Origin of the sequence: Acinetobacter sp. IK23, from assembly GCF_035615275.1 — a bacterium.
GTDB classification, from domain to species: Bacteria; Pseudomonadota; Gammaproteobacteria; order Pseudomonadales; family Moraxellaceae; genus Acinetobacter; species Acinetobacter seifertii.
In genome coordinates, this window is the sequence record NZ_JANBNX010000016.1 from 1 (window position 1) to 57,671 (window position 57,671).

Annotated in this window: 51 protein-coding genes, 3 tRNA genes and 1 pseudogene (1 of these 55 running past the window's edge); 27 read left to right on the forward strand and 28 right to left on the reverse strand. The window is 40.0% G+C overall.

Going from position 1 to position 57,671, the window contains the following annotated elements; all coding sequences use genetic code 11:
• The first annotated feature begins 293 nt into the window (after positions 1 to 293).
• Entirely contained in the window at positions 294 to 785 is a 492-nt protein-coding gene (locus tag MSG95_RS11820) for a hypothetical protein (protein ID WP_213033547.1), read from the forward strand.
• Between the two features lie 46 nt (positions 786 to 831).
• On the opposite strand, the gene fadA is transcribed toward MSG95_RS11820, so the two are convergent.
• Both fadA and fadB read right to left on the reverse strand, forming a co-directional pair.
• Positions 832 to 2,004, reverse strand: coding sequence for an acetyl-CoA C-acyltransferase FadA (gene fadA / locus MSG95_RS11825; RefSeq protein WP_002157046.1), 1,173 nt, complete (start codon positions 2,002 to 2,004; stop codon positions 832 to 834).
• Positions 2,005 to 2,016: 12 nt separating this feature from the next.
• Positions 2,017 to 4,170 (reverse strand): fatty acid oxidation complex subunit alpha FadB, encoded by a 2,154-nt coding sequence (gene fadB / locus MSG95_RS11830; protein ID WP_004699123.1) that lies wholly within the window; start codon positions 4,168 to 4,170, stop codon positions 2,017 to 2,019.
• 474 nt (positions 4,171 to 4,644) lie between these two features.
• Between fadB and MSG95_RS11835 the strand changes: the two genes are divergently transcribed.
• Positions 4,645 to 5,649, forward strand: coding sequence for a hypothetical protein (locus MSG95_RS11835; RefSeq protein WP_077165009.1), 1,005 nt, complete (start codon positions 4,645 to 4,647; stop codon positions 5,647 to 5,649).
• 170 nt (positions 5,650 to 5,819) lie between these two features.
• Positions 5,820 to 6,734 (forward strand): lipid A hydroxylase LpxO, encoded by a 915-nt coding sequence (gene lpxO, locus MSG95_RS11840; protein ID WP_077165008.1) that lies wholly within the window; start codon positions 5,820 to 5,822, stop codon positions 6,732 to 6,734.
• 72 nt (positions 6,735 to 6,806) lie between these two features.
• Here lpxO and MSG95_RS11845 read toward each other — a convergent pair whose 3' ends face one another.
• A complete protein-coding gene (locus MSG95_RS11845; protein ID WP_228144402.1) occupies positions 6,807 to 7,652 on the reverse strand; it encodes an NPP1 family protein in 846 nt (281 codons plus the stop codon).
• 320 nt (positions 7,653 to 7,972) lie between these two features.
• Here MSG95_RS11845 and MSG95_RS11850 point away from each other — a divergent pair, with 320 nt between their 5' ends.
• The 5 genes from MSG95_RS11850 (at position 7,973) to MSG95_RS11870 (ending at position 12,824) form a co-directional block, all read left to right on the forward strand.
• Complete coding sequence (locus MSG95_RS11850) at positions 7,973 to 8,503, forward strand: peptidoglycan amidohydrolase family protein (protein WP_039251233.1); 531 nt, start codon at positions 7,973 to 7,975, stop codon at positions 8,501 to 8,503.
• 120 nt (positions 8,504 to 8,623) lie between these two features.
• Positions 8,624 to 10,423: an excinuclease ABC subunit UvrC gene (gene uvrC / locus MSG95_RS11855; RefSeq protein ID WP_077165026.1), complete on the forward strand. Its 1,800-nt coding sequence runs from the start codon at positions 8,624 to 8,626 to the stop codon at positions 10,421 to 10,423.
• 120 nt (positions 10,424 to 10,543) lie between these two features.
• Positions 10,544 to 11,338, forward strand: coding sequence for a thioesterase family protein (locus MSG95_RS11860; RefSeq protein WP_077165007.1), 795 nt, complete (start codon positions 10,544 to 10,546; stop codon positions 11,336 to 11,338).
• A gap of 118 nt (positions 11,339 to 11,456) precedes the next feature.
• Positions 11,457 to 12,044, forward strand: coding sequence for a CDP-diacylglycerol--glycerol-3-phosphate 3-phosphatidyltransferase (pgsA, locus tag MSG95_RS11865; RefSeq protein ID WP_004699108.1), 588 nt, complete (start codon positions 11,457 to 11,459; stop codon positions 12,042 to 12,044).
• A 168-nt stretch (positions 12,045 to 12,212) separates the two neighbouring features.
• Positions 12,213 to 12,824, forward strand: a complete 612-nt coding sequence (locus MSG95_RS11870) for an alpha-ketoglutarate-dependent dioxygenase AlkB family protein (RefSeq protein WP_039251217.1) — start codon at positions 12,213 to 12,215, stop codon at positions 12,822 to 12,824.
• A 194-nt stretch (positions 12,825 to 13,018) separates the two neighbouring features.
• On the opposite strand, the gene MSG95_RS11875 is transcribed toward MSG95_RS11870, so the two are convergent.
• Positions 13,019 to 13,792, reverse strand: coding sequence for an IclR family transcriptional regulator (locus tag MSG95_RS11875; RefSeq protein ID WP_004699103.1), 774 nt, complete (start codon positions 13,790 to 13,792; stop codon positions 13,019 to 13,021).
• Positions 13,793 to 14,286: 494 nt separating this feature from the next.
• Here MSG95_RS11875 and MSG95_RS11880 point away from each other — a divergent pair, with 494 nt between their 5' ends.
• Genes MSG95_RS11880 through MSG95_RS11890 form a run of 3 tightly spaced genes read left to right on the forward strand, consistent with a single transcriptional unit; the run spans position 14,287 to position 17,626 of the window.
• Positions 14,287 to 16,386: an FUSC family protein gene (locus MSG95_RS11880; RefSeq protein ID WP_077165006.1), complete on the forward strand. Its 2,100-nt coding sequence runs from the start codon at positions 14,287 to 14,289 to the stop codon at positions 16,384 to 16,386.
• A complete protein-coding gene (locus tag MSG95_RS11885) occupies positions 16,379 to 16,585 on the forward strand; it encodes a DUF1656 domain-containing protein (RefSeq protein ID WP_004699097.1) in 207 nt (68 codons plus the stop codon). The genes MSG95_RS11880 and MSG95_RS11885 overlap by 8 nt, the downstream gene beginning before the upstream one ends.
• 39 nt (positions 16,586 to 16,624) lie before the next feature.
• Positions 16,625 to 17,626, forward strand: a complete 1,002-nt coding sequence (locus MSG95_RS11890; protein ID WP_019456779.1) for an HlyD family secretion protein — start codon at positions 16,625 to 16,627, stop codon at positions 17,624 to 17,626.
• A gap of 57 nt (positions 17,627 to 17,683) precedes the next feature.
• Here the strand turns inward: MSG95_RS11890 and ruvX are convergent, their stop codons facing one another.
• From ruvX to recN, 3 genes are all read right to left on the reverse strand, one after another.
• Positions 17,684 to 18,124, reverse strand: a complete 441-nt coding sequence (gene ruvX / locus MSG95_RS11895) for a Holliday junction resolvase RuvX (protein WP_004699093.1) — start codon at positions 18,122 to 18,124, stop codon at positions 17,684 to 17,686.
• Positions 18,124 to 18,678 (reverse strand): YqgE/AlgH family protein, encoded by a 555-nt coding sequence (locus tag MSG95_RS11900; protein WP_004699090.1) that lies wholly within the window; start codon positions 18,676 to 18,678, stop codon positions 18,124 to 18,126. The genes ruvX and MSG95_RS11900 overlap by 1 nt, the downstream gene beginning before the upstream one ends.
• Before the next feature lie 125 nt (positions 18,679 to 18,803).
• On the reverse strand, positions 18,804 to 20,471 hold the full coding sequence (gene recN / locus MSG95_RS11905; protein ID WP_077165005.1) for a DNA repair protein RecN: 1,668 nt from the start codon (positions 20,469 to 20,471) through the stop codon (positions 18,804 to 18,806).
• A 238-nt stretch (positions 20,472 to 20,709) separates the two neighbouring features.
• On the opposite strand from recN, the pseudogene MSG95_RS11910 reads away from it, so the two are divergent.
• The 4 genes and pseudogenes from MSG95_RS11910 to MSG95_RS11925 all read left to right on the forward strand — a co-directional run.
• Positions 20,710 to 21,115, forward strand: a pseudogene (locus MSG95_RS11910) (tetratricopeptide repeat protein); the annotation flags it as partial.
• Positions 21,116 to 21,221: 106 nt separating this feature from the next.
• Entirely contained in the window at positions 21,222 to 21,548 is a 327-nt protein-coding gene (locus MSG95_RS11915) for a pyrimidine/purine nucleoside phosphorylase (protein ID WP_000099685.1), read from the forward strand.
• Between the two features lie 102 nt (positions 21,549 to 21,650).
• Entirely contained in the window at positions 21,651 to 22,400 is a 750-nt protein-coding gene (rlmB, locus tag MSG95_RS11920; RefSeq protein ID WP_039251214.1) for a 23S rRNA (guanosine(2251)-2'-O)-methyltransferase RlmB, read from the forward strand.
• Positions 22,401 to 22,435: 35 nt separating this feature from the next.
• Positions 22,436 to 23,350: a DMT family transporter gene (locus MSG95_RS11925; protein WP_077165004.1), complete on the forward strand. Its 915-nt coding sequence runs from the start codon at positions 22,436 to 22,438 to the stop codon at positions 23,348 to 23,350.
• On the opposite strand, the gene coaE is transcribed toward MSG95_RS11925, so the two are convergent.
• The 4 genes from coaE to pilB are packed head-to-tail and all read right to left on the reverse strand — an operon-like array spanning position 23,347 to position 27,771.
• A complete protein-coding gene (coaE, locus tag MSG95_RS11930) occupies positions 23,347 to 23,943 on the reverse strand; it encodes a dephospho-CoA kinase (RefSeq protein WP_151819642.1) in 597 nt (198 codons plus the stop codon). The two genes, MSG95_RS11925 and coaE, sit on opposite strands and share 4 nt — an antisense overlap.
• 1 nt (position 23,944) lies before the next feature.
• Positions 23,945 to 24,805, reverse strand: coding sequence for a prepilin peptidase (locus tag MSG95_RS11935; protein ID WP_077165002.1), 861 nt, complete (start codon positions 24,803 to 24,805; stop codon positions 23,945 to 23,947).
• On the reverse strand, positions 24,805 to 26,031 hold the full coding sequence (locus MSG95_RS11940; RefSeq protein WP_077165001.1) for a type II secretion system F family protein: 1,227 nt from the start codon (positions 26,029 to 26,031) through the stop codon (positions 24,805 to 24,807). The genes MSG95_RS11935 and MSG95_RS11940 overlap by 1 nt, the downstream gene beginning before the upstream one ends.
• 27 nt (positions 26,032 to 26,058) lie before the next feature.
• Complete coding sequence (gene pilB, locus MSG95_RS11945; RefSeq protein WP_077165000.1) at positions 26,059 to 27,771, reverse strand: type IV-A pilus assembly ATPase PilB; 1,713 nt, start codon at positions 27,769 to 27,771, stop codon at positions 26,059 to 26,061.
• Between the two features lie 290 nt (positions 27,772 to 28,061).
• On the opposite strand from pilB, the gene tpiA reads away from it, so the two are divergent.
• From tpiA to MSG95_RS11990, 9 genes are all read left to right on the forward strand, one after another.
• Positions 28,062 to 28,856 carry a triose-phosphate isomerase gene (gene tpiA / locus MSG95_RS11950; RefSeq protein WP_077164999.1) on the forward strand — a complete coding sequence of 265 codons (795 nt, stop codon included), beginning with the start codon at positions 28,062 to 28,064 and terminating at the stop codon, positions 28,854 to 28,856.
• Positions 28,857 to 28,868: 12 nt separating this feature from the next.
• On the forward strand, positions 28,869 to 29,198 hold the full coding sequence (gene secG / locus MSG95_RS11955; RefSeq protein ID WP_002156913.1) for a preprotein translocase subunit SecG: 330 nt from the start codon (positions 28,869 to 28,871) through the stop codon (positions 29,196 to 29,198).
• Positions 29,199 to 29,254: 56 nt separating this feature from the next.
• Positions 29,255 to 29,339 (forward strand) — tRNA-Leu (locus tag MSG95_RS11960).
• A gap of 38 nt (positions 29,340 to 29,377) precedes the next feature.
• Positions 29,378 to 29,454: transfer RNA gene (locus MSG95_RS11965), tRNA-Met, on the forward strand.
• 89 nt (positions 29,455 to 29,543) lie between these two features.
• Positions 29,544 to 29,620 (forward strand) — tRNA-Met (locus tag MSG95_RS11970).
• A gap of 215 nt (positions 29,621 to 29,835) precedes the next feature.
• Positions 29,836 to 30,360, forward strand: coding sequence for a ribosome maturation factor RimP (rimP, locus tag MSG95_RS11975; RefSeq protein WP_324645070.1), 525 nt, complete (start codon positions 29,836 to 29,838; stop codon positions 30,358 to 30,360).
• A gap of 37 nt (positions 30,361 to 30,397) precedes the next feature.
• Positions 30,398 to 31,882 carry a transcription termination factor NusA gene (gene nusA, locus MSG95_RS11980; protein WP_004699068.1) on the forward strand — a complete coding sequence of 495 codons (1,485 nt, stop codon included), beginning with the start codon at positions 30,398 to 30,400 and terminating at the stop codon, positions 31,880 to 31,882.
• Positions 31,883 to 31,892: 10 nt separating this feature from the next.
• Positions 31,893 to 34,592: a translation initiation factor IF-2 gene (gene infB, locus MSG95_RS11985; RefSeq protein ID WP_077164998.1), complete on the forward strand. Its 2,700-nt coding sequence runs from the start codon at positions 31,893 to 31,895 to the stop codon at positions 34,590 to 34,592.
• Positions 34,592 to 34,993, forward strand: coding sequence for a ribosome-binding factor A (locus MSG95_RS11990; protein WP_002114836.1), 402 nt, complete (start codon positions 34,592 to 34,594; stop codon positions 34,991 to 34,993). Before infB ends, MSG95_RS11990 begins: the two co-directional genes overlap by 1 nt.
• A 59-nt stretch (positions 34,994 to 35,052) precedes the next feature.
• On the opposite strand, the gene MSG95_RS11995 is transcribed toward MSG95_RS11990, so the two are convergent.
• From MSG95_RS11995 to hisIE, 9 genes are all read right to left on the reverse strand, one after another.
• On the reverse strand, positions 35,053 to 35,457 hold the full coding sequence (locus tag MSG95_RS11995) for a Na+/H+ antiporter subunit G (RefSeq protein ID WP_004699064.1): 405 nt from the start codon (positions 35,455 to 35,457) through the stop codon (positions 35,053 to 35,055).
• Positions 35,458 to 35,469: 12 nt separating this feature from the next.
• Entirely contained in the window at positions 35,470 to 35,745 is a 276-nt protein-coding gene (locus tag MSG95_RS12000; protein ID WP_077164997.1) for a monovalent cation/H+ antiporter subunit F, read from the reverse strand.
• Complete coding sequence (locus tag MSG95_RS12005; RefSeq protein WP_039251201.1) at positions 35,742 to 36,269, reverse strand: Na+/H+ antiporter subunit E; 528 nt, start codon at positions 36,267 to 36,269, stop codon at positions 35,742 to 35,744. The genes MSG95_RS12000 and MSG95_RS12005 overlap by 4 nt, the downstream gene beginning before the upstream one ends.
• Before the next feature lie 2 nt (positions 36,270 to 36,271).
• Positions 36,272 to 38,083 (reverse strand): monovalent cation/H+ antiporter subunit D, encoded by a 1,812-nt coding sequence (locus MSG95_RS12010; protein WP_324624785.1) that lies wholly within the window; start codon positions 38,081 to 38,083, stop codon positions 36,272 to 36,274.
• Complete coding sequence (locus MSG95_RS12015; RefSeq protein WP_000624229.1) at positions 38,083 to 38,451, reverse strand: Na+/H+ antiporter subunit C; 369 nt, start codon at positions 38,449 to 38,451, stop codon at positions 38,083 to 38,085. The genes MSG95_RS12010 and MSG95_RS12015 overlap by 1 nt, the downstream gene beginning before the upstream one ends.
• The gene (locus MSG95_RS12020; RefSeq protein WP_077164995.1) at positions 38,448 to 41,297 is read right to left on the reverse strand and encodes a monovalent cation/H+ antiporter subunit A; all 2,850 of its coding nucleotides are present in this window, start codon (positions 41,295 to 41,297) and stop codon (positions 38,448 to 38,450) included. Before MSG95_RS12020 ends, MSG95_RS12015 begins: the two co-directional genes overlap by 4 nt.
• Positions 41,298 to 41,612: 315 nt before the next feature.
• On the reverse strand, positions 41,613 to 42,992 hold the full coding sequence (locus MSG95_RS12025; RefSeq protein ID WP_077164994.1) for an AAA family ATPase: 1,380 nt from the start codon (positions 42,990 to 42,992) through the stop codon (positions 41,613 to 41,615).
• Positions 42,993 to 43,015: 23 nt separating this feature from the next.
• Positions 43,016 to 44,518: a UvrD-helicase domain-containing protein gene (locus MSG95_RS12030; protein ID WP_077164993.1), complete on the reverse strand. Its 1,503-nt coding sequence runs from the start codon at positions 44,516 to 44,518 to the stop codon at positions 43,016 to 43,018.
• 9 nt (positions 44,519 to 44,527) lie between these two features.
• Complete coding sequence (hisIE, locus tag MSG95_RS12035; RefSeq protein WP_077164992.1) at positions 44,528 to 45,295, reverse strand: bifunctional phosphoribosyl-AMP cyclohydrolase/phosphoribosyl-ATP diphosphatase HisIE; 768 nt, start codon at positions 45,293 to 45,295, stop codon at positions 44,528 to 44,530.
• 212 nt (positions 45,296 to 45,507) lie between these two features.
• On the opposite strand from hisIE, the gene MSG95_RS12040 reads away from it, so the two are divergent.
• On the forward strand, positions 45,508 to 45,774 hold the full coding sequence (locus MSG95_RS12040; RefSeq protein ID WP_077164991.1) for a hypothetical protein: 267 nt from the start codon (positions 45,508 to 45,510) through the stop codon (positions 45,772 to 45,774).
• Between the two features lies 1 nt (position 45,775).
• Here the strand turns inward: MSG95_RS12040 and MSG95_RS12045 are convergent, their stop codons facing one another.
• The 6 genes from MSG95_RS12045 to MSG95_RS12070 all read right to left on the reverse strand — a co-directional run bounded on the left by MSG95_RS12045 (position 45,776) and on the right by MSG95_RS12070 (position 51,737).
• Positions 45,776 to 46,162 carry a VOC family protein gene (locus MSG95_RS12045; RefSeq protein ID WP_077164990.1) on the reverse strand — a complete coding sequence of 129 codons (387 nt, stop codon included), beginning with the start codon at positions 46,160 to 46,162 and terminating at the stop codon, positions 45,776 to 45,778.
• Between the two features lie 26 nt (positions 46,163 to 46,188).
• Positions 46,189 to 47,502: an FAD-dependent oxidoreductase gene (locus MSG95_RS12050; RefSeq protein WP_077164989.1), complete on the reverse strand. Its 1,314-nt coding sequence runs from the start codon at positions 47,500 to 47,502 to the stop codon at positions 46,189 to 46,191.
• A 120-nt stretch (positions 47,503 to 47,622) separates the two neighbouring features.
• Positions 47,623 to 49,242, reverse strand: a complete 1,620-nt coding sequence (locus MSG95_RS12055) for an ABC1 kinase family protein (RefSeq protein WP_004699046.1) — start codon at positions 49,240 to 49,242, stop codon at positions 47,623 to 47,625.
• A gap of 12 nt (positions 49,243 to 49,254) precedes the next feature.
• Positions 49,255 to 49,923, reverse strand: a complete 669-nt coding sequence (locus MSG95_RS12060) for a ubiquinone biosynthesis accessory factor UbiJ (protein WP_139344742.1) — start codon at positions 49,921 to 49,923, stop codon at positions 49,255 to 49,257.
• Between the two features lie 11 nt (positions 49,924 to 49,934).
• Positions 49,935 to 50,882: a bifunctional demethylmenaquinone methyltransferase/2-methoxy-6-polyprenyl-1,4-benzoquinol methylase UbiE gene (gene ubiE / locus MSG95_RS12065; protein WP_004699042.1), complete on the reverse strand. Its 948-nt coding sequence runs from the start codon at positions 50,880 to 50,882 to the stop codon at positions 49,935 to 49,937.
• 147 nt (positions 50,883 to 51,029) lie between these two features.
• The gene (locus tag MSG95_RS12070) at positions 51,030 to 51,737 is read right to left on the reverse strand and encodes an FFLEELY motif protein (protein ID WP_019456887.1); all 708 of its coding nucleotides are present in this window, start codon (positions 51,735 to 51,737) and stop codon (positions 51,030 to 51,032) included.
• A 209-nt stretch (positions 51,738 to 51,946) separates the two neighbouring features.
• On the opposite strand from MSG95_RS12070, the gene MSG95_RS12075 reads away from it, so the two are divergent.
• The gene (locus MSG95_RS12075) at positions 51,947 to 53,365 is read left to right on the forward strand and encodes a hypothetical protein (RefSeq protein ID WP_004699039.1); all 1,419 of its coding nucleotides are present in this window, start codon (positions 51,947 to 51,949) and stop codon (positions 53,363 to 53,365) included.
• A 38-nt stretch (positions 53,366 to 53,403) separates the two neighbouring features.
• Here the strand turns inward: MSG95_RS12075 and MSG95_RS12080 are convergent, their stop codons facing one another.
• Both MSG95_RS12080 and MSG95_RS12085 read right to left on the reverse strand, forming a co-directional pair.
• The gene (locus MSG95_RS12080) at positions 53,404 to 54,708 is read right to left on the reverse strand and encodes an MFS transporter (RefSeq protein WP_039251189.1); all 1,305 of its coding nucleotides are present in this window, start codon (positions 54,706 to 54,708) and stop codon (positions 53,404 to 53,406) included.
• 182 nt (positions 54,709 to 54,890) lie between these two features.
• Positions 54,891 to 55,403, reverse strand: coding sequence for a hypothetical protein (locus MSG95_RS12085; RefSeq protein ID WP_004699033.1), 513 nt, complete (start codon positions 55,401 to 55,403; stop codon positions 54,891 to 54,893).
• 170 nt (positions 55,404 to 55,573) lie between these two features.
• Between MSG95_RS12085 and MSG95_RS12090 the strand changes: the two genes are divergently transcribed.
• On the forward strand, positions 55,574 to 57,671 hold the 5' portion of the coding sequence (locus tag MSG95_RS12090; protein ID WP_077164988.1) for an exodeoxyribonuclease V subunit gamma. Its footprint extends 1,538 nt past the window's final position; only the first 2,098 of its 3,636 coding nucleotides appear in the window; the start codon lies at positions 55,574 to 55,576; its stop codon lies off the right edge, out of view.

The following is a 57,671-nucleotide window of genomic DNA, read 5'->3' on the forward strand; positions in this document are numbered from 1 at the left end:
CTCGCTTGATTAAAGCTTGGTTATACGAGGACCAATTGGTTGTACGATAGATTTTAGGTGTAGGCTTCTTCATCTGGAAATTATATTACTGAAGAAGCCTTCAAGAATAGCTTTGTGCAACAAAGCCTATTACACTTAAAAGAATTTTTAGTATTTGAAATACTAACTTTACTTACCGTTTATCTGAGCCTTACTGAATCACAAAGCAGTTTGTTGTAGCCTATTTATAGAGACCTTTATTTGAATCTTCATCTTTTGATTGAAATAGGATGACTGATTTTTTGGAGCTAGGTATGAACTTTCTAAAACGATCAGCTTTAATCGCTGTATTTGCTTTTATAGGTTTACCAACTGTTCAGGCAGAAGAGGTAACGACTTTACCCACTATTCGCGTTATGGCTGAATCTGAGCTACGTGACGAGGTGGGCTTTGTACCGTTTCAAGAAGATAAGAACGTACGACAAGCACTACAACACCATGAATATAAAATACATAACGATATACAGAATGCTTTAGTCCCAGAAGGTATGACGACCGTAGATTATCAGCCCGTTATGGCGCAGCCTGATCTGTCGCAACTTTCCCCATTTTTACAACAATATATTTTAGCGGTAGCGGGTGGGATTCAGTCTTCTGACCCAACTAATGGTCTTTTTGAAATGTTAAAAGATTTGAACATTAACCGAAGTAATGTCGATGCTTATCGCGAAGGTACGATGAAAGTAAATTTAAATGATATTTTGAAATTACAGCAACAAATCCAAGATGGTTTAAAAGGCCGATAAAATAAAAATCCCCGCATTGAGCGGGGATTTTTTATCTTGGTGCTAATTAAACACGTTCGATAATCGTTGCAATACCTTGCCCAAGGCCGATACACATAGTCGCGAGACCAATTTGAGTATCTTGTTGTTCCATCACGTTCAACAACGTAGTTGTAATACGTGCACCAGAACAGCCTAGTGGGTGACCAAGTGCGATTGCACCACCATTTAAGTTCACGATGTCTTGTTTGTCATAAAGACCTAAGCCCTTAAGAACAGACAAGCCTTGTGCAGCAAATGCTTCATTTAACTCAACAGTCTGAATATCAGCAATTGATAAGCCAGCACGCTTAAGCGCTTTTTGAGTCGCTGGAACTGGACCGTAACCCATGATTGCTGCGTCACAGCCTGCTACTGCCATAGAGCGAATTACAGCACGTGGTTTTAAACCTAATGCTTGTGCACGTTCAGCAGACATAAGCAACATTGCAGAAGCACCGTCAGAAAGAGCAGAAGAAGTTGCTGCTGTTACTGAACCACCTTTAGGGTCAAATACAGGTTTTAATGCTTTGAATGCTTCAAGGTTTGCATCTGGACGAATCACTTCGTCGATGTCGCAAAGGATTTTGAAACCATTTGCATCGTGGCCTTCAACACCAACGATTTCATTTTTGAAACGACCTTCCTGAGTTGCAGCCCAAGCACGGCGGTGAGATTCAACACCGAACGCATCTTGTTCTTCACGAGTAATGCCGTTCATACGACCTAACATTTCAGCAGTTAAGCCCATCATGTTAGATGCTTTTGCATAGTGTTTAGATGCTTCTGGGTTAAGGTCGATGCCGTGCATCATACCTACGTGGCCCATATGCTCTACACCACCAATAATGAAGATGTCACCTTGGTTAGTCGCAATTTGTGCTGCGGCAGTGTGGATTGCCTGCATAGACGAACCACAAAGACGGTTCACTGTTTGACCAGCAACAGTTTTAGGCAAGTCAGCCAATAAACCGATGTTACGGCCAATGTTCATACCTTGTTCTAGAGTCTGGTTTACACAGCCCCAGATCAGATCTTCAACTTCATTTACATCAAACTGGTTACGAGCAACGAGCGCACGTACAAGTTCAGCAGATAAACTGTCGGCACGTACATTACGGAACATACCGTTTTTAGATTTGCCCATGGCAGAACGAACGCCATCAACAATCACAACGTCACGTGGATTTAAAGTAGCCATTCACATCGCTCCTTAACCGTAGAATTTTTTGTTGTTAGCAGCCATGTCGCGCAACATTTGCGGCGCTTCATAAGCCTTACCTAAGTGTGCATATTTGTCGCAAAGCGCAACGTATTCAGCAACACCTGTTTGGTCGATGTAACGGCATGGACCACCACGGAATGGAGGGAAACCTACACCCATAATCATCGCCATATCTGCTTCAGCGGCAGTTGCAACGATGTTGTCTTCTAAGCAACGAACTGTTTCGTTACAGAAAGCAAGCATCATACGGTCAATGATTTCTTGGTTATCAAATTCGCGTTTTTCACCAGTCACGAAAGGAGCAATGATTTCATATGCTGTTGGATCAACAGTTTTTGCTTTCTTGCCTTTCTTGTCGAGTACGTACTTGTAGAAACCAACGTCATTCTTTTGACCAAGACGTTTAGCTTCGTACATTGCTTGAATTGAACCTTTGTAGTCCGGCTTCATACGGTCTGGGAAACCTTCTGCCATGACTTCTGCACCATGTACACCTGTGTCGATACCAACAACGTCGATGAGGTAAGCAGGACCCATTGGCCAGCCAAACTTAGACATTACATTGTCAACTTGTTGGAAGTCTGCGCCGTCTTTTACAAGAAGGTCAAACGCACCAAAGTAAGGGAACAATACACGGTTAACCAAGAACCCTGGGCAGTCGTTTACAACGATTGGTGTTTTACCCATTTTTTGAGCAAGCACTACAGTCGTTGCAATCGCTTCTTCAGAAGTTTTTTCACCACGAATAACTTCTACAAGCGGCATCATGTGAACTGGGTTGAAGAAGTGCATACCAACGAAGTTTTCAGGACGTTGTAATGCTTTCGCTAAACGCGTGATTGAAATCGTAGACGTATTAGAAGCAATGATCGTATTTTCACGAACATTCTTTTCAGTATCCGCAAGTACCATTTCTTTAACTTTTGGATTTTCTGTAACTGCTTCGATTACGATATCAACTTCTTTAAACTCGTCGTAGCTTAAAGTAGGGCGGATACGTGCAAGAGTTTCACCCATTTGCGCAGGTTTCATTTTCTTACGTTCAACTTGTTTAGTTAACAAGCTGTTCGCTTCTGACATACCTAATGCAAGTTGTGGGTTACCAATATCTTTCATGATAATTGGTGTGCCTTTGCTTGCAGCTTGGTAAGCAATACCACCACCCATAATACCAGCGCCAAGTACAGCTGCTTGGTTTACAGGATGAGCACCTTTTTCATGTTTTTTAGCAGTTTTCTTAACAACTTGGTCATTGAGGAATAAGCCAATCAATGCACCAGCTTGTGGAGTAATCGCTGCTTTCGCAAAGCCTTCAGCTTCAACTTTTAATGCTTCATCACGTGCAAGGCTTGCACCTGCTTGTAATGAATCAAGTAATAATTTTGGAGCAGGGTATTGAGCAGGGTTTGCTTTAGCAAGTACTGCACCTTTTGCTGTGTTGAACGCCATCATTTGTTCAAGTGGATTCAATTTTACAGCATCAAGTTTTTCTTGGCGTTTTGCTTTCCAGTTTAAACGACCAGAAATTGCTTGTTTAACCAAGTCAGTTGCAGCTTCAAGTAATTTGTCAGCAGCTACAACCGCATCTACAGCACCATCTTTAAGTGCAGCAGCCGGTTTTTTAGGAACAGCCATTGCCATCCATTCAACTGCGTTGTCGATACCGATAACACGGCTTAAACGAACGCTACCACCGAAACCAGGATAAATACCGAGTTTGATTTCAGGTAAGCCCACTTGTGCAGCTTCTGACATCACACGATAGTCACACACTAAGCACATTTCAAAACCGCCACCTAAAGCCATGCCATTAATAGCAGCAACTTTTGGAAGGTCTAAATCTTCAAAGCTATTGAAGATCTCGTGAACAGGCATAAGCCAGTCAACAATCGCTTTTTCGCCTTGGGCGAAGTTTTCGCCAAATTCAGTAATATCTGCACCAACAATAAATGTAGATTTACCCGAAGTTACAACTAAGCCTTTAATATCGTTATTGGCTTTTACAGCAGCAATCGCTGCTTGGAAATCTTCAATTGTTGCACGGTTAAATTTATTGACCGACTCACCTTGTAAGTCAAAGCGGAATTCTGCAATTCCGTCCGAAAGCATTTGGACGGTAATGGCATTGCCAGCGTGGATCATGCCTGATCTCCTTAGTTTTGGAGGACTTCTAAGTTGATGTTATGAAGCGTGTGTACAGCTCCGGTACACATTTATGCTTCGCTAATCTTACGATAACTATATCTAAAAAGAAGCCAACAAGTTGTATCAAGCCGTGACGCAAGGGTCATCAATTATCTGCAAATAATTTTTTTTAATTTATTTATATGGAAAATATGTTTTTTATAGGGAGCAATAGCTTGATAACCAAGGGTTGAAGGGTCCATAAGAGAATGTAGTAAACGATGAAATGAATAATAAAAGAACAATGAAATAATAGAGATTTCAATGGGGAAAACACATGTATGGAAAAGAATAAAGACTGCTAAATAACTTAAATTTTTGAATTAGTAATAAAAAATAAGATGTTTCGTGAATTATTATACAGAAAGGGTTGTCTATTTTTTTATCTTTGGATAAACTTTGTGTTATAAAAATGTTAGATAAAGTAATATTATGTTAAAAAATAAGTTTGTAATTTTAGCTATCCTACCAATGATGTTGAGTGCGTGTGGCGGTGGTGGTTCTAGTGATAATAATTCCGTAAATAACGATCAAAGTAGTGCATCACAAGATTCTACGGTAAATGGAAGTCGTTACTATTTTATGGATTACAATGCGAATGAAACAGACGCATTAAATATTTCTTATTTTGAAATATTCAATAAAAAATCAACAGATGGATCCTCTAATCAACCTTTAGGTGAGTATTTGCTCACAGAGAAAAAACTCTATTTGCCAACTGATAGAGCGATTAATGTTATGAATATTAATTCGCTAACAGATTGGACACTGGATCTTATTGGTGATGTTAAAGAGGATTGGAAACTTCAGAGAGTTAATCTGTCTGGTCAGAACATGTTTGACGCTGTTTTACCAGGTTACCGAGCAGTAGGCTTTCCAGTAAATGATGCAAGCACGACGAATGGGCGTATATTTCTTAATACTTATGGACAGAATAAATTTCCTGAAGGAAGTAGTTGCTACCGTTTAATTTCAAAAAAATCTAATCAAGAGTCGTTTGCATTTAATGTCGGTCAAGATTATGAACTTAACCAAAGTTTTGATGAGTTCGATGCTGAAAATGCTCCATATCTTAATCGTTTGAATCAAACAAATCCATTTGGCTTTACTTATAAAGCAGTTAAGGGCACATGGCAAAATGTTTCATGGACAACAATTTATAATACTAGTTTAGGTTTTGCTGCAAACGATAGTGTGGCGGTGCAATATCAAGGTAAGCCATATACAGCAAATTATACAAGTAACATTGCTTGGACGGCTGATCAAGAAGTTAAGCATTGGGAAACATACTTAAAAAATACCAATGATTCTGACAGTATTCGTTTAGCTCGGTTAAGAATTGCACAATTGAAATCAGGCTGTTATGTCTATAATGAAACCGCTGCAAGAGCACTTGTTTCTCTAAATGCGTTAAATTGGAAACCCTATCAAAACTAATTTAAAGCCTGAGTTTAAGAAATCTCAAGAATAAATATTCTTGAGATTTCTTTTTGCTAAAAATAATAGTTAATCATATGACTCTGAATTTTCTTCGAGAGTTTGTTATTATTTCTCCGATTTTAAATTTCTTCGAAGTATTTTAAAGATGCTTAAATGCGAGTAACTATATGATTAAGTGGGTCATATTAGCGATTTTTGTAATATCTGCATTGTATATCCAACATCGCGGCAAAGTGCGTCACTCGTTTTATCGTCAATTTTTTGACCATTCAACCTTGCTCGCACCGATTAACTTTTTAATGTACATCTTTTCAAAGGTACCGAATCAGCCTTATATCGATACTCAACACTTCAAAGATTTAAAAGTGTTAGATGAAAATTGGGAAATGATTCGAGACGAAGCGAAAGCTTTATATGACCAAGGTGGGATTAAAGCATCGAGTACCTATAATGACTTAGGTTTTAACTCGTTCTTTAAAACAGGATGGAAACGTTTTTACCTCAAATGGTATGAGTCAAGCCATCCTTCGGCTGCTGAACTTTGTCCGAAAACAACGGCTTTACTCAAAACATTACCGACCATTAAAGCGGCAATGTTTACCGAGCTTGCTCCTGACAGCCGTTTGGTAAGACACCGTGACCCATACGCAGGTTCACTTCGTTATCACTTGGGTTTGATTACACCAAATGATGATCGTTGTTTCATTGATGTCGATGGTGAAAGATACTCTTGGCGTGACGGTCAAAGCGTTGTGTTTGATGAAACGTATATTCACTATGCTGAAAATAAGACTGAGCAAAACCGTATTATTTTCTTTGCAGACGTTGAGCGTCCAATGAAAGTGAAATGGATGGAACGTTTTAACCATTGGTTTGGTCGTAACGTGATGACTGCGGCAAGCTCACCGAATGAAACAGGTGACCAAACGGGTGGTTTAAATAAAGCATTTGGTTATGTGTACCAAATTCGTATTAAAGCCAAAGCATTAAAAGCTAAAAACCGCAAATTATATTACTTCTTAAAATGGTTCCTCATGCTTGGAATTTTCTTTCTGATTTTTGTACGACCATATGTATTTTAATTAAAACGCCCGAAAGGGCGTTTTTTTATTTTAATTAAATTTATATTAAATTAAGTTTTTATTGCGTGTTAACTAATAAAAGGTCACATTGTTCCATTCAGCAGGTTTCTTACTGTTTAGAAAGTTAATAAGTCGAGATGGTTTTATTTCAAGTGTTGCTTTACCGTAGTCAGAGCTAAAAAGAGTATTAATGTAATTAGTAGGTGCCTGATCAATGTCAATTACATTAGGTAAAACCCATTTTCCTGTTGGATTTTCTGGAGTCTCATTAACAACTTGAATATTATTTGATGTTTTTGATGCAGCTAAACGCAGAGCATGTGTCAATACACCATCTTTATGATAAACCACTGCATAGGCATTATTACCATATTCTTTTGCTAATGGAGATAGATTGGCTGCTGTATTTGTTAATTCTCCATGTGCGCTTACCCCTATATGCGTTACCTTACCGTCTTTCATCCAGACTACGGCGTGTTCTAGGTCATGTCGATGTCCTATAAAGTCTAAGTTACCATTTACGGCTTTATCTTTAACTGTATAAAGTGCAAAAATACGACCGCAGTAAATAGAATTCTGATAAGTCGTACATTTCTCCTTGTAAATAATATTTGCTTTGCTTAACTGATCCCTATAACTACATTGACCTTCTAAAGTACCTGAGGTGCTCAAACCATTATTCGGGTAATAGTTTTCACCTTGTTTTTGTACTGGTGCTGAAGCTAGACATCCATCTGTGTCAAAATCAAAGACAATTTTTCCGTTTTCCAAGTTTATGGGTTGCAACGTAGAAAGACCTGTAACACATGCTGGTTGGTCTGCACTGCATAGAGGAACTTGGCTCCAGTCTTTTGAAAAACCTTGAGTTGAGTAGATCACGCTACCGATTAGAGTAAAGATTAAGATATAGATTTTCATATATTATGGATATTTTAAGAGTTGAATCCAAATATTAAAAAAGTTAAATGACATTATTTTTTCAGTTTTATTAAAATATTATTTTATGTGTATTTTAATAATATTATGTTTTTAATAAATTTTTTATAAAAAATAACTTTATGTAAATTTTCATTAAGTAGATAATTTAAAAAATGATTGATTATTGATCTAAATGATTAATTTTGTGACCCATTTCACAGTGCTAGGAATTTGTTACAACTATTAAAAGCCAACGCATAATTTTGATTCTACAATTGCTCCGTTTTTTCGAAGACTGGTTAGCGGAAGTAGGTTTCAAAATGGCTCATGCTCATCACGTAGCTCATGCACATGTTCACCACATTAAATTGAGAAAAGAAGAAAGTTCTCAGGGTGACTTAAAAACGAAAGCGATGTTAAACAAAGCTTCTGCTGAGACTAAAAAGCATAGCCGATCAACTTCTAAAAGACATAAAGTAGAAGACCAAAATATCGATCTGCATAAATTCTCAAGCAAACTTGAAAGTATGTCTGCAAGGCACAGTAAAGAAAAATGCGCCAAAAATATTCGTATTGCTTTACAGGCAGCAGGTGCAGATGTTTCAAAGCATCCAGTAGCTGCATCTGACTGGGGGCATACTCTAGAAAAGAACGGCTATAAGAAAATCAAACCGGCATTCAATCGTCCTCAAGAAGGCGATATCTATATTATTGAACGTACAAGTGGTCATACTTACGGACATATTGCTGGCTATACGGGGAATGGTTGGTTCTCTGATTTCCGTCAAAAAACCTATGCGGTCTATAAAGAAAAAGACGTGAAGTACAGTTATTATCGTCTCGATTCTTAAAGATGTACGACACACTTTGTCATCGCTTGTCTAATTTGGGTTCTGGCACAGTAAAGCACTTGAAAAGTAAGGGTGAAAACATCACATTAGGTATTCAGTATTAAGCCATGCATGCCAATAGTGAATCAAAACGCTCGTCCCCATATTGAAAAAATTTTAGCCCATATGACCCAACTTCCAGGCGTTTATAAAATGCTAGGGAAAGATGGTGAGTTGTTATATGTCGGTAAAGCAAAAAACCTAAAAAATCGGGTATCGAGTTATTTTGTTAAAACCATTGAGCATCCAAAAACTCAAGCTTTAGTTGCCAGAATTTATGATATTGAAACGCTCGTCACGCGTTCAGAAACTGAAGCCCTGCTTTTAGAACAAAACTTAATTAAACAACATCGTCCGCCATATAACATCATGCTGCGAGATGACAAATCATATGTCTATATTTTTGTTTCCGCAGATAAGCCGTATCCGCGAATTGCCAGTGGTCGTGGCAAGGGTAAACATCAAATTGGTAAGTTCTTTGGGCCTTATCCAAGCGCTTATAGTGCCCGAGATACTTTACTGGTTTTACAAAAACTTTTTAATGTGCGCCAGTGTGAAAACAGTTACTTCTCACAGCGCAAACGTCCATGTTTGCAATATCAAATCAAACGCTGTTCGGCCCCATGTGTAGGCTTGGTTTCACCAGAAGATTACAAAGAAGATGTGAATAACAGTATTCGTTTCTTACAAGGTGACACCAAAGAATTAAACCAAGAGCTGATTGCGAAAATGGAGCAAGCAGCGGCGGATCTTGAATTTGAAAAAGCCGTTTTTTATCGAGACCGATTGTCTTTACTTCGTGAAGTACAAGCACAGCAAGCTGTTTTCAAAGTGAAAGGTGAAGCTGATATTTTGGCCATTGCCTATCAGGCTGGTGTGACATGTGTGCAGATTATGCATGTGCGTAATGGACGTATGCTAGGCGGTAAAAGTTATTTCCCTGATATGTTGGGTGATGACCTCGGACAAATGCTAAGTGACTTTATGGCAAACTTTTATTTTCAGGTTGCCGATGAAGTACCAAGTGAACTGATTGTAAATACTGCCTTACCTGACCGTAAAGAGCTGGAAGAAGCCTTAGCACAGCAGTTTGGAAAGAAAGTCCAGATTAAGAGCAATGTGCGAGAAACACGTGCTGAATGGTTAGAGCTTGCTGAAATGAACGTTCAGCATGCAATTAAAGGGCAGTTGAGTAACCATTTAGAACTCAATGAGCGTTTCCACCAGCTTGAGCAGGTGGTTGGCCGTCCAATTGATCGTATCGAATGTTTCGATATTAGTCATACCATGGGCGAAGCACCGATCGCATCATGCGTGGTGTTTGACCAAGGCGGTGCGCGTAAACGTGACTACCGACAATTTGCCATTCAAGATATTACTGCGGGCGATGATTATGCTGCGATGCGACAAGCTTTAACGCGTCGCTATAAAAAGGCTATGCTGCCTGACTTGCTTTTAATTGATGGTGGTAAAGGCCAACTTCATATGGCAATGGAAGTTATGCAAGAACTTGGACTTGAGGCTTTCATGATTGGTGTCTCAAAGGGTGAGGGGCGTAAACCAGGACTTGAAACGCTTCATTTTACTGACGGCACAAAAACTCAGTTACCTGAAGATCATAAAGCCCTACATTTGATTCAACAGGTCCGTGATGAAGCTCACCGTTTTGCGATTACCAAACACCGCGCTAAGCGTGATAAACGCCGTAGTACCTCAGTTTTAGAGGCCATTCCGGGCTTAGGGCCTAAACGCCGTCGAGATTTATTAACACATTTTGGTGGGATTCAAGGCGTGTTAAAAGCATCGGAAAAAGAACTGACAGTCGTGCCGGGCTTAGGGGAAGTGATGGCAAGAACGATTTATAAAATTTTGCATGAGTAGCCACGTATTTAAAATTTGAGTGACAAAAGCACTCATAAATTAATAGCATCATGACCATTCACATGATGGTCAAAATAATGAAAGATACTTTCTAATCACGCACATGACTTAGGGATATGCATGTCATTATTACAGCTATTTGAAGATGTAAAACAAAATGAATGGATTGATATACCCGCAGGGTGGTTACAGGGCCGTACGGTTTTTGGTGGCCTTGTTGCTGGGCTATTAATGCAAAAAGCATGCTCCCATATTCAAGATCCAAATAAAAGATTATTAAGTTGTAGTGTTACTTTTGTGGGTCCTGTACAGCAAGGTTCTGCCCGATTGACTATTGAAGTTTTAAGAGAGGGGAAGTCAGTCACTACGCTTGAGGCACGTTTATGGCAAGATGGTGCAGTACAAACCATTTTGGTCGCAAGTTTTGGGGCACCTCGTGTATCGAGTATTGAGGTAAAAAAAGAACCTGTTGCTCCTACGTATGTACAACCTGAAAATTTATCTGTCATTCCTTTTGGTCAGCATATGCCTGAATGCTTTCAGCACTTTGAAGTGTGTTGGGCTGAGGGTAATTATCCGGTGACAGCAAGTGAGCATCCGGACTTTGGTGGCTGGTCAAGGTTCTCACCAGAGCAACATGAAAATCGTCAACTAACATTGCCTGATTTGATTGTTCTCATGGACATTTGGCCGCCGGGTGTATTGCCAATGTTTAAGCAAGTTGCACCTGCAAGTTCTTTAACGTGGCACATTACGTATGTGAACCCAGTCCAGCATCAACTGTGTGACTGGTTTAAATATAAAGTCGTCACAGAATATGCAAGTGAAGGTTACTCGACAGAATATGCATATCTTTGGGATCAAAGTGATCATTTAATTGCAATTTTGAGGCAAACTGTTACGGTATTTACCTAAGCAATCTACTTTCTCGATTCACATATTTCGTATAAAGTGGCTGTTACAGATAGATACAATATTGAAGTATGTGTCTTTGTCTGTTAAAAGATGCGTGAAGACTAAATTGGCGGTGTTTATGACCACAGGGCGAATCCTGAATATCCCAAATATCCTAACTTTGGCGCGTATCGCGCTTATTCCAGTATTTTTGGTGATTGCATATTGGCCGCCTGCAATAGGTATTGGTGAGCACGTAGGAAGTATGACTCGTCATATTATCTTGACTGCGATCTTTGTGCTGGCTGCTATAACCGACTGGTTTGATGGCTATTTGGCACGATCTTTAAACCAGACTTCAGCATTTGGCCGATTTCTAGACCCAGTTGCAGACAAACTCATGGTAGCAGCTGCACTTATTGTTTTAGTACAGTGGAAACCTACCATTGCGATGGCTTTTGCAGCAATTGTTATTATTTCACGGGAAATTACTGTTTCTGCTCTACGTGAGTGGATGGCAGAACTGGGTGCGCGAACCAGTGTAGCAGTGTCAACTGTAGGTAAATATAAAACTGCATTTCAAATGATTGCGATTAGTGTGTTCTTACTCAACTGGCAGCCTTTAGAAATGTTGGCTTATGCTTTGTTATATACCGCAGTCATTCTTACTTTGTGGTCAATGTTCATTTATTTAAAAGCCGCGTGGCCATATCTAAAGCAGCCATAAAACCAAATAAGATTTTAAAAAGCCTTTCCTTGAGAAAGGCTTTTTTATTGCAAAGCGCAAAAATAGCTTAAATCACGTAATTGGTATAATAAGTAAATACCATTGGCAAAACGGCACTTAACTGGCATTGTTAGCTTGAGAGATAGCTAAGCAGCAAGGGGAGATTGCATGACTCTAGATTTATTTTCTCCGGAACCTTGTGAAAATTTATTACCTTATGATGGTGAAGTTCAGGACTATGGATGTATTTTAGGTGCTGAAGAGGCCGAGCAATATTTTCAGTATTTGTATCAACATTTGGCATGGCGACATGATGAAGCGAAGTTATACGGCAAGCACTTCATTACTCCCCGCAAAGTTGCTTGGTATGGTGACGAGCATTATAGATATAAGTATTCTGGTGTTTTTCGGGATTCTCTGCCGTGGGACAAAGCGCTTGCTAAGTTGAAACAGCAGGTAGAACAAATTCTTTCAGAAAAATTTAATTCTTGCTTAGCCAATCTTTATGAAGATGGAACGCAAGGTATGGCTTGGCATAGCGACTCAGATGTGTCTTTAGCTAGAACAACCACCATTGCTTCTTTAAGTTTTGGAGCGACCAGAAAGTTCTCTTTTAGACATATTCACACTAAAGAAAAAGTTGAAATGTGGTTACAGCCGGGGCAACTTATTGTGATGCGCGGTGAAACTCAACAATATTGGCAACACCATTTAAATCGTTCGACAAAAATTTTACAACCACGTATTAATCTGACATTCCGTCAGTTCAAATTTTCATAAGTTTTTGCTAAAAATTAGGCAAGAAAAAAGCCCATGATGGCTGCATGAGCTTATTCCTCTGAGGGAGAGCCTTCTATTGATGAGCTGCTGATGAAAAGAATCATCAATAGGTGCTAAAATCATAATATGAGAATATTTTGGTTTTTTCAATGCTTAAAAATGTAAAAAAACTTTAAATTATCAAAAATACTATTTTATATCTCACCTTTTTCTGAGAGTTCCATAAAGCGCTGCTCAATCAATCCAGCATTTTCTTGCAAAATTTCAATCAGTTTTTGAATATTTAAAAAGTCAAAACGATTCTTTGATGCAACTAATGTTAAAGCCAAAGGAACTTCTTTACTCGAAAAACGAACGGGAACGGCAAGGCCTGAAACATTAGGGTCAATCTCACCTTGTGAGAAATAGAAGCCTTGTTTTTTTATTTTACGCATGCGTTGAATAAAGCTTGTTTCGTCTAGAGCAAAACCTGACTGCGATAGCTCATTCTGAAAACGTTCATAGTAGTCATGCATGCGCTGTTTACTTAAATGTGACACCATTGTTTTTGGTGATGCTCCAACATAGATCGGACGCGGACAACCTCGGCCATATGAAAGTAGCTCTGTATCTTTAAAAATCTCATGATGAATATCAATACAATAGTCATCATTTAAATAGGTGAGTAAACAGCAGAGTTCAGTGCGCTCAACGATATTGCGCATAAACGGCGTACTGATTTGGACGAGTGGATCTGTTGTTCTGGATACATAGTCAAGAACTGCTATTTTTGAGCCTAAAGTGTAATCGCCAGAAGTACCATTAATACGTTTTAATAAGTCAGCAGATACGAGTTCTTTCAAATAACGGTAGCTGGTCGGTTTAGACAAGCCAAGTTCTTCGCAAATAATATCGACATTAATCACTGGTCGTGAAACTGAAAATAAATCCAGTACGGTTAAAATTTTGCCAAAACTTGAAATTGCCATGATGTCTTATTCGTATCCTTAATAAAGAGTCGCACTTGAGTTCTTATAACAGAAAAATTGAAGCTTTGTCTCAATTGCAAGATAACTACCTGATTTAAATATTTTACGCTCAGAATCAGAAAAGTTCTCTTGATTCGTACATCATATATGATTAACTAAAAACATATCAAATTATCAAATAAAGATATTTTAGTTGACTAAATCACTTTAATTTGAAAAAATTGTGCAACAAAATATCTAATCGAGAAATTGGTTTACTCTGCCAGCTTTCTCGATGTCTCTCCTTTCCTAAGCTTGGTCGCCTAAATAGCGGTCAAACTGAAATCATCTGGGCATATCATGCAAAGATGTAGGAAAAATCATTGTATTGAAGGATGCTCTCATTAACTCATTTGTCTATAAGGCAAATGATAAAGTCGTGTTGTCTTTTTAAAAAAGCAAGGGCACGCTGAGGAGCATGCTCATCAGTTCAAATCTGTATTTGAGATGAGTTCATGTTATTAAAGCAAATACTGGCTTTTCGCCCGAGTAAGCTTGATCTAATTTTTGCAATAAAGACATTTATTGCCGGCATGTTGGCATTATTTGTCTCGTTTGAATTAGACCTGATTAATCCAATGTGGTCGATCGGTACTGTCTTGATTATCGCCAACCCTTATTCGGGTATGGTGTCGTCTAAGTGTGTCTATCGTGTTTTAGGGACGGTGGGTGGCGCCATTGTTGCGTTAACAATCACGCCTCATCTGATTAATACGCCGTGGATCTTTACGGTGGTGTTATCACTATGGGTAGGCTTTGCGCTTTATGTATCCTTACTCGACCGGACGCCTCGCAGTTATGCATTTATGTTGGCGGGTTATTCAACTGCAATGATTGCGTACAACGCGATTACTTATATTGATCAGTACAATATTTTTGATATTGCTTTGGCGCGTGTACTTGAGATTTCAATTGGTGTGATTTCAAGTGCAGTGGTTTCCGCAACTATTTTGCCTATGCATATTGGTTCAGCCATTAAGCAGCGTGTAACTAAAACACTCAAAGATACAGAAAACCTATTTGCAAATTTGTTAAATGCAGACCAGCAGCAAAACAATACACAGCTTTTAGCCGCAATTACTCGTGATACAACTGATATTCATGCTTTGGCAGTTCACTTGAGTTATGAAAAAGGTGAATTGCATGGCATGACCAAGCCTTTGCAAGAAATGCTCCATCAAATGTCGATGGTAGTTGCAAACTTGGTTGCTTTGTCTGAACGAATTAAACAGTTACAAGAACTGAATTTTGTTGAAAGTCATGCGGATAAATTAAAACAGCTTTCAGGTCATGTGATTCATTTTCTCGAACAAAAAGACCAGATGACTGATGAAAATGTTTTGCAGTTACCTGACGAGTTTGAAAATGACTTTTTGAACTTAAATGACTCGGCTTCTGAACATCAGCAAGTTTTATTGGCTGCCATGAAAATGGATGTCCGCCACTTTATTAGTAATGTTTTAGCTGTAAAAGTTTTATGGCAACGCATCAAGCAGGGTAATAAAGAGATTCCAGATAGCATTACTCCAATGACTACGACCTACCCAAGTTTACACCGAGATCACGGGGTAGCGGTCAGAGGCGGTATTAGTGCGGTACTCATTACATTTATTGTGACAGGTGTGTGGATTCTGTCTGGCTGGAAGGCTGGATTTATGATGGCACAGATTGGTGCAGTAACTGCCTGTATTTTAACAGCCTTAGATAACCCTGTTCCTGTCTTGCGTATTTTTATATGGGGCAGTGTGGCATCGGCTGTTTTAGTGTTTATTTATGCTTTTGGTGTTTTCCCTCATGTCACTACATTTTGGGAGCTTGGAATCGTTTTACTACCGATGTTCTTATTTGCGGTTTCTATGATGGCAAATCAGGCACTCATGCCTGTAGGTATGGTGCTCGGTATTAATACCATGATGGGCCTGAACTTGCACAATGCTTATAGCATGGATGCAGTGTCTTACTTAGACAGTTCATTCGGTATGGTGATGGGCGTATTGGTATCTCTCATTGTGATAGATGTGGTACGTGCCATGTCACCCGATACCAGTGCAAATCGTATTTTAGCTTTACATTATCGTGCGATGCGCCAAGCGATTTATATCCCTTATGGTATTGAATTCAAAGTTCATTTGAGAGGTATGTTAGACCGTGTTGGTGTCTTAAACACTAAAATGGTGCAGTCAGAAGAGATTAAAAAATCAATTCATCAGGCACTAGTTGAATCAAGTGCAATTGTTGATTTAACCCGTTTGCAAGAGTTAGTAAATCAGGTTCAGTCATCTTCAGAACTGGCTCATCATATTGGGCGTTTGCAACAAGATTTAGATGAGCTATTTAGAGCTAAAGAGAATGAAAAAGATGAAGCAGATGTATTAATACAACATATTCATCAGACTTTGTTTGAACTAAAACAGCTTGCTTCAAATATAGAAGATATGGCTATTCGCCAAAGATTATTTATTTCACTAAATAATATTGCTTATAGCATGTGTCATGTTTCATCAAACCAAATGAATGCAGATCGTACGCTTACAGGAGCCACAGCGCATGGGTGAGTTTAATGTCTACGGTATTTACGTGCCCGCTTTGCTCGTCCAAGCCTTATTTGCATATATATGTTTCCGCTTGTTAAGTCCTTTAACTAACAAATGGATTGCACAAGGCTGGATTGCATTGCCCAGCATTTTCAATTTGTGTTTTTACCTTTTATTACTTTTGGTGATACACCAAGTTTTTGTTGGGTTAGGTGCTTAAAGATGATTGCCAGATTAAAGATTGAGTTAGGTGAGTGAAATGAATCAATTGGAGTTGAAAAAAGTCATCCGTCCAGTGATTTTGATTGTCGCATTAATGATTGCGGTCTATACCATTGTGCATTTATGGAATTACTATAATGCAGCGCCGTGGACACGTGATGGTCGCGTTCGTGGTGACGTCATTCAAGTTTCTTCAGATGTAGCAGGGCTTGTAACGGAAGTATTGGTTCAAGATAACCAAACTGTCAAAAAAGGTCAGGTGCTTTTTAAAATTGATGTTTCTCGCCGAGCTTTAGATGTAGAGCAAGCAAAGTCTGATTTGGCAAAAGCAAAAGCAGCATTTGCTCAAGCACAAGCAGGTTTAGCACAAGCGAAGGCAAACTTAATTAAATCGAGTACGAACATTAAGTTAGCCGAGAAAAACGCAAACCGTTATTCAAACTTAATGGATGGCGCTATTTCTAAACAAGAACAAGATCAAGTTTTTGCAACTCGCGATCAATCCCTTGCAGAGCATGAACAACTTCAAGCTGCGATTGAACAAGCAGAAGCAACTATTAAGCAGCAACAGGCACTCGTTGAAGCTGCGACAAGTAACTTGCATTTAGCTGAACTTAATATGCATCGTGCTGCTGTGGTGGCACCCGCAGATGGAACACTCTCTAATTTTGATATGCGCCCTGGTAATTATGTTCAAGTTGGACAAGCAGTTGCAGCATTGCTCGATCGTAAACAACTCTATGTTGTAGGGTATTTTGAAGAGACAAAATTAGACCGTATTCATATTGGCGATGAAGCGAGTGTACAGTTAATGGGTGATAGTCAGAAAATTAAAGGTCATGTACAAGGTATTGCATCGGGTATTGAAGACCGTGAGCGTTCAAGCAGTTCTAAATTGCTTGCAAACGTAAACCCAACCTTTAGCTGGGTTCGTTTAGCGCAGCGCGTACCTGTAAAAATTGTGTTAGACGAAGCGCCAAAAAATCAGCTTGCTTTTGTTTCTGGTCGTACTGCGACAGTACATATTATTGAAAAATAAAAAGCTTAAGTTTTTCTACTCAATAAAAAAGCATGTGTAAAACATGCTTTTTTATTTTTATGGCGTTAAGCCGACCGGATTTCGATACCAACTCTGGATCAGCAAGGCTGCTGCAAAACTATCTGCTGATAATTTCTTTGCGCGTCCTTGTTCTTGGTAGAAGCCGAGCTCTTCTCTTGCTTCACGCGTCGTTAAGCGCTCATCCACCATCCAAGTTTCAATGTTGGTTTGATGGCGTAAACGTCTTGCAAATTTGCGAGCACGTGTAGAAAGTTCTGACTCACTATCATCCATATTTAATGGAAGACCAACAATAAACAAATCAGGTTGCCACTCTTTCACAATTTTTAAAAGCTGGTCCCAGTTAGGAATTCCATCTTTCATCACAAATAACGGTAGTGGGTTAGCACTTTCAATTGCAGATTGACCTATCGCCATCCCCATTTTTTGAGTGCCAAAGTCGAAAGCCATAATTGATTTGGATTGTGTCACAGTCATTAAGCATGTCCGATTTCAGAAGCCAGCCATGTGCGATCTACACCAATCTTTTTATAGGCTGCATCCCAACGGTCGTCGTACGGTAAGTTAAAAATCAGATCCATATCGGCATCACAGATAAGCCAGTCACCACGAGCGATTTCATCTTCTAACTGGTTTTTACCCCAACTCGCATAACCTAGTGCGATTTGATAGCGACCCACACCTTCGTTATGTGCAATTGCATCAAGAATATCTTTACTGGTGGTAATACAGACATTTTCACCCACAGCAATAGAAGAGTGCCAAGTTGGTTGGCCAGTATGAAGGACAAAGCCTGCTTCTGGGCGTAAAGGCCCACCTTGTAAAACCTCATGTGGATTTACATTGTCTGCATCAATATCTAAATCATTCAGGAGTTCTTTAATTTGAATGCCAGCAGGACGATTAATGATAATGCCTTGAGCACCTTCTTCATCGTGACGGGCAAGATAAATTACTGTATTTGCAAAAAAGTCATCTGCCAGTTCTGGCGGGGCAATCAGACAACGGTGAGTCATGTATTGTTTGGTCACCTAAGCGGTTCTCCCTCAAAAAATGTCGCTAGAGGGTCTCACGACCCTTTTATCTATATAGGTTCTTTTTATCAACATACAAGAGTTAATCGGATTTCGCCAATCTTTTTCTCTCATTTTCTTTATTAATTTGAAGAAGCCTGAAATTTAAGTTGTCGTAATTGTTTAGCATGCTGTAAGGTCGTTTCATTAATTTCAACACCGCCAGACATACGTGCTAATTCAGAAATAATCTGATTTTCATCAAGTTGTACAATGGTGCTGCTGGCTGGGTCAGTCTGCTGCTTTTTAACTAACAAATGTTGATCAGATTGCGCAGCGACCTGTGCTTGGTGAGTAATACATAAAAGTTGGACATGTTGAGCTAAGTCGGCAAGTAAACGTCCAACCACTTCAGCCGTACCACCGCTAATCCCCACATCAATTTCATCAAACACTAAAACTTCGGCTTCTGTTTTTTCCGCGTTCATGACTTGCATGACGAGTGCAATACGTGACAGTTCACCACCCGATGCCACACGAGCCAATGGTTGTGGTGGTATACCTTTATTAGCCGTAAATAAAAGTTGAATAAAGCTTAAACCTTCTGAGCTTGGTTGTTCTAGTGGCTCAAACTTAAACTCAAAGTGGGCTTCTGGTAGTGCTAAGGGTTTCACTTGTTCGGTTAACTGTTTTGCAAGTGGAGCAGCAGCTTCACGACGAATATTATCTAAATGCTGAGCTTTCTCTAAAAATTCCTCATGTGACTTTTCTACTTGCTCTGCCAGAGTCTCTGGGTCTTCAAGTTGGTGCAATTGTTCAAGCTCATTTTGCCAAGTTTCGTATTCTTCTTTGAGCGTCTCTGGCTGAGTACGGTACTTACGTGCCAGACGATGAAAAACTTCAAGCTTGGAATTTAGTTCTTCCATTCTTTCAGGGTCAAAACTTTGACGATCAATGAACTGACGTAAATTTGATGTGGCATCATCAATTTCACTTTGTGCATTTAATAATGAGTTATAAATTTCAGAAAGCTGCTCGCTACGTCCAGCATGAGATTCTAAACGACGAATGATCGACGACATTTCTTGAGTAATGTTTTGCTCAGCTTCATCAAGCGCATTCAGGCTATAGCTACAATCTTGCATGATATGTTCATGATGACTGAGGCGATCGAACTCTTGCTCGATTTCTTTGTAATCAGTTTGAATAACCTCTTCAAGCTCTTCAATTTGCAGCTCTAAGGTCGCAATACGTTGTAGACGAGTTGCTTGAGCATCTAAAGCTGCTTGGTGTAAACGAATTGTGCGTTGCCATGTGCTATAAGCTTCACGGACATCATTCGCCTCAGCATAAAAATTGTTATAACGGTCTAACCAATGCTTTGGATAAGGTGGTTCAAGAAGTTGCTGTTGGCTGTGTTGGCTATATAACTGAACCAGTAAACGTCCTAATTCTTTAAGCTCAGAGAGACTACTCGGACGTCCATTAACCCATGCTTTACTACGACCAGTTGCGAAAATAACACGTCGTAAATGAATTTCCCCAGAATCATCATCTAGTTCATGGTCTTGTAGCCATTTCGCTTCAGGGCTATTGTCCTGATAAGTAAAAACAGCGGTGATATCCGCTTTGTCCGAACCATAGCGGACATAATTTGTATCTGTACGTTCACCTAAGCAGGCAGAAAGTGCATCCAGTAATAATGATTTTCCGGCACCTGTCTCACCTGTTAGAACATTAAATCCTTGTTCTATATCAATAGCTAAATGATCAGCTAATGCAAAATTAATTAAAGTTAAATGTGTGAGCATAAACGCATCCAACGCGCCAAATTATGGGTTAAAGATAGAGAAGTTTTGAATTTGCTACAAGTGATCTATTATTCTAACTTAAATTATAGAACTCCAAGATTCTTGTTCGTTTATTATTTGGCAATAATCGTCGATATCAAAAATTATCAGAATTATTCATGGATACATTTATTTAATTGTGTAGAAAGATATTTTTTACTTGCCAGTTTATTTTGACGAGTAAAAAATATATCAGTATTTTCATAATATTGAAGTACATATTGGTGATTATGTTGCCACTGGAAAGTATGTGGACAAACGAGTTATAGACCAACATTATCTGCGTTATAGTATTTGACCGATTTTAAAATAAAGTGTGCTTGTACATGCTAGTCGGCATTTTGATGGAAATAACGTCGATTTCCCAGCTTGTGAGGCCGCTTCAATGCGAAATAACCCAGACAACTTTCATGTTGGCATAGAAGTTGATTCATCATTAGTTACAGCTCCTAGTTGATTATTCAACAGCGCAGAAAGTTTACTGAGTTTTTCTGGATGAAATTTACGATGAAGTTTGCAGATAAGGTGAAATTATGTTGACCAATCGAAATATTGAAGTAAATTTACCCCACGCTTTTACTAAAAAAATTCAGCTACAGCAGTAGAAATTACAAGTCTATCTGTATGAAAACTGATTGATTAGTTATTTAGGCACAATTAAACTACATTCAACATAATTTATATAAATGCGGCATTATCTGGAGAATGTGCATGAGTTCAACCCAATTTGATCATGTAACGGTCATCAAAAAGTCAAATGTTTATTTTGGTGGAGCATGTATCAGCCATACCGTGCAATTTGAAGATGGAACGAAAAAAACATTAGGTGTTATTTTGCCGACTGAGCAGCCTTTAACATTTGAAACTCATGTTCCTGAGCGTATGGAAATTATTTCAGGTGAATGTCGCGTGAAAATTGCAGACAGCAATGAAAGTGAATTGTTCCGCGCTGGTCAATCATTTTATGTTCCTGGAAACAGCGTTTTTAAAATTGAGACTGATGAAGTGCTCGATTATGTGTGCCATTTAGAAGGCTAAGAAATTCCTGTTTAAATCGGGTACACTATGCCCAAAGAAATCCTGTAAAGTTGGCTTTGCAGGATTTTTATTTTTTTGCTCAAACGTTGTTAGAGGTCAAGCATGGCAAAACCGGAATATTATTATGGCGTTCACTCAGTGGAGTCATTGTTAGAACTTGAGCCGGAACGTGTGCTAACCCTGTTTACTTTAAAAGGGCGGGATGACCAACGTTTGCAAAAAATTTTGCAATTGGCAGAGCCTTTTGGAATTAGTGTACAAAAGGCAAGCCGTGATAGTCTTGAAAAACTTGCTGGTTTGCCATTTCATCAAGGTGTAGTAGCAGCAGTACGTCCTCATCCGATTTTAAATGAAAAAGATCTAGATCAGATCTTGGCTGAAACTCCAGATGCTTTATTGCTCGCATTAGATCAGGTAACAGATCCACATAACTTAGGTGCTTGTATCCGTACCGCTGCTGCAATGGGCGTGCAAGCTGTGATTGTGCCTCGTGATCGTTCGGCAAGCTTAACCCCAACGGCTCGTAAAGTTGCGGCGGGTGGAGCTGAAAAAGTTAAATTTATTCAAGTCACAAATTTAGCTCGTACATTGGCTCATCTGAAAGAAACCACTCATGTACGTGTAATTGGTACTATGCTTGATGAAAGTGCACTGCCAATCCAAAAGTGTGATTTCTCTGGCCCAGTCGTGATTGTGATGGGAGCTGAAGATACAGGTTTGCGCCCAATTACTCAGGCACAGTGTGATCACAAAGTTTATATTCCGATGTCTGGAAATTTACAGAGTCTAAACGTAAGCGTGGCAACAGGTATGGCACTTTACGAGGCTTGTCGTCAGCGTTCTGAGGTATAATTGAGCTGCCTTTCTAGTTTTTAAGCAGTCTTCATATGTCTCCCCGTAAGCAAGGTTATTTCTTTGTATTGGTGACCATGTGCATTTGGGGCGGGTTTACACTTTTCGCTCGTTTAAATGCACAATGGCACATCAGTGCTTGGGACATTGCCGCACTGCGCTTCTCTATCGCCTTTCTAATTTTAATGCCTATCTTAATTTATAAAAAAGATCTCGCTTTTTTATGGAGTAAGCATGCGGTTATTTTGGCGCTCATTGGCGGTGTCATCTATTGTCTGACTGTTTATACAGCTTTTCTTTATGCTCCAGCCGCACATGCTGCAATATTTTTAAATGGCTGCATACCAATCTGTACTGCTATAGCTGCCTATATTTTATTTAGACAGCCGTTTGATAAACACACATGGGCGAGTCTCGCAATCATGATCGCTGCCTTAGCACTCATGAGCGTTTTGATGCTACGTACAAGTACCTCTGCGTTTGGAATTGGAGACTTACTCTTTTTTATTAGTGCGATTTGGTGGGGCATCTTCACTGTATTACTTAAACAGTGGAAACTTTCTGCATGGCACTCTATGGCAAGTGTCGCGATTTGGTCAGCAATCATTTACTTGCCTATCTATGTTTTATTTTTGCCTAAGCATTTCATGGAAGTTAGTCCTGTTCATTTAGCGATACAGGGCATTTTCCATGGTGTATTTGTCGTTATTATCGCAACTTTGACTTATGTTGCTGCCATTCAACGTCTTGGTGCTTTTAAAACGGGAAGTATTGTCACTTTGGCGCCGTTCATTGCGGCTATTTTAGCTGTACCTTTACTTGGTGAGTCATTAAGCCCATCAATTGTTGTGGGCTTAGTAGGTATGGGAATAGGTGCTTTACAGCCTTGGCGCTGGTTTAGACAAGATAGCCTGACACAAAAAATTAAGCAGCAAAATACACAAAATTAGTTTGCACGCTTCAAATAGCTTTGATGTAAAGGCTCTAATTGCTGATATAGATGTTCGAGTAATCCGTCATTAAACACAATGTCATTAGCAAGTTTGCGTTTACGCTCGCGTGGCATTTGTGCAGCAATAATTTTCTGGATTTGTTCTTTATTTTGCCCGTCACGTTGACTTGCACGCTGAATTTGAGTTTGTTCACTCGCATCAACTAATAAAGTGTGATTAACCAATTCATGTTGGTTGGTTTCAAAGAGTAATGGTGAAACTAAAATCACATAAGGACTTTTTGGATTTTGTAGTTGTTGAATAATCGATTGGCGAATGGCAGGGTGTGTAATTTTCTCAAGTATGTGTCTTGCTTCAGGGTTCTGAAAAATATGTTCGCGTAGGGCACGACGATCTAAATTACCATCGGGCTGAAGTACCCAGTCTCCAAAAGTTTGCTGAATTTTTTGGAGAGTAGGTTGGCCTTTTTCAACGACTTCACGCGCAACGATGTCGGCATCGACGACTTGAATTCCTTGGGACTCGAACCATTGTGTTGCAGCAGATTTTCCACTGCCAATACCACCTGTGATTCCCAGAATAAAAGCCATCTTAACCTCCTAAATAAATATTCATAATCTGATCACCCCATAAAAAGGCAACCCAACCCGCAATGGCAATATATGGCCCAAAAGCAAAAGGCTGATTGTCATTTCTTAACTTTAATAAGATGATGCCAATGATTGCACCCAATAAAGACGACAATAACACAATTAACGGTAGCATCAATGGCCCCATCCATGCGCCCAATGCTGCAAGTAACTTAAAGTCACCGTAGCCCATACCTTCTTTGCCAGTAATCACTTTAAATAAGTAATAGACAATCCAAAGACATAGAAAACCAATCAGGTAACCCCAAATGGCCGAGTTAGGTGAGGTATAAATATTAAAGGTATTAATGCCTAAGCCAAGCGCAGCCAAAGGTAGGGTAAAACGGTCGGGTAGCAGCTGAGTATCAAAGTCTATAAAGGTGAGGGCAATTAGTATCCATGTGAGGACTAGGCCGAAAAGCATTTGTATGGTCGGGCCAAACACCATAACCACCACCAGTGAACATAACATGGTGAGTAGTTCAATTGCTGGATAACGAATGCTAATCGAATGCTGGCAATGACCACATTTTCCTCTTAGCATCAACCAGCTTACGATAGGAATATTTTGATACCAACGGATCGGTTGGTGGCAATTTGGACATGATGAAGCAGGTTTGCTTAATGTTAGTTTTTCATGATCAATAATCGGTTGTTCTGGATTGAGGAGTATTTGACATTCTTGCTGCCAGTCTTGCTCCATCATCTTTGGGGTACGATAAACCACTACATTTAGAAAGCTACCAATGCATAGGCTCACGAATGCAACTGCAATATAAAGAGCAGTTAAGTTTTGAATAAAATAAGCAATGATTTCTTGCATTATACAACTGAGCCCATTTGGAAAATTGGAAGATACATAGCAATTACTAGACCGCCTACCAGTACCCCTAAAATTGCCATAATTAAAGGTTCCATCATTGCAGTTAAACCATCAACTGCATTATCAACTTCATTTTCATAATAGGTAGCCACTTTATCGAGCATGCTGTCTAGTGCACCAGATTCTTCACCAATTGCAACCATTTGTATAGCCATAGAAGGGAAACGGTTAGATACACGCATGGCAAACTGAAGTTGTTGTCCTGTTGCTACATCTTCACGAATTTTCATAACAGCTTTTTCATAGATGACATTATTGGTTGCACCAGCAGTCGACTCAAGTGCATCAATGAGCGGAACACCTGCTGCAAATGTTGTGGCAAGTGTCCGGCTATAACGGGCAATAATTGCTTTATAGACCAAGTTCCCAAAAATAGGTAATTTGAGCGCCAGTTTATCTAAGCCATCTCTAAACTTTTTACTACGTTTTTTAGCTTCTAAAAAGGCTACAATAGTTGCACCAATTACCATAATCATAATGAACCAGTATTCTTGCATCCATTTCGACATATTCACGACCATTTGGGTGAATGCTGGTAAATCTGCTCCAAATGAGGAAAACAGATCTTGGAAAACGGGTACGACTTTAACCATCAAAATAATGGTCACCACAATTGCTACTACAATAACCGTGGCCGGATATTTCATTGCTTTCTTGATTTTCTGCTTGAGCAATTCACTTTTTTCTTTGTAAATTGCCACACGATCTAGCATGGTTTCGAGAGCACCTGATTGTTCTCCAGATTCCACAAGTGAACAAAACAAATTGTCAAAATGTTGCGGATATTTTCTTAAAGCTGAGGCAAAAGTACTACCACCCTCAATTTCACCTTTAATACCAAGTACTACCTCACGCATGGCTGGATTTTCTAAACCTTCTGCTACAATTTCAAAGCCTTGTACCAGCGGTACACCGGCTTTCATCATGGTCGCCAGTTGTCGGGTAAAAATAGTAATATCAAGCGTTGATACTTTTTTCTTGAATAAACCTTCAAGAATATTTTTACGTTTCTCACGTATGGTTCGAACAGTCACCCCTTGTTTGCGTAAGGTTACTTTAGCTAAAGCCATATTTTTAGCTGGAAGTTCCCCCTTAATTTTTAAGCCCTTACGGTCAACCCCTTCATAAGCAAAAGTCGGCATCATTTGTGCCTTTTTGACAGCCATTAGATTATCCTTATTTTAAATAGTGTCTTATTCACTGGTCACACGGTTGACTTCTTGTAGAGAGGTCACCCCTTGTATTACCTTTTGTAAACCTGAACGACGTAGATTATTAAACCCCAATTTTTCAGAAGCAGCCGCGATTTCTAAAGCATTGCCATCTTCCATAATAATCTTGGAAATTTCAGGTGTAACTTTCATTACCTCATAAATACCGACACGGCCTTTATAGCCTTCACGACATTCAGGACAACCCACAGGTTGAAAAACGCGAAAGTCTGGATGTGCTAGATCCTGTTCGGTAAAGCCCATTTCCAATAGGCTTTGTTTTGGAACATCTGTAGGTATTTTACATTGAGAGCAAAGGCGGCGTGCTAACCGCTGAGCAATAACCAAGTTGACTGATGTTGCAATATTGAAAGAAGGAACCCCCATATTGCGTAAGCGAGTCAGTGTTTCTGGTGCACTGTTGGTATGCAGTGTTGACATCACCATGTGACCGGTTTGTGCAGCTTTAATCGCGATTTCTGCTGTTTCCAAGTCACGAATCTCACCCACCATAATAATGTCAGGGTCTTGTCGTAAAAAAGATTTAAGTGCAGCAGCAAACGTAAGACCTACTTTTGGATTCACGTTAACCTGATTAATCCCTTCAAGGTTAATTTCTACAGGGTCTTCGGCAGTAGAGATATTAGAGCTCTCAGTATTTAAAATATTTAAACCTGTATATAAAGATACAGTTTTACCGGAACCTGTTGGACCTGTGATTAAAAGCATGCCCTGTGGTTTATCTAAAGCTTCCATAAATAAAGCTTTTTGTTCTTCTTCGTATCCTAATGCGTCAATCCCCAGCATCGCACTTGATGGGTCAAGAATACGTAGAACTAGCTTTTCACCAAACAACGTCGGAAGTGAGTTCACACGAAAATCAATTGCTTTAGTTTTTGAGAGCTTAAGTTTGATACGACCATCTTGTGGGACACGTTTTTCGGAAATATCCATTTGAGACATTACTTTTAAACGTGAAGCCAAACGGTTTGCCAATTGTAAAGGAGGGTTAGCAATTTGACGTAACACGCCGTCAACACGATATCGAACCCGATATGACTTTTCATACGGTTCAAAATGTAAATCTGAAGCTCCCATACGAATTGCATCAATGAGCAACTTATTAATATATTTAACAATGGGAGCTTCATCACCTTGAGGTGTTTCGTCTTCATCTTCTTGAGTGGCAGGGCTATCAAGGCTGACGTCAAGATCAAACTCTTCATCATTAAAATCAAAACTGCTTTCTTCTGCGAAATGTTGGTTTAAAACTTTTTCGAGTTTATGGTGCTCGACAATCACAGGCTCAACCATCAGTTTGCTATTAAAACGAATCGCATCAATCGCTTCAATATTGCTTGGATTGCTAGTCGCAACATATAAAATTTGGCCTCTTTGAATAAGTGGCAAAATTCGATGTTTTAAAATCAGTTTTTGATCGACCAGATCTTTAGGAATCTGAGATGTGTCATAAACATCAAGATCAAAATATGGTTCAGCAAACTCAGCGGAAATTGTTTCAGCCAATAAAGAAGGTGAGAGATGAACCTCTTCAATTAAATAGGCAACTGTATCCCGCTTAGCTCTTTTTGCTGCATCTAATGCAGTTTGCATGGTCGTTGCCGACACATGTTCTTCTTCGACTAAACGTCGAAAAAACCCCGTAAATTTTGGAGATGTATGTAATGCTGACATCTGCCTGCCTATGCTAATGTGTTTATAATTGGTATATGAAAAATTATACTTTTGTTATGTAAAATTACTACCTTAGAAAGTGTTGCTCTTGTCCTAATCATTCTGTTAAAACTTGAACCAGTCGAAGTTTTTATAGATTAATTTTTAGAGTATTCAATTTTGAACTGTTATAAAGTTTTTCTTAATTTCAAGTACTAGTAAGGATATAAGTATTTGCATGAAAGAAAAGTATCTGAAATTTGTATAAATGCGTGTAGAATGTGCTGCATTTTTGATGAAAGGTGAGCAGTATGTCGGGTACGACGATTACGCCTTGGGTAGTTGGCAACTGGAAAATGAATCCAATGCGTGCTAACGCCAACCAACTTATAGAAGAATTTAAACAATTATTGCAACAAAACCAAATTGCAGATGAAAGCTGCCATGTGGGCGTTGCCCCTGTTGCTATTGCACTTACAACAGTACAGGCGCAATTGCAGGATGCTGTAAGAACAGTATATACGGTTGCGCAGGATGTATCGCGTGTTGCGGGTACAGGTGCTTATACTGGTGAAGTTAGTGCAGAATTATTAAAAGATAGCCAAATTAATTTCGTATTGGTCGGGCATTCTGAACGCCGTGATATTTTTGGCGACAACGTTGAAATTTTGAAGGCGAAACTCCAAAATGCATTAAGTGCGGGCTTAACTGTCATTTATTGTGTGGGTGAAAGTCTTGAACAGCGTGAGCAAGGCCATGCAGAGCAAGTTGTTTTACAGCAAATTTGCGATATTGCACCTGTGGTTACTGCTGAACAATGGCAAAACCAAGTCGTGATTGCTTATGAACCTATCTGGGCAATTGGTACAGGTAAAACAGCTTCTCCACAAGACGCGCAAGCGATGCACGCTAAAATTCGTGAAGGCTTATGTCAGCTTACTTCAGCGGGTTCAGATATTGCTATTTTATATGGTGGTAGTGTAAAAGCTGAAAATGCTGTTGAATTAGCTGCATGTCCAGACATTAATGGTGCGTTGGTCGGCGGTGCTTCATTAAATGCAGCATCTTTTTATCAAATTGTACAAGCCTTCGCGCAAAGCAAATAACGAGGATAGGGTATGCACTCTTTTGTACTTGTTGTACATATTATTTTAGCTGTACTGATGATTGCATTGATTTTAGTGCAACACGGTAAAGGCGCAGATGCTGGTGCTTCTTTTGGCGGCGGCGGTGCAGCAACTGTATTTGGTGCATCGGGTTCGGGTAATTTCCTGACTCGTCTAACTGCTGTTTTAACTGCATTGTTCTTTGTAACGAGTTTAACTCTTGCTGTTTTTGCGAAAAAACAGACGACGGAAGCATATAGCTTGAAAACTGTACAAACAACAGCACCAGCTCAAACAACATCGCCTGAAACTTCACCAAATGCACCAAAAACGGGTCAATAATTCGAAATAGGGCTTTCCTTTTGCAGTTGGAAGGACTAGAATGCGTCCCACAAGCTGCGGTGGTGGTGGAATTGGTAGACACGCTACCTTGAGGTGGTAGTGCCTTCGGGCGTGGGGGTTCAAGTCCCCCCTTCCGCACCAACTTTGAACCAGAAAGTTGAGTGCAAGCAGTTTATTGATGCGGGATGGAGCAGTCTGGTAGCTCGTCGGGCTCATAACCCGAAGGTCGTTGGTTCAAATCCAGCTCCCGCTACCAATTTGATTAAGGTGCAACTTAATCAGGCGAATATTAGATAAGTTTACATTGACTTTTTTTGATATTTGTATATAATTTTTGCACGTTGATGCGGGATGGAGCAGTCTGGTAGCTCGTCGGGCTCATAACCCGAAGGTCGTTGGTTCAAATCCAGCTCCCGCTACCAAGTTTCTTAAAAGAGGCTCACAGAAAAGTGGGCCTTTTTGCACAGTGGACTATTGTTTTCTGTGCTACATAGGGGCGATTAACGCCCTTTTTTATTGGTTATCGTATCGCTATCGTGTAGTGTCGACATCAATTGGTCAAATAGTCATGCTTCACTATAGTAGGTCTGTGTCGGTTAAAACAACCGATTGAATCGCACGAGAATGACGAGAGTAAATGAAATTATCAAATAAATCCCAAGCATTGTATGACATGATTGCCCCAGCAGTGCAAGCATGTGGTGTTGACCTGTGGGGAATTGAATTCCTTCCACAAGGTAAACGTTCATTATTGCGTATTTATATCGATAGACCAGTTGATGAAAATGCTGAACCAGTGATTAATGAAGATGGTGAAGTAGAACAAGGTCGTGGTATTGGTGTGCAAGATTGTGTACGAGTTACACAACAAGTCGGCGCAATGTTAGATGTTCATGACCCGATTTCAGGTGAGTATTCATTAGAAGTTTCTTCACCAGGTTGGGATCGCCCATTTTTTCAACTCGAACAATTGCAAAGCTACATTGGACAACAGGTTGCTTTGCGTTTAATTGCAGCAGTAGAAAATCGCCGTAAATTTCAAGCAAAACTCCTTGATGTAGACCTTGAAAATGAAGAGATTAAGGTTGAAGTTGAAGGAAAGCATGTGCTTGATATCGACAGCAACAATATCGATAAAGCAAACTTGATCTATCAAGATTAAATTTATTTAAATTATATAAGAAATCGGTAGGTGACTTATGGGCCGCGAAATTCTTACCGTTGTAGAAACGGTTAGTAATGAAAAAGGTGTTAGTCGTGAAGCGATCTTCGAGGCTTTAGAACAAGCTCTAGTTGCTGCAACGAAGAAAAGATTTTACGAAGGTACACATGCTGAAGAAGCTCAGCTTCGTGTAGAAATTGATCGTAAAACAGGTGATTACCGTACATTCCGTCAATGGACTGTTGTGGCAGATGAAGATCATGAAATGCCAGCTTGCCAAGACGCGATTTCTGATCTTGACCCATCTAAATGGTCAATTGGTGATGTACGTGAGCTCGAAGTGGAATCTATCGAGTTTGGTCGTATTGCTGCACAAATTGCAAAACAAGTTATCGTACAAAAAATTCGTGAAGCTGAGCGTGCTTTAGTTGCTGATGCATACGAGTCTAAAGTTGGTGAGTTGATTTACGGTGAAGTGAAAAAACAAACCAAAGATGGCTTTATTATCGACTTAGGCGACAACGCAGAAGCTTATCTTGCACGTGAAGAAATGATTCCTAAAGAAATTCTTCGTCCAAAGCAACGTGTAAACGCTATTTTATATAATGTTAACCGTGAAGGTCGTGGCGCTCAGTTGTTGTTATCACGCGCTAAGCCTGAAATGTTAATTGCTTTAATGAAAAAAGAAATTCCTGAAATTTCTGAAGAAATTATTGAAATTAAAGCAGCAGCACGTCAACCGGGTGTTCGTGCTAAAATTGCAGTGAAAACAAATGATCACCGTATTGACCCTGTAGGTGCGTGTATTGGTATGCGTGGTACGCGTATCCAAGCTGTGCAACAAGAGTTAAATGGTGAACGTATTGATGTAGTGGTTTGGTCTGATGATCCAGCTCAATACATTGCAAGTGCATTAGAACCAGCTGATGTTTCAGGCATCGTGCTTGATGAAGATGCAAGAAGTGCCGACATTATTTTTGCAACCAGCGATCAATTGGCTCGTGCGATTGGCTCACAAGGTCAAAACGTTCGTTTGGCTTCTGATTTAACTGGTTATAAACTCGACATGATGCTTGAAGAAGAGTATCGTGCTCGTCAGCAAAATGAAGCTCAACAGTATCTTGACATGTTTGTATCACGTTTAGATATTGAAGAAGATTTAGCAATGGCATTGGTAGAAATGGGCTTCACTTCTTTAGAAGAGATTGCTTATGTGCCTGCTGAAACTTTTGACGAAATTGAGCTTGACGCTGAATTGGTTGAGTTATTGCAAAGTCGTGCAAAAGAAGCAGCTCTTACTGATGCTTTGAAACAGCAAGAAAATATTCAAGAACCGAGCGCAGACCTCCTCACTATGGAAGGCATGACTTCTGAGATCGCTTACTCGCTTGCCGCTCGCGGTATTATTACCGTTGATGATTTGGCAGATCAGGCTACTGACGATATCTCTGATATTGAAGGTCTTGATCATGAAAAAGCTGGTCAATTGATCATGAAAGCTCGCGAATCATGGTTTAACTAGGAGATGAAATATGACGGACAAGTCGATTAAAGAGTTAGCTCTCACTGTAGGACGTCCTGTTGAGAAGCTCCTAGAACAGGCTCGTGAAGCAGGTTTGCCTCAACGTACAGCAGACGACATTATTACCACTGAACAACAGGATACTTTGGTCAATCATTTGAAAAAAGTACATGGTCAGGAAAGTGGTAACATAGGAAAAATTGCGTTGAAACGTAAAACAACCAGTACCGCTAAAGTTGCAAGTACTTCAGGTAAAGCAAAAACAATTAACGTAGAAGTACGTAAAAAACAGGTTTTTGCTAAGCCAAACCCAGAACAAATTGCAGCAGAAGCTAAAGCGCGTGCAGAAGCAGAAGCTAAAACACGTGCAGATCAACAAGCGCGTGATACTGCAGAGCAAAAAGCGCGTCTTCAAACAGAGCAAAAAGCAAAAGCAACTTTAGATGCGATGCGTGCTGCTCACCAACAAGATAGCGCTGCACAGTCAGCACCTAAAGCTGCTGTTGTAGTGAAAAAACGTGGTGGTGGTACAGTAAAACCTGCACCAAAACCAGCAGAAACTTTAGAGCAAAAGAAAGCGCGCGAAGCACAAACAGCTCAGTTAAAAGCAACTGAAGAAGCTGCACGTCGTAAAGCGGCTGAAGAAGCTCAACAACGTACACTTGAACAAATGCGCAAAATGGCGTCTAAGTATTCAAATGATGATACAACGACAACAATTCGCGTAATTGATGATTCTCCACTTGCTTCAGGTCTTGTTGGCCAAGCTTATGAAGATTCATTCAAGCAAGAAGACCGTGAAATTAAACGTGGTGGTGCAACTACTAACCCGCGTGCTGGTAAGAAAGGCGGTCGTCGTGGTCAAGAAGAGCAAAGCTTCGTTAACCATAACAAACGTGGTTTAAAATCAAGCCAAGCAAATAAGCATGGATTTGAAAAGCCAGTTAAAAAGCAAGTCTACGATGTAGAAATCGGTTCAAGTATTGTTGTTGCCGATCTTGCTCAAAAAATGGCGATTAAAGTACGTGAAGTTATCAAAACACTTATGAAAATGGGTGAGTTGGTTAACCAAGATCAAGCGATTGACCAAGATACAGCAGCACTTGTTGTAGAAGAAATGGGCCATAACCCTGTTCTAGTTTCTGATACACAAGCGGAAGATAACTTGCTTGAAGCGGCTGAAGAAGCGCGTGGTGAGCAAACAACTCGTCCACCAGTTGTTACGATTATGGGTCACGTTGACCATGGTAAGACATCATTGCTTGACCGTATCCGTCGTTCGAAAGTGGCGGCTGGTGAAGCAGGTGGTATTACCCAGCATATTGGTGCGTATCACGTTGAAACAGACAAAGGAATCATTACATTCCTTGATACACCGGGACATGCTGCGTTTACTTCAATGCGTGCACGTGGTGCTAAAGCGACAGATATCGTGGTATTGGTTGTTGCAGCAGATGACGGTGTAATGCCACAAACTGCAGAAGCAATTGACCATGCTCGTGCAGCAGGTACTCCAATTATTGTTGCAATCAACAAAATGGATAAAGAATCTGCTGATCCAGACCGTGTGTTAAATGAATTAACAACGAAACAAATCGTTCCAGAAGAATGGGGTGGTGATGTTCCGATTGCTAAGGTTTCTGCACATACTGGACAAGGTATTGATGAACTCCTTGATTTAATTCTTATTCAATCAGAATTGATGGAATTAAAAGCATCTGCTGAAGGTGCTGCGCAAGGTGTTGTTATTGAAGCACGTGTTGATAAAGGCCGTGGTGCAGTAACTTCTATTCTTGTTCAAAACGGTACATTAAATATTGGTGACCTTGTTCTTGCAGGTTCATCTTATGGTCGTGTCCGTGCAATGTCTGATGAAAACGGTAAGCCAATTAAATCAGCAGGACCATCTATTCCAGTAGAAATTCTGGGTCTTCCAGATGCTCCAATGGCGGGTGATGAAGTTCTTGTTGTAAATGACGAGAAGAAAGCACGTGAAGTTGCTGATGCTCGTGCTGACCGTGAGCGTCAAAAACGTATTGACCGTCAAAGTGCAATGCGTCTTGAAAATATTATGTCGTCAATGGGCAAAAAAGACGTTCCTACAGTGAATGTTGTTTTAAGAACTGACGTACGTGGTACTTTAGAAGCATTAAATTCAGCTTTATATGAATTATCTACTGATGAAGTAAAAGTTCGTGTAATTAGTTCAGGTGTTGGTGCGATTACTGAGTCTGATGTGATTCTTGCTGAATCTTCAGAAGCTGTATTGTTAGGCTTTAACGTTCGTGCTGATACAGCTGCTCGTCAACGCAGTGACCAAGACGGTATCGATATTCGTTACTACAGCATCATTTATGAATTAATTGATGATGTGAAAGATGCTATGAGCGGTAAACTTGCTCCTGAACACCGTGAAACAATCTTGGGTGTTGCTGAAGTACGTGAAGTATTCCACTCAAGTAAGTTTGGTGCAGCAGCAGGCTGTATGGTACTTGAAGGTACATTGCATCGTAATAAACCGATTCGCGTATTACGTGATGACGTGGTTGTGTTCCAAGGTGAACTTGAATCATTACGTCGTTATAAAGATGTGGTTGAGGAAGTTCGTGCCGGTATGGAATGTGGTCTTGCGGTGAAAGGTTATAAAGACATCAAAGTACAAGACAAGATTGAAGTATACGATGTTCAATTGATTAAACGGAGTCTTTAATGGCGGGTAGCCAACGCTTAAAGCGCATGGCGGATTCAGTACAACGCGAGTTGTCTGAGCTAATCCGTCAAGAGCTTAAAGATCCTCGCTTAGGTGGTCTAGTGACCATCTCTGCGGTGAAAGTCAGTGCGGATATGGGATATGCTGAAGTTTACGTTACTGTTATGGGACGTGAGCTAGGTGATGAACAAAGTGAAGCAGCAAATAAAGAAACTTTAGATGTATTAAATAAAGCTTCTGGTTTCTTGCGTCATGAGTTAAGCCGTCGTATTAAAACTCGTATTACGCCTCGTTTACGTTTCCATTACGATAAGACGAACGCATATGGTAACTATATGTTTGGTCTTATTGAAAAAGCGGTACAAGATTTACCGGAACGTAAGTCAGATGACCAAGAGTAATTAAAACTCAAAATAAAAAAGCCACCTTGGGGTGGCTTTTTTATTATTCAACATTTTACTTAATGTTTAGGTGGATCCATCGGAGGTTTATTCTGTGAAAAGCGTTGTCCGATTTTATAACGATCCCATGGTAATGGACGTTCTATTGCTTCAGGAACCTCACCACTGAGTGAGCGTAAGCGTAGATGTAGTGCCGCTTGTGCTATTAAATTGGCTGAAACAGGAGCTGTAATAAAAGCCAAAAGTGTGATCAATAGTTCGGCAAAACCAAAGCGGCCTTGGAAAGCAAAAAAGATCATTGAAGCAATTAAAAAGCTACCTAAACCCAACGTGCTCGATTTGGTAGGTGCATGTAAGCGCATGAATAGATCGGGTAGGCGTACCATTCCGATCGATCCAACTAACATAAAGAATGCACCGAAAACCAGAAAGATCGAAACAATAATTTCCATTGTAAATTGCATTTTGACCTCCCTTTAATCGATCACATGACCAGTTGTGAAATAGCGTGCCAAAGCAGCTGTCGAAACAAACCCTAGCATGGCAACCAATAATGCCCCTTCAAATAAAGAGGTGGTTGTCCAATAGATACCTAATACAACAATCAGACAAGTTGCATTTAGAAAAAGCGTATCGAGTGCCAAAAGACGATCTACAATTGATGGCCCCATCACCATTCGAAACAAGCAAAGCAACATAGAGACTGTGATAGCAATCATGCTAATACCAAGAGCATAAGGTAGGATGGTCATATGTTGTCCTCCGATTTGCTTTTTACATCAAAAATCTCCATGAGCGGAGCTTCATAGCGTTGTTTGATGTCTTGCACATCACTTTCGGTATTTTCTGTACTGAGTGAGTGCACCAGAATATCACCACGCTCTTGATCAATACCAGCTGAGACAGTTCCCGGTGTTGTGGTAATAATCATTGCCAGTAACGAATTCACCTGTTCATGTTCCGTTTCTAAAGGCACACGGTACCATTTAGGATGTAATTTTTTAGGCGGCCCTAATACCAGCTTTGCAACACGAAAATTGGAAATAACAATATCCCAAAGTACAACAAAAAATAGTTTTATTGCTGGTTGCCAATGGATGTGCGGTGTTCTGGTAATAAAAGGTCGGACTAAACGCGGAATCACAAGACCCAAAATTACAGCCATAAGTAGGTCGCTGGCATCAAGACTATGCGAGAGCATTAACCAGAAAATAATAATCAAAAAAGAAACAAATGGATGTGGGAACCAACGTTCAAGCAATTTAGATAGCTGCATTGTTAAGGCTCCATAGGTTTCAGTTGACTTTCATCAGCAATCGTTGGTGTTAGCAATTTTTCTTGCTGCTGAATTTGGCGGCGCTTATATTCGGAAATATGTTCACCGTTAAAAGTGTCTTTAGAAATAATGTCAGGAACGAGATAGGCATTATGATCTTCAACTTCTCCACCATATTTTGTTTCTGGTAAATAAGATGAGTCATAAGGCTGAACACTAATAGTTTCGCCATTTTGGTCAGTCTTAAGAATAGACTGCTGATAGAGCGCATGGTTTTGAATTTGTTGAGCCGTACCAGTTGTATAGTGCAATACGGGTGAAGCAAACACTACATAAGTGATCAAGCCTGCAAGCAGAATATAAATGACTGAATCATTACGTGGTGGTGCTTTTACAGGTAGAGCTTGATAACTCACATAAGCAGGATCCTTTGGGTCTTCTTCTGGTACTGAAGCTCTCCAGAATAAAATAAACCCGATACGTGTTAACGCAATAATGCTTAATAGACTTACAACAAGCACGACTCCAATGATCCAGCCTTGATATGCAGTTTCAACAGTCGCTTGTAGAATAAATACTTTCCCAAAGAAGCCACTAAAAGGCGGTAACCCGGCAAGCATCATTGCAATTAAAAAATAAGTCAGCATCGCTGCTTTTTCTTGCTTGATTCTTGGAGCAATCTTTAAGTGATCTTTAAAGTCACCACGTTGTGAAGTCATCCAGCCACAGAACAGGTAAAACGCAGCACCAATCAGTGTACTGTGTACGAGATAGAACAATGCTCCTGACCATGCTTGCGTGTTTGACATTGCTATTGCGGTCAATAGAGTACCAATCGAAGACAGCACCATAAAACCAACAAAACGTCTGAGACGATCTGCACCAATTGCTGCAATCACACCATATAAAGAAGTGACTAAACCAATTGGAAGGAGCCAACCTTTAAAGATTTCCTGACTGATTACATCGTTAAATACTGTTCCATTGACACGTAAAATGGCATAAATCCCCACTTTGGTCATAATGGTAAAAATTGCTGCAACGGGCGTACTTGCAACGGCATAAGTTTTTGGTAGCCAAAAACCAACCGGTAACATGGCAGCTTTAATACCAAATACAACAAATAAGAGTAGGGCACCAGCAACTGCTAATTTATGCTGGTCTGCATCTAAAGTTGGTAAAAGGCGTGAAACGTCAGTCATATTTAGACTGCCTACACTGCCATAAATCATACCAAGGCCAATTAAGAATAGGGCAGAGGCTAAAAGATTGATAATGACATAGTGTACGCCAAGTTGAAATCGTGGCTTCCCTTGTCCATGTAGCAGCAGGACATAAGATGCCATAAGCAAAATTTCAAAGAAAACGAACAGGTTGAATAAGTCACCTGTAAGAAATGCTCCGCATAACCCCATTAAAAGAAAATGGAATATGGCGTGGAAATAGCGTCCACGTGTATCCCAATTTGCGCTGGCATACCATAGAACTGGAACTGCTAATGCATAGGTTAAAACCAGCATAAAGGCAGAGAGTCGGTCGAGTACCAAGACAATACCAAAAGGAGCTGACCACTCACTCAACTGATAAACCGTAATTTGTCCGGTATTTGCAACAATAAGATAATTAACAGCAGTGGCTAAGCCTGCAACTGCTGAGACTAAACTAATGCCACGACGCCAAGGTTGTCGCCAATCTTCTTTCAATGCGCCAGCGCCAGGATTACCTAAAAGTAATAAGATAAAACCAGTAAAAGCAGGAATGAGGATGCTGAAAATAGGTGTATTTGCTTGCCAAAAAGATAAAAAATCAAACATCACGGCTCATCCTCACGTGGGTCGTATGTTGGGGAAATATCTTCTTTAGCATCAACATGATCACTACCTGATTCATAACGGCTTCGTAATGCTAGTTGCACAATGAATGCTGTAGTCGCAAAGCCGATAACAATCGCAGTTAAAACAAGTGCTTGAGGAAGTGGGTCGGTAATATTCGTCGTTTCAGTTAAAATTGCAGGTGAGCTCACTTGTAAGCGGCCCATCGCAAACAAAAATAGGTTAACTGCATAACCGAGTACGGCTAATCCCAATACAACAGGGAATGTCCGTGCACGCAAAATGAGATAAATGCCTGTCGCAACAAGTAACCCAATGGCAGAGGCCAGTAAGAATTCTAAACTGATCATGATGATTTCTCCCCATGAGGTACAGGACCAGACATACTCGAGTGGCGAGAGTCCCCTAATACAGAGATAAGTAGCATCGTGGCACCTACCACTGTGATATACACACCCAAATCGAAGCTCGCTGCTGAAGCCAGATGTAGTTTTCCTAAAACTGGTAACTCAACATAGACATGAGCACTAGTTAAGAATGGACGTGCCCAGAACCATGCAGCAATACCAGTTAAGCCTGCAATTGTTAAACCCGAACCAATCCAGACTTCGTATAGACGACCAGATTGTGCTTTTAGCATTTGTTCCGCTTGATCTTGACCTAAAGCAATGTACTGAATAATCAGCGCCATTGAGGTAATTAGACCTGCAATGAAGCCTCCGCCAGGATAATTATGTCCGCGCATAAAGATGTAGACACTTACGACAAGTGCTAAAGGCAGTACCCATGATGCCGTAATACGGAACATCAGTGGAGATGGGTTAAAACGATAGGTGAGGCCTTGTGTCATGGTGGTACCGTGTACCCGCATACCATCCATTAAGCAAAGTGCTCCAATCGCAGCAATGCCGAGTACAGTAATTTCACCGAAGGTATCGAAGCCACGGAAGTCGACTAAAATGACATTTACAATGTTTGAACCACCACCTAGTGGTAAAGACTGCTGCGCAAAGAACCATGAAATTGAATTGTGATCACGAGTTAAAATGAGCCACGTAATCCAGCCGATACCTAAACCACCAATAATTGCTAAAGCTGCATCTCTTAAACGTCGAGAACGAAGAGATTCATACGGTGTAAGTTGGGGAAGTAGAGATAAACTCATTAACAGTAATACAGTAGTAACTACATCGACTGTAATTTGAGTCAACGCTAAGTCTGGTGCCGACATGGTGACAAATACCATGGTAACCACAAGACCAATTGCACCGCTAATGAGTACTGCTTTGATACGCTCATGATGAAACCAGAGCATCATCCAACAACCAGAGAATAATGTTAGCCAAAGAACAATGGCAATCCATGGTGCATGTGTCAGTTCACGGGTACCTGTTGTAAGCCCTTGATTGATTAAAGGCAGGGTAACCATGATGATGCTAAAAGCAATGATGAGGAACAGGTAACTTTGTAAGGAACCATTCTCAGTTTTTTGTTTGATTTTACGGCTAGTTAATAATAAATGTTTTAAAAACAAATCAAATAAAATACGACCTTGTAAGCGACCAAGTCTTGGATCGAGGTCAATTTTACGAATCATGCCGCCTTTTGCTAAAGCAAAATAGAAAAGTGTACCGCCCACTAAGGCAATAATACTCATGATTAAAGGTGCATTGAATCCATGCCAGATCGCAAGATGAGTTCCTGCAAAATCAGGCTGCATGAGACTTGCACGTGTCACACTGTTAACTAAAGGCTCGACCAGTAAGGATGGGAAAATACCCACTAAAATACAGAGTGTTGCAAGTAGTATGGCTGGTGCTCGCATGCCAATTGGTGGTTCATGCGCATTTTTATTTGGTACTTGTTTACCAATTGGACCGTCAAAGAACACGCCGTGTACTAATCGGATTGAATAACTCACTGCAAAAATACCTGCAAGAGTCGCAATAATACTGGCAAAGATAACCGTTGAACCTGAAAGGTTTGCTAACAGTTCGGTAAAGAACATTTCTTTCGAAATAAAGCCATTGGTGAGCGGAACACCTGCCATTGATGCTGCAGTAATCATGGTAAGTGTTGCGGTAAACGGCAGTAATTGCCATACCCCACTTAACTTTCTAAGATCACGTGTACCAGTTTCATGGTCAATAATCCCTGCAATCATAAACAGCGCAGCTTTAAATGTTGCATGGTTAATAATATGAAAAACCGCTGCTGCAACAGCTAAAGGTGAGCCAATACCAAGCAAGCAGACAATCAGACCTAAATGACTAATGGTTGAATAGGCTAACAGTCCTTTTAAATCTTCTTTAAAGATTGCAAAGCATGCAGCCATACAGAGCGTAAATAGGCCTACAAAAGTAACGATGTTGTGATAAAGCGCGGCACCAATAAAGATAGGTGCAAGACGAGCTAATAAGAAAATACCAGCCTTAACCATGGTTGCGGAGTGCAAATAAGCCGACACCGGAGTGGGTGCAGCCATTGCATTGGGTAACCAAAAATGGAAAGGGAACTGCGCACTTTTTGTAAAAGCACCGAGTAAAATAAGTAAAAGCGCTGGAACGAAAAGATGATGACTTTGAATGAGATCTTTCATTCCGACAATGTCATTAATTTCGTAGGTACCTGTGATTTGTCCTAATAAGACAAATCCACCTAGCATAGCGAGTCCACCCATTCCTGTGATGGTAAGTGCCATACGTGAGCCACGCTGGGCTGCTTCGTAATGACTCCAGTAACCTACTAATAAGAAGGATGAAATACTGGTAAGTTCCCAAAAGACTAATAAAATAATTAAATTATTGGAAAGAGAAATACCCAACATAGCTGCCATAAACAGCATGAGTAATAAATATAGTTTACTTAGTGAATTTTTAGGGCCTAAATAGTAATAGGCATAAATATAAATGAGTGTACCGATACCGGTAATAAGAAGAGAAAATAATAAACCAAGGGCATCAAGTCTAAAGCTCAGATTAATCCCAAGTTGTGGTAACCAATCCCAACTTTGTTGAATGCTTGCACCACTAAGCACTGTTTTAGCTTGAGTCAGTAATAAACCAAAACTGGTTAAACTGACTCCGATTGCCCCTAAAGCCGTTACTCCACGTGAAAACCGTTGAAGCAATGAAACAAGGGTGGTGCCTAATATTAACGGTAATAAGATAATTATCGGTAGCACACTCGTATCCATATATAATTTAGACCGAAGCCTAAAGGTGAAATTTTCATTTCAGAATAGATAGGAATTCAAAGAGATTTCCAAAGCTTATATTCTGAAAACCCGACCAAATTAGAAAAATAAAGCGAGAAACAAGTTGTATTGCGCAACTTGAATAATAAAAACGCAAAATGAAATTTATTGTACACTAAAAAATCATTAAAAATCTGATGTTATTACATGCGGTAACAACATCTAGTGATTTTTCAGCTTAAAAACCAGATTTCATCGTATATTTAGCGAATGAGGTTTTTATTATAAAAATTACACTAAATGAATAATAACGTTTTAAAGAGAAGAAGTTTCTTCCGAGGTATCTCCTGTATGAATCATACGTAATAATTCAATTTTTTGCTGTTCATTTAAGCCTTGGATTTGTTGGTACAAACTGTCGATTTGAGTTATTGAAGGTTGAGTATCAAGCGGTAGCGTATCGACATGAGGAACTGTTTCATCTCTTTGCAATAGCGTATAAAGGTGCTCAAGCTGCTGTTGAGTGGTATTTAAATCAAGTTGAGTAACCTTGCCATGTTCTAATTTAAGACATTGGTAGGTAACTGCATGTTCAAGTAATTCTTCACGGCTTCCCGTCACTATAATTTGTAAACGCGGAAAGGCTTGATGCAGACGATGTAAAATTTCAGAACAATGCAGAGCATCTAATTGCGAATCAATCTGGTCAATTAACAAAACTCCTTCACCTTCTAGGCACGGGTTTAGGCTTAATGGATTGAGTAAACAAAGTCTACGAACAATATCACCTACCAAAGCAATCCACGTTTTTGTGGTATTTGAAAGTTGCTGAAACGTTAAAACCTCACCTTGGTAATGCGCCATAAGTTGAAGCTTTGGATGATATTGTAAATAGAGCTCAGAAAGCTCTGGAAAAACCGTTTTTAACGCTGATTTGAGTGCGTATAAGTTTGGTGAGGGTAGTTGCTTTGGTTGTCCTGCCAATTCGATTTGAAGTCGGCGTAAAAGTTCGTCCTGATCTTCTGGATTTGATTGTTGTGAAATAATTTTTTGTACAACATGAGCTGCTTGCGCATTTTCAATATCACTAATTTCACGTAGCCATTCAAAAAAGCGAGTAAACGTTGTAAATGGAATTAAACTAATATCGTAAGCAGAAATAGATTGGGTAATGCCCGGTAGGTTTTTGTTGAGCAAACTTATATCGTTAACAAAACGCTCAGATGGATAATAGGCAAGTAAGGGCAGACCTTGAAGTGGGTCTTTTCTCGTTACTTGATGATAAAGTGCAATGGCTTGATCGAGTTGTTGAGTTTCGACTTGACTCATGCCTATTCCACTCGAATTTAAGGTCTTAAACAGTTTCCAGCTACAAAGTGATGTGTCAGTCTGCTGTGCTGAAGTTGTTTCAGGGAGTTGACCAAACTCTGAAGGAATATGAATACTGACTTCTATTTTAGACTGCAAACGAGAAAGGGTAATGTCTTGATCAGGCATAACCACGCCTGGAGTACGGACATCTTTCAAGCGAGCTGGAAACCATGTTAAGGCATTATAAATATGCTTAAGCAGCATACTTTTTCCGGTTGCCTGTTCACCTAAAATTAAAGTAATTGGTTGTTTATCATATTCAAACTGGATCTTTAGATCATGAAACAGAGCAACATGTTTAAATTGGATAGATTCAAGTCTCATAGGCTCACCTAATTATGAGCGCTTCAACCAACCGACTTTCGAAGACTTAAAGGCGCCCTTACTTTTAATTGTTGTATCAGATCATAAAGATGATGGATGTTTAGACTTACTTTAGCACGAGTACAGGCCACGTAAAGTAATCTTAATTCTTCATCTGTAATCTTGTGTTCTAAGCCATTAATTTTAAATTGATAGTCATCTTCAATATGGACACGATTCCACTCTAGGCCTTTTGCTTTATGGGCGGTAGAAATGACATAGTCAGCTTGTTCAAGTGGAGTGATCTTTGCAAGTGCTTTTTTTAGTGGGTCAGTGCCGTGATCATCTACTAGTTTAACCAAAGGTTTAATGTCACTTCCTTCATTGGTTTCGCAATATTCATGAACATCATGCCATGAGTTAAACCATGCCAACTCGGGAACGTCAGTAACTCGTTTTCCTTGTTTCAAGAGGCTTGCAGCGTCTACAAAACGGTTTAGTTTTTGATGATCCGCCTGCAAACTTACTTTGTCACCATGAACTAAACCAGCTAATAAAAGCTCCATTGCCCGAGCATTGGTACGACACAAAATTGCATCACGCATTTTGGTATGAGGCTTATTGACGACACTTGATTTTTGGTTCGGATTGCCAAGCAGAGGAACTGTCTCATTTAAGCCACCTAGCAAAGCATTGGCAACATCGGCAATTGCCTCTCCAAAACGGAAAGAAGTGGTGAGACGAGATTCCGGCAAGGGCAATTGTTGCATAGCATTAATTGCACCACGCCACGCGTAGATTTGCTGATGTGCATCACCTACATAAATAACCTGCGTACTTTTTTGACGAAGCAAAATCCCCAGCATTAAAGGATCAGCATCTTGGGCTTCATCAAATAAGACATAATCGGCTGGAATGTTAGGTTCAGACAATGCCCAAAGCTTAAGATAAATATCGTGACCAATTCCGGCCTGATGGTTCGGGTCGATAGACTCTAACCAGCGCCGTTCAACAGCAGGGTAAAGGTGGGTTTGTAGCTCGGTAATGTCGTCTGGATGTAACCAGTTGGGTGCCTGAATATGTCGAGGAGCGGGGTATTGTGAGCTAGTCGAACAGAAATAGCTCACCGCATTTGCGACAAGACTTGCGAGGCGACTTGGCATTAAGACGTATTTTTCATAACGCCCACCCATCATACGTCGCAAGGTAATCGGTTCTAGTCGATATTCTTTTGCAATGAAGCTTGGACTTAAGCGCGGCAAGCGTAACTTATCAGTCACACCACGCGGCACACTACGAAACGCGAGCGAGTGGAAAGTACGGCAGTCTACATTGCGATGAAATTTGTTCTGAGCTTCGCCTGCAATGGCCTTGTTAAATGCTAGGTACATACCACGCCGTTCAGGCATGGCATCGCTAATCATTTGTAATGTGGTGGTTTTACCTGTACCCGCATAGGCAATCACTTTAAATGATTGCCCAAGACGTCCATTATCTATGGCAATTGCTTGCTCATAGGTGGCTTTAGGTTTTTCGATATTCGACACTGAGTGATTTTAAACCTTGTTGCGGTTAGCTTTTTCAACTAAACCAGATAAACCCTGACGACGAGCTAATTCGTCAATAATAAGTTGTGGATTAAGATCGAAATAACCCAACATGACAATGCTATGGAACCACAAATCGGCAGTTTCATAAATCAAGTCATTTAAATTGCTTTCTGTATTTTGAGCAGCGTAGTCTTTTGCAGCAATAATAGTTTCTACGCCTTCTTCGCCAACTTTTTCTAAGATTTTATTAATGCCTTTTTTGTAGAGGCTTGCAACATATGAAGTGTCTGCTTCTGCTTGCTTACGCTCTTGCATTAATTGCCCTAAGTGAGCAAGCACATCAACTTGTTCAGTGGTGTGAGCGTGATCGTGGCTTTCAGTTTTAGCTTTGTCACCATAAATTGCAGTAGGGTCTTTTAATTGTGCATCGACAATTTCCCAGCCCTGTGGGGTAAGTTTACGGTAGAAACAAGACTCACGACCTGTATGGCACGCGATACCACCGTGTTGTTCAATTTGTAGAATAATTACGTCGCCGTCACAGTCTAAACGAATTTCATAAACTGTTTGAAAATGGCCTGATTCTTCGCCCTTGTGCCAGAGTTTTTGGCGAGAGCGAGAGAAATACACAGCTTGTTTTTTTTCTGCTGTGAGTGCAAGTGATTCACGGTTCATCCACGCTACCATCAAAATACGTCCGGTTTGATGATGTTGAGCAATGGCAGGGATAAGACCATTGGAATCAAATTTAACTTCATCTAACCAGTTTGACATGAGCGGAAATCCATTGAGTGGAAATGAGCTAGTGTAGCGCTTGTGCTTGGGGTTGGCTATGCTTGTTGTATAAAAAATCGGTTATATGATTTATATGTGAGATAGATATGAGTAACTTATAACTTGAGAGTTGTTTAAATTAATTTTGATTTGTGAAGTCATCGCGATTATAAAATTATCTCAGCATATTATATAACTTGGGAAAATAAATTTTGGAAAAAATAGAAAATTTTGCTTGTCGAGTATGTGGGCTGATACAAGATGACGAGCCGTGGGGTGAAAATGGGGAAAATCCAAACTTTGCTATTTGTAGTTGTTGTGGCACTGAGTTTGGATATGAAGATTGTACTAAAGAGTCCGTAAAAGCAAACCGCAAGAGATGGTTGGAGGCAGGTGCTAATTGGTGGGTATTAAAAGAGAAACCTAAAGATTGGGATATTGAAAAACAATTACAAAATATCCCTGCAAACTATAAATGACTTATAACTTTATGTTGTTTGAAATCTCAATCAAATTTTGATCTGGGTCGCGAATATAAACTGAAAGAATAGGGTGCATTGCACCAGTACGTTCAACAGGACCTTCTTCAATTTGAATATTTAACTGATTAAGGTGTGCAACTACTTCTGAAATGGGAGTTTCTGAAATAAAACACAGGTCGGCAGATCCTGGAGTTGGCTGTAATGCCTTAGGTTCAAATTCTTTGCCCTGCTGGTGTAAATTTATTTTTTGATTTCCAAACTGTAGAGCCTTTCTATCACCTTTAAAAGTGATGACCTCAAACCCTAATACGGTTTGATAGAAATTACATGTATTTTCAATACTAGCAACAGTTAAAACTAAATGATCAAGATGGCTAATTTTCATGTGCTACTCACAAGTATTTAATAGGGTTAATAATCAGATAGAGATTCATTTTTTAAATGAAACGCACTGCTTTCTTTAGGTGTTTGAGCGACTTGATCATAATCAAGTTGTTGAAACGGACTAGTCTTTAAACCTGAAATTGTGATGGCCATTTCCTTTCGAAAATAGGGAATTTGATACATCCACGGAAAAACAAGGTCTCTTAAAATTCCAGTCCACCAATAATCAGATTGATAAAGTGGTGTTAATAAGCGACTGAGAAATTGATAAAACTGGGTGGATGAGCGGCGAAGCTGGTGATAGTGCTGCCAGAGCAGAGGCCAGTCAATATTCTGGTTCTTCTTGGCACGTTGTAATGATTGAGAAAAAGCCCAAGCATCTAATAACGCCATATTTGCGCCTTGCCCTAACTGTGGACTCATTGCATGAGCTGCATCTCCAATTACCCCGATTCTTCCTTGACCAAATTGAGTCATGACGACATCACGATAGTTTGCAGATAACCATTTAGGCTGAGTTTGACTATTATACAAAATTTCTTTTAGCCATTCTGCCACTTTGGGCCATCGCTCTGAGACTTGCTTTAACCAAGCCTGCTTGGCTTGTTCATCTTGTAAAAAGCTTTGTAATTGTGGGGTAGGTAAGCTCCAAAATATACTCGAAAGGCGCTGTTGGGGTTCTGCTGGAATGGCTCCTGTAGGAAGAATTCCCATCATAATTTTCGAGCGATCATAAAATTGATGCAGAATTTCAGAATCGAGGACTTGGCATTCAGGTACGATACACCACGCCGCTCCCCATGGATAAGCTTTGTCAATCTTTACCCATGCTTTGGGGCGTAACTGGCTACGAGCACCATTGGCAATGAGTAGGCCATCAAAGCAAGCATCAAACTTTTGGTTTTGATGGCTGCCAAATATCCGAACTTCATCGTTATGTTCTTCAAAACTTTCAATAGAATGGTTCATACACCAAGTAATCTGGCTTGAATACTCGCTAAGCTTTTGAGTGAGTACATGACATAAAGTGGCACGGTGTATACCTAAACCATAAAGATTTGCTGATGCTTCGTGATAATGACTGTTAACTAAAAGGCGCTTATCCGGAAGTTGTCCTTCTAGGCCCGTGACTCTCGCACCTAAGGTTAAGGCTTTGTCGAGTACACCTAAATGTTCAAATACAGCTAAGCCCGCAGGTTGTAGTAATAATCCAGCACCTACCGGAGATAACTCATCAACTTGTTCAAAAATAGTAACGTTATTGCCTTCTCGGGCAAGCAAAATGGCAGTGGCTAAACCTGCTGTACCTGCCCCGATAATAGCAAAATGAGGTATTTTCATTGTTTGTTCTTTTCAAGCATTTATGAATGTTAATTTAGCAATGAACGAATAAGCGATCTATATTTTTTAAAAATTAAAGTTGGCCATAAAAAAACCTTGCACTTGCAAGGGTTTTAGAACTTATTTCAATATACGCCAAAGCGCTAATAAACTGCTTAGCACAATTAAAATAATAGAAACAAACCAAGGGCTAATAATCGCGATGGTGAGCAAAATCAGCATGGTACTGCCAAATATCCAACTGCGGCGTTGTTGATGTTCCATTTGCAAACGAAGTTGCTGCATTTCGCGTAACTGACGGTCTTGCCAAGCAGACTGATTTTTTAAACCATTTAAACTATCAACAATTAAGCTTGGGAAGTCTTGGGCACCTAAAAGCAGGTCAGGTAGTTGCTGCCCTAACTCTTTTATATTTTTGACTGGGTTCATGTTGGCTTTGACCCATTCAGTCAAAATAGGTTTTGCCAATTTCCAGATGTCGAGCTGCGGATAAAGATCGGTCCCTAGACCTTCGACATGCACTAAAGTCTTGAGCAACAACATGAGTTGAGGTGGAATTTCTAAATGGAAGCGACGGGCAATATCCATTACTTGAATCAAGATACCTGCAAAATCAAGTTGATCCATTGGTTTAGATACCATTGGACCCACTGTGCGACGCATTTCACGAGATAACGCATCTTGGTCTGTACCCGGTGGAATCCAGCCAGCTTGATGCACAATTTGAATGAGCTGCATAAAGTTGCTGTTCATGACAGCAAGTAACATGCGGGCAATGGTCATTTGGTCATGCTTAGATAACTCGCCCATAATTGCACAGTCGAGTGCAATAAAGCGTGGATTGCTTGGGTTAATTGTTTCTACAAAGACATTGCCGGGATGCATGTCAGCATGGAAAAAGTTATCGCGGAATACTTGCGTAAAGAAAATGGTTAATCCTTTTTCTGCAAGTTGTGCGCGGTCCATGCCTAGACGGTCAAAGGTTGCCGTGTCTGAAATAGGAACACCTGTAATGCGCTCTGCTACCATGACATCTTTGGTGTCCATGTAGACTTCAGGTACGTACATCATGGTTGAGCCAGTAAAGTAATGGCGCATACGACGAGTGTTGTCTGCTTCGATACTCAAGTCCAGCTCATTTAAAATAATCTGGCGGTAGTCTTGAATAATTTCAGAGAGATGTAAGGCACGAGCAGCTTCAAGGCGACTTTCTAGTGTGTTGCCTAACCATGCCAAAATCTCAAAGTCTTGCAAAATTTGATTACGAATGTCAGGGCGAGTCACTTTAACAACGACTTCTCGACCATCGTGCAAAGCAGCAGTATGAACTTGTGCAATTGAAGCAGCCGCTAATGGCTGGTCATCAAATCGTGCAAACAAGGTATTTACATCAGCTTTTAATGATTCTTGAATACGTTGTTTGGCAACATTGCTATCAAAAGGTTTGACTTGATCTTGAAGTAAGACCAATTGAGCGAGTATTTCAGGTGGAATTAAATCACGTCGAGTTGAAAGTAATTGTCCAAGTTTGATTGCAAGTGGCCCCATCTCTTCTAAAGCTTCTTTGAGCTTTAAAGGATTTTTACGTTCGCGACTCGACCATGCAGCAGGATGCATTTTAATAACACTTAATGCACGCTGAGCTTTAACAGGTAATTCATCCGCAGGGAATAACGTATCGAGTCTATAGTGCGCTGCAATACGCCAAAGTTCGAGTAAACGTGAAACGTGCGGAATCATATACAGTCTTACCTAGTCTTGAGTGGGTTGTAGTTGTGCATTGAGCTGCTGCAATTTAGCTTCTAGACGGTCAATATCTTGATTAAGCTTACGCGTAGCTTGATTTAAATTGTCCATTTCCCAACGTGGGGCAAATAAACCACTGTCTTCTTTTAAAGCATCTTCAGCAAAAAATAGATGGCTTTGAAGAGAACGTTTTAAATGCTTTGGTGCAAGCTGAATCTTGCCAATTTCATGAGCGAGTTGAGGACCAACCCATTTTGATAAATGCGCAGCTAAATCAGGTTCAGCTTGCTGCATAATTTTTTGAATATCTTGTAATAGGTGATAGTCACCTTCTAGTGGGATATTACCAATCTGGTCTGCATCACTCACCAATAGTTTGATGAGTTCAACCACATCTTTGATATGCAAAGTTGCTGTTGCTTCAGAAATTTTGAATTGCGGATCAAAAGGGCGTTGTTCAAAAATAGAAGGTTTTTCGCTATGCCCAGTTGCAGTAGGTTCAAGACGTACTTTTTCTTGGTCAAAGAATACATCGACAGAAAGCTGCGGGCTATCAATCACAACACGCAACATTTTGCCCTGTAACTGATTGAGCTGAATGCGGGTTAATGCATCCAGATCGATCAGATGATGAATGATACGTTCGACTGCACCAAGTGCCAGAATCGACCACATATCGCTATACCTTACAGTTTGAAGCCACGGTGAACGGCAACGATACCAGCAGTTAAGTTGTGATAGTCACAGTTCTGGAAACCAGCATTTTCCATCATACCTTTTAAAGTACGTTGGTCTGGGTGCATACGAATTGATTCAGCCAAGTACTTATAGCTTTCTGAGTCATTGGCAACCAATTTACCCATAATCGGTAAAGCAGTGAATGAATAAAGATCATAAAGTTTTGAGAATGGCTCAAATACAGGCTTAGAGAATTCAAGAATCAGTAAACGACCACCTGGCTTAAGTACACGGAACATAGAAGCAAGTGCTGCATCTTTATCAGTTACGTTACGTAAACCAAAGCTAATAGTAACAAGGTCAAAGCTGTTGTCTGCAAATGGCTCTAATGTTTCTGCATTGGCAAGAACGAAATCGACATTGGTACAGCCTGCATCAATTAGACGGTCACGACCAACATTCAGCATAGACTCGTTAATGTCTGAAAGTACCACATGACCTTGCGGACCTACTTCACGACTAAATACTTTTGCTAAGTCACCTGTACCGCCAGCAATGTCTAATACGTGTTGACCACGGCGAACACCAGACATATTAATTGCAAAGCGCTTCCATAGACGGTGAATACCAAATGACATCAAGTCATTCATAAGGTCATATTTGCTTGCAACCGAGTGAAAAACTTCAGCAACTTTTTGAGCTTTATCTTCAGTTCTAACTGTTGAGTAACCAAAGTGTGTTGTTTCACCAACGTTGCCAGTGTTACCTGCGCCACGTGGTAAATTATATTTAGGTACAGAACCACTAACAGGTGTATCTGTTAGTGTTTGCTGTAAAGATTGTTGTTGCCCTTGAGGTGTACCTTGCGGTAAAGGTGAGCTTAGGAATGGGCTAACTTTGTCTGAACTTTGTGCCTGCTCAGTTGGAGATGTTGGCTTTTGGTTTTCGTTAGACATATTGTCTCTCCTAGACTCAAACTCAAGTGAAACGGAATAAGTTCTGCATGATGACAGATTTTGTCTATTTTTACAGGCATCATCATGCAAATATAATGAATAAAATCTCAACTTCGTGAGGTTGAGTTTTTCTATGTGCCGACCTTATCACACTCTAAACGGATTCGGATGCCCTGAATGTACATTTTCAACAATTTGGCGTTCTTTTTCCGTAAAAGTCTTGATAAAGCTCTCGGCAGATTTTAACGGTTTCATCGCACTAAAACCATCTTGAATAAAATCATACATCAATTCGAAATGATATTTTTGAGCAATTCCTTTACACATTTTAAATGCAGTGAACATCATAAATGAACGCATGTATTTATCTAAAGCGATCCCTAGATCGTCAAGAAGAGCAAGCTGTTGATAACGGGCTTCTGCTTGATCAAGCTTGATTAAGGTCAAGCGCATGATCTCGTCGGTGAGTACGGTATCTGCTGGGTAGTCTGCGAGAAGTTGCATGGCAACTTGCTCATCAAGTTGAGTTGCAAGCACAGCCAAACTTACCGATTTAGTTCCGGTTTTAATCGCATTTTCAGGCAATACTTTTTCGGCTTTATGGGCATATTTCAATAAGCGTTCAATTTGTGCAGCAAGCGCATCGAACTCTGGACCACCATATAAACGGTTTAAAAAATACTCTGACATGAGCTTATGCTCTGGCAAATTAAAAAAGTCATGATGGGTATCTTTCATCCGCTCTTTTAGCCATGTTTGTACATCTTGCAAACGTTGGGCAAGCACAGGATTATCATGATAATTAAATGTTTTATATTGTTGTAAAAGATCATCAAAAGCAGCGAGTTTAGACATGTAAGGCTCTAATATTGGGCTATTTACAAAAAATCATAAGAGGCATTGTAACCTTCTACTATGGCGAGTAGATGTAAAAAAAATGATTTATGCGTCAATTTTTAAGTGAAATCTTGCTGCAATGACATAATTTGTATAGCAATTCATCATTTAAGCGCATAAGTTAAAGATCATCGAAATTAAACAATAAAAGATTAGAGCTCCAGACTATGAGTAAACAACAACCGAAATTCGAAATTCGAGATAAAGAACAGCTTTCAGTCGATTTGATTGAAGCACAATATGCTTTAAAAGATAGTCGAGGTAAGCCTAATGCTAAAAGTACATTGATATTAATGAGTGGTATTGAGCTTGCTGGAAAGGGGGAAGCAGTTAAGCAGCTTCGCGAATGGTTAGACCCGAGATATTTGCGGGTAAAAGCAGATGCGCCACGTATGCTCACCGATACAGAAGCATTTTGGCAGTTTTATTCAGAATTTATTCCAACTGAAGGCCAAATTGTGGTGATGTTTGGTAATTGGTATAGCGACTTGCTTGTCACAGCAACTCATGTTGCAGAGCCTTTGGATGAGGCACGTTTTGATGCGTATGTTGAAAATATGCGTTCATTTGAACAAGACCTAAAAAATAATTATGTCGATGTGATTAAAGTTTGGTTTGATCTTTCTTGGAAATCATTGCAAAAACGGTTAGATAAAATAGACCCTTCTGAACAGCACTGGCATAAACTCCACGGCTTAGACTGGCGTAATAAAAAACAATATGACACTTTGCAAAATTTACGCCGACGTTTTACCGATGATTGGTACATTATTGATGGGGAAGATGAAACACAACGTGATCAGTTTTTTGCCCAATATCTTTTGCAAAATATGCGTGATTTACCTGAGCACGAAAGTGAAGTCAAAGGAAAATGGCAGCAAGCAAAGATTCCTGAAAGTTTGTTAAAACCTGCTCAGGAAAAGCTTGATAAAGCCGAATATAAAAAAGAGCTTGATAAACTGAGTAAAAGAATTGCAGATAGCATGCGCTTTGATAAACGAAATGTGGTAATTGCGTTTGAAGGAATGGATGCCGCAGGTAAAGGTGGTGCCATTAAACGAATTGTTAAAAATTTAGATCCGCGTGAATATGAAATTCACTGTATTGGAGCTCCTGAACGCTTTGAAGCGAGACATCCTTATTTATGGCGTTTCTGGAACCGTATTAATGAAGCTGAAAAAATTACGATTTTTGACCGGACATGGTATGGTCGCGTACTCGTTGAGCGAGTTGAAGAGTTTGCGTCACCTTTAGAGTGGCAAAGGGCATATGATGAGATTAACCGCTTCGAAAAAGATTTGTTTGATAGTCAAACCATTGTTGTGAAAATTTGGCTAGCGATTAGTAAAGATGAGCAAGAACAGCGTTTTAAAGCCAGAGAAGAGACACCGCATAAACGCTTTAAAATTACCGCAGAAGACTGGCGTAATCGTGATAAATGGGATGACTATTTAAAAGCAGCGGCAGATATGTTTGAACGAACGAGCACTGAGTATGCACCTTGGCATATTGTTGCGACTGATGACAAATATACAGCTCGGTTAGAGGTGTTAAGAGCGATTTTAAAACAGTTAAAGGCAGACTAAGGTCTCCTTTAACTGTTTAAATATTACTGCTTATTTGATTATGCAAGTTGATCCTTGATTGATGGGGATTCTATAGCAAGAGTTTTCCGATTGCGAAATACAATAAGCGTTGCAATTAAACTAATGATTGCGGCAAACATTAACCAGAAAGCAGGCATACTTTTGCTGCCAGATTCTTGTACAAGATATGTGGCAATCATAGGCGTTAACCCACCAAATATAGAAGTGGCAAGACTATACGCTACAGAGAACCCAGCAATTCTTACAGAGCTTGGCATCATTTCAGTGAGGGAAACGACCAATGCGCCGTTATAGAAACTATAGAGCAGAGATAGCCAAAGTAGTGAAATTAACATGTGTGCCAAACTAATGTTTTGAGTCAGCCAGCTTAATAGCGGATAAGCACTTATAAAAATTAAAACTGTTGTGGTAATCAATAATGGTTTTCGACCAATTTTATCTGATAAATAACCACCTATAGGTAATAGAATAAAGTTACTTGCCCCGACCATTACCGTTGCAAATAAGCTTTCTGCAGTTGTTAAATGTAGAACTTCTTTTCCATAAGTTGGGGTGTAAACTGTAATGAAATAGAACATGGTTGTAGTTGTTGCAACCATACACATTCCAACGACTACAATTTTCCAATTCGCTGCAAGCGTTGACATAATTTGTTTAGTAGTTGGATGCTCTTTTCGAGAGGCAAAAGCTTCGGTTTCGGCTAAAGATTTACGTAACCAGAATATAAACGGAATAATTGCACAACCGACAAAAAATGGAATACGCCAAGCCCAAGCATCAACTTGTGCTTTCGTAAATGCTAGGCTGACTAAATAGCCTAATGTGGCAGCAAAAATTACAGCAACTTGTTGGCTAGCAGATTGCCAACTGGTAATAAACCCACGGTTATGTGGTTCAGCAATTTCAGATAAATAAACGGAGACACCACCTAGCTCAACTCCAGCTGAGAAACCTTGGGCTAGACGACCAACAAATATTAAGACAGTGGCTGCAAAGCCGATGGTGGCATATCCGGGTGTTAATGCAATTAACAAGGAACCAAGTGCCATAATACTTAAGGTGACCATTAATCCTTTTCGGCGGCCAATTCGATCGACATATGGGCCTAAGACGAGTGCGCCAATTGGTCGCATCAAAAAGCTAACGGCAAATACCAAAAAAGTTTTCATTAGTGCGGCATAGCTGCTATCAGAATGAAAAAAAGTTTCACCTATCGCTTTTGCATATAGACCGAAGAGGAAAAAGTCATATTGTTCTAGGAAGTTACCACTGGTTACATTAAAAATGGCACGTAAACGGGATGTTGATTGTCCATATTCCACAATGACTCTCCGTATTTCATTTGGCATTGTAGACTGAATAATAGACTTTTAAACTTTAGTAAAACTTAAAAAAATAAGTGAAGATTACAGTTTTTAACATATCTTTTGTTTTATTGTGTAAATTTTAAAAGCAAAAAATAAGGCACAGTCACGTGCCTTAAAAAAATTACGATAGGATTGTATTAACTCTCAAGTACTGTTGAGTTGATTCCCTTTTGTTGAATGCGTTTAGCAAGGTTGTAGCTATCATTTAGATGAGTTTGGGCTATTTTTTTCATCATAAAATAACCTAAACTTGCTGCAACAATTTGTCCGCCTAATGGTATAAATTTGGTTACTTGTTTAGTGACGATTTTGCCAAAGAAACCATTAAAGGTTTTTTTAACGGTTGTACGCGCGACCATAAAACCTGAAAATTGAAAGCCACGTTTACGCAATTCATCCCAATGAATGGTTTTTGTTTTTGGATCATAGACGCTGACATGTTCAGGTGCTAAGCCAAAGCGAGCATTAATATCGGGAATAAGCTGTGTCAAAATTCCCAAATCTACGACCACGTCAAAAAAAGGAATCGGTACAATTGCTGCACCAGCAGACACGTAAGCTCTTTTCTGAATGAGATCGTGGCACTCATCGCGAATTTGTTCCAGATTTAGGCTAGGATCAATATAGTCAGGAATGTTATCAATTTTCATAATGTTTACCTGTAATGGGTTCCTTAATGGTGCCTTCCAAACACAAGGCAAGTGACACCTAAAGTTAGATTATGCTGTGTTTAAACCAACGTGACATAGTCAGATTCAGTTGTATAGTAATGAATGTTTATGATTTTGTGCATAAATTATGCGAGTAGGGTATGAAATAAATGGGCATCCATGTTATTCAAAGTCAACGTATTGATGTGTTGTTGCAGGGCGTACTGGCATCTACGTCCCAACCTTCTACGCATCCTTTACAGGTTTTGAAAGCCCAGCATTTTATTGTACCTAGTCCTGCAGTTGAGCAGTGGCTTATACAAAAACTTGCAGAACAACAAGGAATGACAGCCAATTACCAGTTCCATCAGCGAGTTCGCGGTTTTCAGTGGTACGCCTATCAACAGGTTCTTACCGCGCATAAAGAACAGGTTCGTAAAGCGAATATTCCACGCCTGATTTTTAAATGGCGTGTACATCAGGCATTACAAGAGTTTATTCAGCCTGATGAAATGAGTATAGATGACTCACATCCATTACATTCTATTGTTCAGCGTATTTACGACAGTGCAGATCGACTTGAACAAGGGATTGAGAAACAGCTAAAAAAACAAAAAATGTTGTATTGGGTGGCTGAGCAGGTTGCCGATTTATTTAGTAATTACATGGTTTATCGGGGACAGTGCCAACGTGGGTGTGAAAATACCTGTACTTGTCCAAATAACTGGTTAGCAGCGTGGGGACAAGGCCGAGCACTCGATATCGAAAAGTATATTGCGCAGAAAGATAAAGAAATTTCTGCTTTTACTTTGCAGCAAACACAAGAGTTAGAACGTTGGCAGCGCTGGTTATGGCAGCAGCATTTTCATGATGATTTTATGCAAATGCAGCAAATTGACGAGCTGTTTTGGCAGGAATTAGACCATCCTGAGCGCCAGAAGAAGGCATTATCTCGTTTGCCAGAGCAAATTGTCGTTTTTACTTTGCTAGATTTACCGCCTAGCCAGCTTCAATTTTTGCGCCGTTTAGGGCAATACATTGATGTTTTGATTTTGCACTATAACCCTTCACAAGAATATTGGGCCGATAGTGTCGATCCTCTGTGGAAACAGCATTATGATTTAGGTGTGAAAGAGCGTTTTATTGCGAAAAATCCTCAAGCGACCGATGCTGAAATTGCCGATTTTTTTGATAAATTTACGCTTAACTTTAATGCTGAGGCGCGTGAGTCGAGACATCCACTTTTAACAAGATTGGGCAAACAAGCCCGCGATCACTTCTCATTACTTTCGAACCTGTCTACAGGTGAGGAGGGTAAATGGGTCGACGCCTTTGTAGATGATTTTCCTGAGAGTCTACTTGGCAAAGTTCAGTCAGATATTTTGCATTTGGTGGAACCACAGCCTAAGCAATATGAACTCGCATCGAATGATGACTCTATCCAGATTCATGTTTGCCACTCAACATTGCGCCAACTTGAAGTATTAAAAGAGCAATTGATTGGCTGGTTGGCTAAATCGCATGAACAGCCGTGTCGTCCAAATGATATTCTGGTTTTAGTGCCTAATTTGGCAGAAGTTGAGCCTTTAATACGAAGTGTTTTTCCAGCTACGGCAACTGAGCAAGGCGTGCATTTGCCTGTCAAAATAGCAGGGATTGCCTCACTTGATGCACTTAATGCATGGCGTGCCGTGATTGGGCGTATTCACCTTATGCAAGGACGATTTAGCTTTGATGATTTCGCTGACTGGCTTGGTTTACATGCGACGCAGCAGCGCTATGCTCTTGAATATGCTCAAGTAGAGCGAGTTTTGGCATTACTGGCCGATGCAGGGTTTAAACGTGGTCTTGATGCAGAGCATCTGAAACGTAGCTTATGTGACGGCGATGATGATTATCGGTATAGTTTTAAATTTGCTTTAGAGCGGTTAGCGCTCGGCATTGCAATTCCCGAACACGCTACATTTAATCAGGTACTTAGTTACGCTAAAGTTCAACCAGGCGATTTTGAGCTTGTTGGTACGCTCATTCAGATTTATCAAGATTTAAATGAGCGCCGTGACTGGCTCATTATGCATGAGCAAAGAAAAGTTCATACCGTAGAATACTGGCTGCAAGTGTTGTCGCAAGATATAGTCGAGTTTGAACAGGCTGGTGTGGCTGCTTTAAAAACTGCTCGGGAAATTGTAAAAAAACAAGAGCGTATGTTAACACTTGCAAGTTACTATGCCGAGGCAGAAACAGGTACCTTACGTAAAATTACCTTGC

Bases quoted from the DNA above. Each gene is read 5' to 3' on its own strand.
- MSG95_RS11820 (WP_213033547.1), top strand. From the start codon at position 294: ATGAACTTTCTAAAACGATCAGCTTTAATCGCTGTATTTGCTTTTATA.
- fadA (WP_002157046.1), bottom strand. From the start codon at position 2,004: ATGGCTACTTTAAATCCACGTGACGTTGTGATTGTTGATGGCGTTCGT.
- fadB (WP_004699123.1), bottom strand. From the start codon at position 4,170: ATGATCCACGCTGGCAATGCCATTACCGTCCAAATGCTTTCGGACGGA.
- MSG95_RS11835 (WP_077165009.1), top strand. From the start codon at position 4,645: ATGTTAAAAAATAAGTTTGTAATTTTAGCTATCCTACCAATGATGTTG.
- lpxO (WP_077165008.1), top strand. From the start codon at position 5,820: ATGATTAAGTGGGTCATATTAGCGATTTTTGTAATATCTGCATTGTAT.
- MSG95_RS11845 (WP_228144402.1), bottom strand. From the start codon at position 7,652: ATGAAAATCTATATCTTAATCTTTACTCTAATCGGTAGCGTGATCTAC.
- MSG95_RS11850 (WP_039251233.1), top strand. From the start codon at position 7,973: ATGGCTCATGCTCATCACGTAGCTCATGCACATGTTCACCACATTAAA.
- MSG95_RS11860 (WP_077165007.1), top strand. From the start codon at position 10,544: ATGTCATTATTACAGCTATTTGAAGATGTAAAACAAAATGAATGGATT.
- pgsA (WP_004699108.1), top strand. From the start codon at position 11,457: ATGACCACAGGGCGAATCCTGAATATCCCAAATATCCTAACTTTGGCG.
- MSG95_RS11870 (WP_039251217.1), top strand. From the start codon at position 12,213: ATGACTCTAGATTTATTTTCTCCGGAACCTTGTGAAAATTTATTACCT.
- MSG95_RS11875 (WP_004699103.1), bottom strand. From the start codon at position 13,792: ATGGCAATTTCAAGTTTTGGCAAAATTTTAACCGTACTGGATTTATTT.
- MSG95_RS11880 (WP_077165006.1), top strand. From the start codon at position 14,287: ATGTTATTAAAGCAAATACTGGCTTTTCGCCCGAGTAAGCTTGATCTA.
- MSG95_RS11885 (WP_004699097.1), top strand. From the start codon at position 16,379: ATGGGTGAGTTTAATGTCTACGGTATTTACGTGCCCGCTTTGCTCGTC.
- MSG95_RS11890 (WP_019456779.1), top strand. From the start codon at position 16,625: ATGAATCAATTGGAGTTGAAAAAAGTCATCCGTCCAGTGATTTTGATT.
- ruvX (WP_004699093.1), bottom strand. From the start codon at position 18,124: ATGACTGTGACACAATCCAAATCAATTATGGCTTTCGACTTTGGCACT.
- recN (WP_077165005.1), bottom strand. From the start codon at position 20,471: ATGCTCACACATTTAACTTTAATTAATTTTGCATTAGCTGATCATTTA.
- MSG95_RS11915 (WP_000099685.1), top strand. From the start codon at position 21,222: ATGAGTTCAACCCAATTTGATCATGTAACGGTCATCAAAAAGTCAAAT.
- rlmB (WP_039251214.1), top strand. From the start codon at position 21,651: ATGGCAAAACCGGAATATTATTATGGCGTTCACTCAGTGGAGTCATTG.
- MSG95_RS11925 (WP_077165004.1), top strand. From the start codon at position 22,436: ATGTCTCCCCGTAAGCAAGGTTATTTCTTTGTATTGGTGACCATGTGC.
- coaE (WP_151819642.1), bottom strand. From the start codon at position 23,943: ATGGCTTTTATTCTGGGAATCACAGGTGGTATTGGCAGTGGAAAATCT.
- MSG95_RS11935 (WP_077165002.1), bottom strand. From the start codon at position 24,805: ATGCAAGAAATCATTGCTTATTTTATTCAAAACTTAACTGCTCTTTAT.
- MSG95_RS11940 (WP_077165001.1), bottom strand. From the start codon at position 26,031: ATGGCTGTCAAAAAGGCACAAATGATGCCGACTTTTGCTTATGAAGGG.
- pilB (WP_077165000.1), bottom strand. From the start codon at position 27,771: ATGTCAGCATTACATACATCTCCAAAATTTACGGGGTTTTTTCGACGT.
- tpiA (WP_077164999.1), top strand. From the start codon at position 28,062: ATGTCGGGTACGACGATTACGCCTTGGGTAGTTGGCAACTGGAAAATG.
- secG (WP_002156913.1), top strand. From the start codon at position 28,869: ATGCACTCTTTTGTACTTGTTGTACATATTATTTTAGCTGTACTGATG.
- rimP (WP_324645070.1), top strand. From the start codon at position 29,836: ATGAAATTATCAAATAAATCCCAAGCATTGTATGACATGATTGCCCCA.
- nusA (WP_004699068.1), top strand. From the start codon at position 30,398: ATGGGCCGCGAAATTCTTACCGTTGTAGAAACGGTTAGTAATGAAAAA.
- infB (WP_077164998.1), top strand. From the start codon at position 31,893: ATGACGGACAAGTCGATTAAAGAGTTAGCTCTCACTGTAGGACGTCCT.
- MSG95_RS11990 (WP_002114836.1), top strand. From the start codon at position 34,592: ATGGCGGGTAGCCAACGCTTAAAGCGCATGGCGGATTCAGTACAACGC.
- MSG95_RS11995 (WP_004699064.1), bottom strand. From the start codon at position 35,457: ATGCAATTTACAATGGAAATTATTGTTTCGATCTTTCTGGTTTTCGGT.
- MSG95_RS12000 (WP_077164997.1), bottom strand. From the start codon at position 35,745: ATGACCATCCTACCTTATGCTCTTGGTATTAGCATGATTGCTATCACA.
- MSG95_RS12005 (WP_039251201.1), bottom strand. From the start codon at position 36,269: ATGCAGCTATCTAAATTGCTTGAACGTTGGTTCCCACATCCATTTGTT.
- MSG95_RS12010 (WP_324624785.1), bottom strand. From the start codon at position 38,083: ATGTTTGATTTTTTATCTTTTTGGCAAGCAAATACACCTATTTTCAGC.
- MSG95_RS12015 (WP_000624229.1), bottom strand. From the start codon at position 38,451: ATGATCAGTTTAGAATTCTTACTGGCCTCTGCCATTGGGTTACTTGTT.
- MSG95_RS12020 (WP_077164995.1), bottom strand. From the start codon at position 41,297: ATGGATACGAGTGTGCTACCGATAATTATCTTATTACCGTTAATATTA.
- MSG95_RS12025 (WP_077164994.1), bottom strand. From the start codon at position 42,992: ATGAGACTTGAATCTATCCAATTTAAACATGTTGCTCTGTTTCATGAT.
- hisIE (WP_077164992.1), bottom strand. From the start codon at position 45,295: ATGTCAAACTGGTTAGATGAAGTTAAATTTGATTCCAATGGTCTTATC.
- MSG95_RS12045 (WP_077164990.1), bottom strand. From the start codon at position 46,162: ATGAAAATTAGCCATCTTGATCATTTAGTTTTAACTGTTGCTAGTATT.
- MSG95_RS12050 (WP_077164989.1), bottom strand. From the start codon at position 47,502: ATGAAAATACCTCATTTTGCTATTATCGGGGCAGGTACAGCAGGTTTA.
- MSG95_RS12055 (WP_004699046.1), bottom strand. From the start codon at position 49,242: ATGATTCCGCACGTTTCACGTTTACTCGAACTTTGGCGTATTGCAGCG.
- MSG95_RS12060 (WP_139344742.1), bottom strand. From the start codon at position 49,923: ATGTGGTCGATTCTGGCACTTGGTGCAGTCGAACGTATCATTCATCAT.
- ubiE (WP_004699042.1), bottom strand. From the start codon at position 50,882: ATGTCTAACGAAAACCAAAAGCCAACATCTCCAACTGAGCAGGCACAA.
- MSG95_RS12070 (WP_019456887.1), bottom strand. From the start codon at position 51,737: ATGTCTAAACTCGCTGCTTTTGATGATCTTTTACAACAATATAAAACA.
- MSG95_RS12075 (WP_004699039.1), top strand. From the start codon at position 51,947: ATGAGTAAACAACAACCGAAATTCGAAATTCGAGATAAAGAACAGCTT.
- MSG95_RS12085 (WP_004699033.1), bottom strand. From the start codon at position 55,403: ATGAAAATTGATAACATTCCTGACTATATTGATCCTAGCCTAAATCTG.